A 57,671-nucleotide genomic window follows, 5' to 3' on the forward strand; every position below is an offset into this window, starting at 1 on the left:
CACCAGGTCGCTGCGGTAGCACAGCCCGGTGGTCCCCCAGGTATACGGAACGGAGAAGACGTTCCCCTTGTCGTAGGCGAGCTGGGACGCCTCGGGATAGAGGTTCTTCAGGTTCGGGATCAGATCGCGGTGGAGAGGCTCGAGCAGGCCCTGCGCGTTGAGCGCCTGCGCGTACTGACCGGACACGAACGCCACGTCGATGCCGCTGTCGCCGCCGGCGGTCAGCTTGGCCATGATCGTCTCGTTCGTGTCGTGGATGGCGACCTTGGTGTCGAAACCGAGCTTGGCCTTCACTCGCTCCGGCAGATCCTTCGGGCTGTACCCGTCCCAGATGGAGATCGTCAGGCTCTGCTTGGATAGGTCCGCGCTGGCGCTGAGCGCCGTGGGCGCGGAGTCGGTGGCCGCGCCGCCGCCACAGGCGGTCAGCGCGGAGGCCAGACAAACAGAGGCCACGACGACGGGCACGCGACGTGTCATGGGGGGCTCCCTTGCATGAGGAATGGCGGCCAGTGTTGCACGATAGCTCAACGTGGACAAAACTTCGGAGGCCACGTTAAACCTGTAATTTGGTTGTGTTGTTGAATTTACGTTCAGGAGATTGAGTGGAAGGCTCCCGCTGGCCTCGGGTGACCGAGGAGCCGGACGGCGTCCTCACGCTGGAGACGTCCGAAGGGGTCACCGAGCGCGTGCTGCGCGACCTGGCGCGGGAAGCGGCTCCGCCGCCCTTCTCGGTGCGGGCGCTGCGGCCGCTGCCGCCGGTGCCCCCGGGGGAACGGGCCATCACGGTGGACCAGACCAACCACTCGGTCGTCGCGGGCGAGACCGTGGTCGTCAAGTGGTTCCCCCGGCCGTCGCGGGCCCCGCACCCCGCGCCCGGGCTGCTCGCCCATCTGGCGGGCTTCGCCCGTACGGCCACGCCGTACGCGGCGGTCTACTGGGAGGACGCGCTGGTCGCCCTGGTGACGGCGTACCTGCCCGAGGCGCGGGACGGCTGGGAGTGGTGCGTCGACGAGGCCGAGGCCGGCCGCACCGGCTTCGCCGCCGAGGTCGGCGCACTCGCCGCCGAACTGCACCTCGCGATGGCCACCCCGTCCGCGGTCTTCCCCGACCCCGTGCGGCTGTCGCCGTCCGGCGAGGGGGCGTGGCGGGCCCGCGCGGAGGAGGCGCTGCGTGAGGCCCTGGCGCTGACGGACGGCGCGGACGGCGCGTGGCTGGCGGGGCGGGCCGAGGCCCTGCGCCGCGAACTGGAGCCCCTCGCCCGCACCCCCGCGACACCGCTGATCCGCGTCCACGGCGACCTGCACGTGGGACAGATCCTGCGCTGGCGGGACGGCTACGCGGTGGTCGACTTCGACGGCAACCCGACCGTGGCGGACGCCAACCCCTACCAGCCCGCGGCCCGCGACCTCGCGCAGCTCACGACAAGCGTGGACCACGCGGGGCAGGTGGCGGTCAGACGCAGGTCCGCCGACCCGGACGCGACGGCCGCCTGGGCCGCCGCGGCGCGCCGGGACCTGACGGCGGCCTACGCCCGGACGCTCGCGCGCGCCGGCCGCGCCGACCTGCTCGACCGGTCGCTGCTGCGGCCGTTCGAGGTCGAGCAGGAGTGCCGCGAACTGATCTACGCCGCCCGCCACCTGCCGCGCTGGCGGTACGCGCCGATGGGCGTGCTGCGGGCCTGGTACGCCTGACCACGAAACGCCTGATGACGAAACGAAGGGATGGACGCGTGGACGCGGGGCTGTTTCTCGCCGACCTGGAGGCGAAGCCGGAGGCACTGGAGGCGCTGGCCGGCCTCCTGGACGGCGGCGATCCGTTCGAGGGGCTGGCCACCCGGCTCAAGGAGGGGCGGTTCGACCGCGTCGTGTTCCTCGGCATGGGGAGTTCGCGCTACGCGGCGGGGGTGGTGGCGCAGCGACTGCGGGCGGCCGGGGTGGACGCCGTCGCGGAGTACGCCTCCGCCGCGCTCGGCACCCCGCCCGGCCCGCGCACCGCCGCCGTCGTCGTGTCGGCGACGGGCGGCAGCCGGGAGACGCTCGACGCCCTCGCCCGTCACCGGGGCGCATCGTTCGTCGTGGCGCTGACCAACCGGCCCGGCTCTCCCGTGACCGAGGGCGCCGACCTGGTCGTGCCGATGCTCGCGGGCGAGGAGCGGGGCGGCGTCGCCTGCCGGACCTTCCAGCACACGCTCGCCCTCCTGCTCACGCTCGCCGAGGGCCCCGATGCCGTGGCGGGCCTCCTACGGCGGGCCGCGGCGGCCACCGCGGACCTGCTGGAGCGGCGGCGTGAGTGGCTGGCGGACGCCGTGCGGCTGCTCGACGGGCCGCACGGCGTCTACACGATCGCGCCGGCCGAGCGGCTGTCGTCGGCCGAGCAGTCGGCGCTGATGTTCCGTGAGGGACCGCGCATCCAGGCGGACGCGTGCGAGACGGGCGACTGGGCGCACGTGGACGTCTACCTCACCAAGACCCGCGACTACCGGGCCGTGCTGTTCCCCGGGTCGCGCTACGACGAACAGGCGATGGAGTGGATCCGCACGCGCGGGTCGCGCGTGCTGGCCGTCGGCGGGGAGGTCGAGGGGCAGGCGGCGGCGGTGCGCTACCGCCACGACGACGACCCGGACGTCGCCCTGCTCACCGAGACGCTGGTGCCCGAACTCGTCGCCGCGACACTCTGGGGGCGGTAAGTCTCCGGAGGTCAGCTCCCGAGGAGCCACCGCGCCACCCGCCGCAGCAGCGTGCGGCGCACCGGGTTCTCGTACGACCGGGTGTCGTGGCCGAGCGCGTCGTACACGACCCTGCCGCCCGCCGCGGTTCTCGCCCACAGCAGGGGCTGGTCTCCCGAGTACGCCAGCGGCTCCACGTCCGGGAGGACGTCGAGGTCGGTGTAGACCTCGTCGGTCACCTCGAAATCGGCCAGGCCGTCGACGATCGGATGACCGGTGCCGAGGCGGACCTTCGCCCTGCCGATCGGCGGGTGATAAGACGTGCCCCACCTCCAGGCCCCGCCCAGGATCTCGGCCCACTCCGGCCAGTCGTCGAAGCAGAGCGAGGCGGTGTGCACGGCGAGCAGCCCGCCGCCCCTCGCGAGGTGATCGAGCAGCGTCCGCCTGAGGGAGTCCGGCGTCTGGAAACGCCAGCGGTCCCGCTCCTCCGCGAAGTCGTCGCCGTCCATCCTCCACCGGAACGCGTTGACCGTGATCAGGTCGACCGGCGCGGGCACGGCCAGGGCTCCGGCGACGTCCTCGGTGATCTCCGATTCCATGCCGATCTCGGCGAGCACGCCCGCGAGGGCGGTCGAGGTGGCCGGGAAGTCGTGGGCCACTCCCCCGGACAGGATGAGGTTGCGCGGCATAGGCAATCACCATAGATGCGAAGGGCCCACACTGGCCGCGGCGGTCAGGGCTGGGCGCGGTCGCCGAGTGCGAGCAGGACGTCCCTGAGCAGGTCGGCCAGGGCGCGCGCGGCCGGTTCCGGCACGTCCGCCAGCAGTTCCCGGTGCGCCTCGGTCGTGGCCAGCGACAGCTCCTCGGCCCTCTCGACGCCGAGCGGCGTGAGCCGGACCCACGAGCTGCGCCCGTCCGCCGGATCGGGCTCCCGCTCCACCAGCCCCGCCGCGACCAGCCGCTGCAGGATGTTGCTCGTTCCCCCGGTCGTGAGCATCAGGTGGGAGGCGAGCCTGCTCGGCTTGAGCCGGTAGGGCCGACCGGCCCGGCGAAGGGTGGCGAGCACGTCGAACTCGGCGTACGTCAGGCCGTAGCGGCCGAGCACCGCCTGTGTGACCTCCTCGACGCGGGCCTTGAGCCGGCTGACGCGCTTGACGATCTCCAGCTGGACGGTGGCCGCCTCCGGCAGTTCGGCCCGCCATCCCTCGATCATCTCGTCGACCCGGTCTCGCTGTCGCATGAGGTTGAGCCTAGTCCCTCACCCTGATAGCTTTTTGGAAAGCTTTAGTGAAAGCATTCGAGAAAGAGGCATGCCCATGAGAACGATCATTGTCAACGGCACCGTCGTCGACACCGAGCCGCGTCCGCACGTCGTGCCGGACGCGGCCGTGGTATTCGAGGACGGCGTCATCGTCTCGGTCGGCCCGCGGCCTGACGACCTGGCGGAAGGCGCCGAGATCATCGACGCCGCGGGCGGCATCGTGCTGCCCGGCTTCGTGGACACCCACCGCCACGTCTGGCAGAGCGTGCTGCGCGGCATCGCGGCCGACGCGACGCTCGGCGCGTACCTCGGCCTGGTCCTCGGCACCCTCACCCCGACGTTCCGGGCGGAGGACGTGTACGCCGCCAACCTCTGGGGCGCGATCGAGGCGCTCAACGCCGGCGTCACCACCGTGTACGACTGGTCGCACATCCAGCTCACCCCCGGCCACACCGACGCGGCCGTCGAGGCGTTACGCGAGTCCGGCCTGCGGACGGTCTTCGGGTACGCCCATCGGGGAACGGGCGACGCCGACCGTGCCGAGGACGAGGTGCGGCGGGTCCGCTCGGCGCTCCTGCCGTCCGACGACGGCCTGGTCACGCCCGCCTTCGCCGCCTGGGGCCCGGTCTACGGCTCGGTCGAGGCGGCGCGGGCCGACTGGGCGCTCGCCCGCGACCTCGGCCTGCGCCTCAGCCTGCACGCCACCGGCGAGGGCCCGGTCGAGCTGCTGCACGACGCCGGTCTGCTCGGCCCGGACGTGCTGTTCGTGCACTGCAACGGCATCCCGGACGAGTCGCTGAAGCTGATCGCCGGCAGCGGCGGCACGGCCTCGGTGGCCCCGGCGGTGGAGTCGCAGATGGGGCACGGCTGCCCCGAGACCGGCAGGCTGCGGTCCCTCGGGATCACGACCGGACTCGGCGTGGACACGGTCACCGACGTCCCCGGCGACATGTTCTCCGTGATGCGCGCGGCGTTCGCGGCCGGACGCGCCGGACAGGCGGCGCCGGAGCTCACCGCGTCCGACGTGCTGCGCATGGCCACGATCGAGGGCGCGACCGCGATCGGGATGGACCGCAGGATCGGCTCGCTGCGCCCCGGCAAGCAGGCCGACATCGTGATCCTCGACGCCGGAGCCCCCGGCCTCGCGCCCGTGCACGACCCGGTCGCCGCGGTCGTCACGGCGGCCGACACCGCCGCCGTGGACACCGTGCTGATCGGCGGGCGGATCGTCAAGCGCGGGGGCCGCCTGGTGGGCGTGGACGTGGACCGCGCCCGCGACCTCGCCGTACGCGCGGCCCGGCACGTGACCACGCAGGCTCGGACTACAACCGCAAGGTGACTTTTTTGCTCCGGTGACAACCGCCCTTTCGGATGAGACCTTGAGTCAGGGCCAGGGAGTGTCTGGCAAATGCTGCCCGTCGCGAGCGGGGATCCAGGTGGATGCATCGCAAGGCCGAGGAGGAGGTCGGAGCGGAGCTCCGGGCGACAACGCAGCGAGGCGCCGCCTGGGCCACGCGCAGCAGGGCTTGATTTGTCAGAGACGACCTAATCCGAGGGGGCGGCGTGATGAACGCCTGGTCGGTACCGGGCTACCGGGAGGTGCGCGATCTCGGCGCGGGCGGCGCCGGGCGGGTCGTTCTGGCGACCTACGTGACCACCGGCGCCTACGTCGCGATCAAGTACCTGCGCGAGGAACTGCGGCGGGATCGGCGCTTCCTCGCCGGCTTCCGGCACGAGGCCCGCGTCATGGTGGAGTTGAACGACCCCAACATCGTGCGCCTGTACGAGTACGTCGAGGCGCGCGACGGCGCGGCGATCGTCATGGAACTCGTCGACGGGGTCTCGCTGCGGAAGATCCTCGCCGAGCACGGCTCGACCAGCCCGGAGGCGGCGCTGGTCGTGCTGAAGGGCTCGCTGGCAGGCCTGTCGGCCGCGCACGCGGCGGGCATCGTCCACCGGGATTACAAACCGGAGAACGTGCTGATCCAGGCCGACGGGAACAGCAAGCTGTCGGACTTCGGCATCGCGACGCCGAGCGGCTCGCCGGAGACACCCGCGGGCACGCCGCCCTATATGGCTCCCGAGCAGTGGTATGGCGGGCCCGCCGGCCCGGCCGCCGACGTCTACGCCGCCACCTGCGTGTTCTACGAGTGCCTCACCGGGCGCAGGCCCTACCGGGCCGACGACCTGACGGCGCTGCGCATGCTGCACCGCAGCGCTCCCGTCCCCGCGGCGGACGTGCCGGGCTCGGTGCGGGGCCTCGTCACGCGCGGCATGGCCAAGAACCCGGCGGACCGGCCGCCCACGGCACGGGCGTTCATCGCCGACCTGGAGACCGCCGCGACCGCCGCGTACGGGTCCGACTGGGAGCAGCGAGGCCGCCGCCACCTGGCCGAACTCGCGACCCTGCTGGCGCTGACCTTCCCCCTGGCCGTCCCGGCCGAGCCGGTCGAGGCGTCCACGTCCCTCGCCCAGACCGTGCTGTCCGAGCGGCTCGCGCGCTTCGCGCCCCGGTTCGCCATCGGCGCCGCCGTGCTGTCGGCCGCCGTGATCGTGGCGGTGGTCGCGGCCAACCGGCAGACCCCGATGGCGCAGGACACCCTGCTCACCCCGCCTCCGCCGCACAGCGCTCCTGCGGCACTTCCCCCGGCCGCGATCTCCCCCGAGACGGCCCCACCGGTCGCACCCGACGAGACAGCACCCGGCGAGACGGCGCCCGGCGAAACCCTGCCGGATGAGACCTCGGGGGGCGCTTCAGGACCGACCGATGCGGGGTCAGGCGACAACGCCGGGACGACGCCGCCCGACTTGTCCGGCACGCCGGTGTCGTCCGTGTCCACCGGGCCGGCCGTGCCAACGGGACCTTCCCAGCCGTCGGGAAGCGCCACCCCCTCGCACATGGGCGCGACCGCGTCGCCGGCGCCGGCGCGGGTGACCGATCTCGGCATCGCGGCGTTCGACGGCCAGGCGGTCACGGTCGACGTGCGGGCGAGCACGGCGGCCCGGGTCCTGCTCAGCGCGCGTTTCGCCTCCGGGCCGTCGCCGGACGCGCTCACCGCGCAGCCCTCGCAGATGGTCGGGTTGCGGGGCGCGACGTCCTATCACATCGGCCTGCAGCAGCCCTTCCCCTCCCCGGCCTGCGGCACCACCGTCTACCGGCGGGTGGAGGTGTCCACGGTCCCCGCCGCGCAGGGAGGCATCCGTACGCGCACGCGGAAGCTCACCGGACCGCCCTGCCCGGCCCCCGCGGTCGAGGGCGTGGCGATCGACGACTGGGACGGCAGGACGGCGGCCGTGACGGTGCGGACCTCGGGCAAGGGCCCGGTCGGGGTCTCCAGCGTCTTCACGCGCGACGGCCGGGAGGCGTCGTCCGACACCCGCACGCTCTCGGGCCGCACGTCCTACTCCTTCACCGTGGCCGCCGGCCTCGGCGCCGTGGAGTGCGGGAAGAGGGCCGTGTTCGGGGTGCGGGTCACAACCGATCCGGCCGATCCCGGCGGGCCGCGCCAGGCCGAGGTGCGGGTCACCGGTCCCCGGTGCCCGAAGCCACAGGAGTCGCCCTCAGAGCCTACGGAGGAGAGTCCGGGTCCGGCGACGAGCCCCGAGCCGCCCGAGTCCCGCAGCCCCGAACCGCCCAGCACCGAACCACACAGTCCAGAACCACACAGCCCCGAGCCCAAGAGCCCCGAACCACACGACCCCGGACCGCGCAGCCCTGAACCGAGCGACGGCCCGGCGCCGGCCAGTCCGGGAACGCAGGACGGCCCGCCCCTCCGCTGATATCTCCTGATTCGGCGAGACGAGCAGGAGGCATGAAATATTCACCACCGTCCTGACGGCCGGATTTTCACTCGCGTCCCAGAAGCGCCTGCTCAACAGGGATTTCACGTCGCGAGCGAAACAACGGCGATATCAAGCTCCTTGACTCGCTCCTTTGGGCCGGGATTGACTCGCGACTCCAGGAGCTCACCACCCGTCGATATCGGCGTCCTGCACTTGTTAGCGCTAACACCGGTTGTCTCGGAGAGGGAAACGCCCGTGCGAATCGACAGCTCTTTCCGCCGGCGGTCGAGGTTGTCCGCTGCCGCCGCCGCTCTACTGACGGCCGGCGTCACGGTGACCGCGGCCCACGTCGCGTCGGCGGCCACGACCGGATGCGAGGTCGGCTACACGGTGACCAGCGAGTGGCCCGGCGGCTTCGGCGCGAGCGTCAGCGTTCGCAACCTCGGCGACGCGATCAACGGCTGGAGGCTGACCTGGTCGTTCCCGGCCGGGCAGGCCATCACCCAACTGTGGAACGGCTCCTACACCCAGTCCGGCTCGCAGGTCACGGTCACCAACGCCTCCTACAACGGCGCCATCCCCACCGGGGGCAGTGCCGGCTTCGGGTTCAACGGGAGCTGGAACGGCTCCAACCCCGTGCCGTCCGGCTTCGCCCTGAACGGCGTGACCTGCACCGGCGGCGTCACCTCCCCCTCCCCCTCCCCCTCCCCCACCCCCACCCCGACGCCCACGCCCACGCCATCGCCGAGCCCCAGTCCCTCCCCGAGTGCCGGTCCCACGCCGCCGAGCCGGCCCGCCATCGACAACAACTTCCCTGTCACCCGGGAGGGCGCGTACGGCACCAACCGCTACACCGTGTTCCGGCCGTCGAATCCCTCGGCCGTCGGGCGCGCCATGCCCGTGCTGGTCTTCGGCAACGGGGCCTGCGCGCACACCAACGGGAGCGAGGTGGTCCAGGCGCTGACGTTCATCGCGGCCCGCGGGTTCGTCGTGGTGGACACCGCGTCCGTCGACGGCTCACCGAACGGAGTGCAGAGCGGGTCCCCGATCCCGTCGCTGCTGACCGACGGGATCGGCTGGGCCGAGCGGGAGAACGCCCGCACCGGCTCGCCGCTCTACCAGCGTCTCGACCTGTCCAGGGTCGCCGTCGCCGGCCACTCGTGCGGCGGCCTGGAAGCGCTGGTCGCCGCCCAGGACCGGCGGGTCAGGAGCGTCGTCTCGCTGGACAGCGGGTTCTTCGCCGACGGCTCCTTCGGATACCCGCGCTCGGAGCTCTCCAAGCTGCACACCCCGGTGATGTTCCTGGACGGCGGTCCCTCCGACATCGCCTACGACAACACCCGGGCCAACTACGACCTGGCCCAGGTGCCGGCCGTGCTGGCCGAGCAGCCGCAGGCCGGTCACGTCGGGTTCATCACCGGCGCCCAGATGAGCGAAGGCATGACCGCGGTGGTCCAGTTCCTGGACATGACGCTCAACGACAACGCCACGGCGCGGTCGTACATCCTGGGGCCCTCGGGCCTGGCGGCCAGGGCCCCCTGGACGGTCCGCAGCAAGAACTTCTGATCCCGGACGCCGATCGAGTGACCGTGTCAGGCGCGGGCATGCCGGCCCGCGCCGACCAGCTCGGGCTCGGCCTCGGCGTGCTCGCCGTCCTCCTCGTGCCCCTCGATCGACAGGTTCGGCAGGATCCGGTCGAGCCAGCGCGGGATCCACCAGTTGAGCCGGTCGAGCAGCACCATCGTGGCGGGCACGAGGAAGCCCCTGATCAGGGTCGCGTCGACGGTGATGGCCACGGCCAGCCCGACGCCGAACACCTTGACCAGGGGGTCGGGGTAGGCGATGAACGCGGTGAACACCGCCACCATGATCAGGGCGGCCGAGGTGATGACACGACCGGTGGACCCCAGTCCCTCGGCCACCGCGCTCCGGTTGTCCCCGCTGCGCGAGTAGGCCTGCCGTACGGAGGTCAGCAGGAAGACCTCGTAGTCCATCGACAGGCCGAACAGCACGGCGAACAGTATGAGCGGCACGTACGTGTCGATGGGCACCGAGAAGAACAGCGTGGCGAGGTAGGACCCGTCAGCCGAGGGCGGGGGGTCCATGCCGACCAGGCGGCTGCCCAGGCCGTGGGAGAACACCACGGCAAGGGCGCCGAAGGCGGCGCCGAGGGAGACGAGGTTCATCACCGCCGCCTTGATCGCGACCAGAGGCGCGCGGAAGGCCAGCAGCAGGAGCAGGGCGCTGAGCAGCACGACGATGCCGACGACCAGCGGCGTCCTGCCCATGATGCGGTCGCCCGCGTCCGCCAGCCCGGCGACCTCGCCGCCGACGTGGACGTGCGCCCCGGGCACCTCGATGGCCCGCACCCGCTTCACCACGTCGAGGGCCCGCGGGTCGCTCGGGGCGTAGTCGGGGACGGCCTGGATGAGCACAGAGCGGCCGTCCTCGTTGACCTTCGGCGGGGCGACGAAGGCGACGCCCTCGGTGTGCTCCACCCGCTGCCGCAGCACCTGCACGACCGGGTCGGGCGGGGTCGAGTCGGCGATCTTCTGGTCCAGTTCGGCCACGACGATGAGCCCGCCGTTGGCCCCCGGGCCGAAGCCCGTCTCGATCAGCTCGTACGCCCGCCGGGCCGGGGTGCCCTTGTCGCCGTACCCGTTGTCGAGCGGGCCGAGCGTGATCGTGGCGGCCGGGGCGGCGAGCGCCGCCAGCACGACCACGGTGACGGCGAGCACCCGCCAGGGGCGGCGCGCCACCCAGGCGCCCAGCTTGGCCCAGCCCGTGGCCGGGCCGTCGCGGCGGGCGGTGCGCCCGGCCAGCGGCAGCCGCAGCGCGTTGATCCGGTGCCCGAGGAGGCCGAGCAGCGCCGGCACCAGCGTGATCGAGGTGAGCACGGCGCACACGACCGAGACGCCGGTGATCCAGCCGAGCGTGCGCAGCAGCGGGAACCCGGCGAACATCAGCGCGCTCAGCGCGATCACGACCGTGCCGCCGGCGAACAGCACGGCCCCGCCCGAGGAGGCCGCCGTACGGCGCACCGCTTCCTGCACCGGCACGCCCTCGGCCAGCAGCGTCCGGTGCCGCGACAGCAGGAACAACGCGTAGTCGATGCCGACGCCGAGACCGATCATCGTGGCCAGGATCGACGCGGTCGAGGGCACGTCCACCACGTGCCCGAGCAGCGCGATGAGGCCGAGCCCCACGCCGATGCTGATCAGCGCGGTGAAGATCGGCACGAGCGCCGCGACCAGCGTCCCGAAGGCGAACAGCAGCACCAGCAGCGCGAAGACGACGCCGGCGATCTCGCTGGCGCCGGTCTTGATCTGCTTGTCCGCGGGCGTGGAGCTGTCGGAGGGGACGACCTCGATGCCCGCGCGCGCCGCCGGCGCCGCGGCGGCGACGAGTTGCTCGGAGGTCTGGGTGAGCTTGGTGGTGTCCTGCCCCTTCAGCCGTACCGTGATCATCCCGATCCGCAGGCTGGACGACATGCCGCCCATGCGGTACGGCGTCTCCACCTCGACGACGTGCGGCGTGCGCCGGAGGGCGTCCATCGACTGCTCGACGGCCTGTTTGCGAGACTTGTCGATCAGCGTGCCGTTCGCCGTGTAGAGAACGAGCTGCACCGTCCCGCCGGGGTCGTATCCCGGTCCGAAGCCCTCGCGCATGAGCTCGTGCGCCCGCTGCGCGTCGGTGCCGGGGATCGACACGTTGTTGTTGACCGGCCGGCCCCACACCAGAGTGCCGGCCGTCAGCAGGCCCGCCGCCAGCACCCACAGGGTCAGCACGATCCAGCCGTGGCGTGCGCACCATCCGCCGAGCCGCCCCAGAAACCCGCTCATCGTCGTCCGTCCCGGGTAGCATGTCCTGACGACCGTCCTGTACGGCCGTACAAAACGAGGGTAAAAGGATTTGATCGGCGGGCGAGCGGCGCGCCGGAAAATGAGACGATGACCACACTCGATCAGGGCAACGCGACCCGGTCCCGGATCCTGGCCGCGGCTCGCGACCTGTTCGCCGAGCGGGGATACGCCGCCGTGTCGCTCGCCGACATCGCGGCGGCGGTCGGCCTGACCAAGACGGCGGTCGCCTACCACTTCCATCCCAAGGACCGGCTGGCGGCCGAGATCATCGCCCCGGCCGCCGACGACCTGCTCACGCTGCTCGGCAGCGAGTTCTCCGGCCACCGGGAGTTCCTGCGCGCGTTCACCGCGTTCGCCGTACGGCATCGCGCGGTGATCCGGCTGCTCACCGAGGACATCGACGGCGCCGACAGCGCCCCTCCCGGATCCCCGGGCGAGGCGATCAGGGAGTTCGGCCGGGAGCTGTTCGTTCGCCTGGCCGGGCCCGACCCCTCCCCCGGCAGACGCGTACGGGCCTGGGCCGCCCTCGGCGCGGTGCAGTCCGGTGTGGTGAAGACCATGGACGTGCCCGCCGACGTGGTCGAGGAGACGCTGGCCGCCGCCGCCGTGGCCGTGTTCGAATCTTGATATACCGATCCCCTTGCGATCACTCGAAGAGCGCGTCACATTTCGTGTGAACGTTCAACCTTTCCGCCGCGTCCATAGGAGACACCAGCGGGACGGATGCGAAGGGAGTGACGGCCAGCCGTGGACTTACCGGCCGTCGGGGAGGGCCGCGCGGGCGCGCTCGGCCAGGTGGTCTCGGCCCTTTCGAAGACGCCGCGGACCGTCCTCGTCCTCGGCGAGCCCGGCATCGGGAAGACCCATCTGCTCGGTGAGGCCGCGGCGCGGCTGAAGGGCTTCCGCGTGCTCCGCGGCCAGGCCCGCGAACTGGACGGCGGGCGCGCCTACGCCCCGCTCGTCGAGGCGCTCGGGGCGTTGGGCGGCGAGGCGGCCGACGTCCTGTCCGACCTGCTCGACGCGATGGACCAGGCCGCGCTCGGACACCCGGCCGCCGCGCCCGGCGCGATGGCCGCCCGGCTGCTGGAGTCGCTGCCCGGCCCCACCCTCCTCGCCATCGACGACCTGCACCTGGCCGACGCCGACACGCTGAGCGTGCTGCGGGCCCTGCCACGCCGCCACGGCGCCGTCGCGATCCTCGGCACCGCCCGCCACCCTCCCCCGCTCGACGTGGACCTGTCGATCCGGCTCCAGCCGCTGACCATGACCGAGGTCGCCGGCCTGGTCACCACACTGCTCGGCCGTACGCCGAGCGACACCGTCCTGCGGCGGATCCACCTCGCGAGCCGGGGCAACCCGTGGTTCGTGCAGGAGGCCGTGCTGGCCCTGGTGCAGGGCGGCGCCCTGCGCTCGGCGGATCCGGGGGCGCGGCGCGGCGCGATCCTGAGCCGGCTGTTCCAGCGCGACCGGGGCGGACGCGACCTCGCCCGCGTGCTGGCCGCGCTGTCGCGCACGAGGGAGGCCGCCGATCTCCCCGCGCTCGCCGAACTGGCCGGGCTCGACCCGGATCAGGCCGAGCGCGCCTTCGAGGCGCTGGTCAGGGACGGCGTGGTCACCAGGAACGGCGACGGCTACGCGCTGGCGCACCCGCTGGTGGCCGAGGCGCTCTACGACGACCTCGGCGCCTCCGGCCGGCGCGAGGTGCACCGCCGCATCGCCGACATGCTCGAACGCGAGGGGCTGACCGGGACCAGGCGAGTGCTGGAGTGGGCCACTCACATGGCCGAGGCCGGACCGCCCGCCGAGGCCCTGCCCGCGGTGCTGCGCGCGGCCGAGCTGACCCGCTGGACCGCGCCGCTGTCGGCGGCGCACTGGTACGGCAAGGCCGCCGAGCTGTCCCCCGAGCCCGGCGGGCTGCTGGCCAGGCAGGCTCTCGCCTATTGGAAGGGCTCGCGGCCCGCGCTGGCGCTGAACTCGGCCCAGCGCGCGCTCGCCGTGCTGCCCTTCGGGCGCCGCCGCACCCGCGCCGCGTACACCGCGGTCGGCGCGGCCCACGCGATGGGGTGGTACGAGGTGGCCCTCGACGTCGCCCGCCGCCAGATCCCCAGGGCCGACGACGCCTCGGCGCTGCTCGCCCAGCAGGCGCTGGTCAGCGCGGAGATGGGCCGCCCCAGCAGGGAGGCCGCCCGGCGGGCCTGGGAGGGCCTGGCCGACTGCCCGCCGCAGGACCGCGCGACCACGGTCGGATATCTCGCCATCCACGCGCTCGTGCAGGGCGACTGGGCCGAGACGGGGCGAGCGATCGACGACCTGCTCACCTTCGCCGCCGCGCTGCCGCCGGGCGCCCGGCTCGCGTCGCTGGAGTCCGCGGCGCACGTGCTGGCGATCGCCGGGCTGCGCTCCCGCGCCGTCGAGGTGCTCGACCAAGCCGAGCAGATCCACCGCGGCCTCGGCTGGCACGACATCGCCGGACAGCATGTACGGACCACGGCCGTGATCCGGCGGATGGGCGGCGAGTGGACGCGGGCGCTGGAGGAGATCGCGGTCGCGGGCCGGGCCCTGGCTGAGGCAGGCCTGCTGGAGAACCTCGCCCTGCTGCGCAACATGGAGCTGGACATCCTGCTCGACCAGGGCAGGCTGGACGATGCCGCCCGGGTCCTCGCCGAACCTCCGCCCGGCTCCGCGCTCCAGCAGGGCATGCGCTGCGTGTTCCGCGCGCGCCTGGCGCTCGGCCGGGGCGACATCGCGGCCGCGCGGCGCGAACTCGACCGCGCCCTCGCCTACGAGGTGCCCGAGGTGGTGCATCGGGCCCTGGCGGTCAAGGTGCTGGTGATGGGAGCGGCGGGCGACGACGCCGGCTGCCGGGCGGCGGCCTCCCTGCTGGACGATCAGTCGGCGAACGGCACCCCCCGGGCCCGGCTCGCCGCCGACCTCGCGGTGGGGTGGGCGTTCCGGGATCGCGCGCGGACGGGTGCGGCGCTGGAGCGGGCCCGCGCCGACGGTCTGCCGTTCGAGGAGGCCCGGGCCCGGCTGGTCCTCGGTGCGCTCGGCGACACGATGCAACTCCCCCGCGCGCACGCCATCTTCACCCGGCTCGGCGCGGCGCCCTGGGCGGCGCTGTCCGAACGCCGCCTGCGGGAGGCCGGGCTGGTCCCCGAACCGGCGGGCCGCCTCACCCCCGGCGAGCGCCGCGTCATCGAACTGGTCGCCGACGGGTTGAGCAACCCTCAGATCGCCGAGGAGCTGCACTACAGCCGAAAGACCGTGGAGGTCTATCTCACCCGCGTCTACGCGAAGACCGGCCTGCGGTCGCGCGTCGAACTCGCCCTGGCCGTCGAACGCGGCGAGCTGTGAAGCGGTTGTGGCTCCACGTTTGCGCTGGTGGGGGCTTGGATCGACAGTGCGTTCGAGATAGGCTTGGGGCACCCGTTACAGGGTGAGCAGCCCTTACAGCTGAGCTTAGTGGGCGGGCCCTCGGTGGCCGTACGCCGTGTGTTGAGCCGAGTCTGCGTGAAGGAAGTCCCGGTCCGGGCGGCCGGGAACCGTTCAGTTTCCTTCGTCTCCGCTCCCGGGGGTCACGCCGTGTCCGCGCCGCTATCGCCGCCCGTTCTCGCGCGGCCGTCCTCTCGTAGTGGGGGCGGGGCACCGGCGGCGATTCCCGAGGGGCTGGCGGCGATGCCGCCGGGAGCCGAACTCGCGCAGATGCTGGCCGACATCGACGTGGAGCAGGTGTCGGGGTTCGACACCGTCGAGGTGCTCAAGGCCGCCTACCGCCAGTCCTGCCACGACCGCGCGCGGTTCCTGCACGCACTGCTGGAGGTCGGGCTCCGCGAGCAGTTCAGTGGCGACAGCGTGGTCCGCCTGGAAGTGCCTGACGAGTTCGCTCCCGATGAGGCGCGGGCCGCGCTGGCCTGGTCCCGCCGCCGGGCGGACTCGGCGTTCGATCTGGCGTGGAACCTGCACCGCCGCCTCCCCGTTCTCGGCGAGGCCATGCTGGCGGGAGAGCTGGACGAGCCGCGGGCGGCGGCCTTCATCCGCTGGACGAGCGGTTTGACCGACGCCCAGGCCGGCTGGGTCTGCGAGCATCTGATCGGTCGCGCCCCGGGCTGGACGGTGGGAGAGCTGATCGAGCACATCCAGCGTCTGGTGCTGGCCATCGACCCCGATTGGGCGGAGAAGCGCTATAGGGAAGCCGTGCGCAGACGCCGCGTGGTCGGCATGCGCAACGACGACGGCACCGCGACGGTTTCTGGTCTGGATCTGCCGCTTGATCGGGCGGTGGCCGGATGCGAGCGCATCGACGATCTGGCTCGCGCATGCAAACGCGCTGGAGACAACCGTCCCGTCGACCACATCCGCGCCGATCTCTTCCTGGGTAGCCTGGACGGCAGCTTCGAGGGCCTGTCCGACACCGAGATCGTCGCTCACGTCCGCACCCACCCCTTCGTGGACTTCACCCCCTCCGACGCCCCAGCCGACTCCTCTGGCATCCGCCCCGCGGACCAGGCCGCCGAGCCGACCGCCGAGCCCGTCGACAACGCCGCCGCCGAGCCCGGTGACGCGACCGATGACAAGGCCGATGACAAGGCCGATGACGCGGCCGGCGGCGAGACCCCTGACGAGCCCCGCAGCGCGAGGCACCCTGAAACCCGCAGCCAGACACGCCCTGGGGCGCGCAGTGAGGTCGGTGAGTCGACCGGTGTACCCCACGGCGAAGCCCGCAGCACGGGGCAGGACGAGACATGCGGAGGAGCCGACGAGGTATGCGGAGGGACCGGCGAGGGGGCGTCCGAAGAACCCGCCGAGGAGTCCGGCGAGCGAACCTACGAGCGGACCGACAAGTGGACCGACAAGTGGACCGACGAGTGGGCCAGCGGTGCGACCGGCGACAAGACCGGTGACGACGACGAGAGCGCCCCCGCCGACACCCGCAACGATCATCCCAGCCAGGAACTCCGCCACGACTGGGGACACAAGCCCAGCCAGAGAGCCGAGCAAGACCACCCACAGCGACACGGACACAAGCCCAGACAGGAACCCCGGCACCACCGGGGACACGATCACGGGCAGGGACTGCGGCAGTGGCTTGAGCATGCCGATAGGCGGCCCCTCACGGCGCAAGCATGCTCGGCGCAGACGTCGTCGGCGCAAGCATGCTCGGCGCGGGCATGCTCGGTGCGGGCATGGTCGGTGCCGGAGATACGGGTGGAGCTGACTACCCTCCTTGGTCTCGATGAGCACCCGGCCCATTTGCCCGGCTGGGGCATGGTCCACGCCGCCCAGGCCCGCCGGATCGTCGCCTCCATGCTCGCCGGGCAATGGCGCTATGTCGTCTGTGCCGACAATGGGCATCTGCTCCTGACCGGCATCACCGGGCGGCGCCCCTGCTCGCCCGCCCAACGACCTGCACGCGATGCGCGAGGTGGCGGCATCGTCGAGCTTCAGGTCACCCTCTCCCACCTTCGCGAACTGGCCGCCGCACCCCCCGCCACCGGCGTCTGGGCTCCGCTGGTCGCCGACCTGGCCCGCCATGCCCAGCTCGCTGAGACCGGGCAGCCGGACACCGGCCGCCCCGGCACTCGTTCACGTGACGCGGCGGAGTCGGCCGAATCTGCCGGTAGGCGGCATGCCGGTGCGGCCTTACGCCGATACGTCCAGATTCGGGGTCGGGTCTGCTCCTGGCCGGGCTGCCGCATGCCCGCCACCCGGACCGACCAAGACCACATCCATGCCTGGGCCGACGACGGCGCCACCACTGCCGACAACCTGCACCTGGCCTGCCGCCACGATCACCGCGCCAGGCACCTCGGCGGCTGGCGGGTCATCGCGACGGGACCCCACCTGATCGTCTGGACCAGCCCGCTCGGACACTCCTACCCCAGCCCGCTGCCGAAGATCATCCAGCCTGCCCCCGAACCCTGGCCCCGCAACTGGCCCGACGCCCCGCCCGGACGCCTGCCCGCCGACCTCACCGGAACGCCGGACACGATCATGGCCCCACCAAGCCCTCCTCCGCCCCACGCCGGCGGACGTCACGGCACGCCCAGCGGTGAGGCGGACGGCGAAGCCGGAGCCACTTCCTTCAACACCGACCTCGAGGTGCCGCCGTATTGAACGCCACCTGTCTCTGGCACCGGACCTCGGGACACCGGTGTCGATGGCTCGGCTCCCGAGCGGGACCACCGAAACCGGCATCGCCGCCGGTCACATGGATCACACTGGTCTCCGGGCCGACAGGTGTCGCAAGGGTGGGCGCGAGTGGGCACTGGTCGCAGAGGTTGCAGGCGCTGGGGTCGGCGGGCGTCGCACAGGTCGGCACGGGTCGCACTGGCTGGCAGGGATCGCAGGTGTCGCAGGGATCGGCACGGGTCGCAGGGGATCGGCACGGACATTAGGGATCTCCCTACTGTGCACCGTCCGCCCAAAGGATCAGGCTCTTGACCATGGAATCACCGATCCTTTCGTACGCCGACGAGGTCTGGCGTGGTTCGGTGCGCCCCGAGGACGTGCCCTACGCGGAGCTGCGCCGCGACGGAGTGCAGGAGATCGCCTACGGCGTGGGAATGTGGCCGGCGTGCGGCAACGTGTACGTGGTCCGTGGCGAGGACGGGCTGGGTCTCTTCGACACGGGCGACGCCCACGAGGCCGAGCAGTCGTACCGCGCGATCAGGAAGTGGTCGGCCGAGCCGCTCAAATACGCGATCTTCTCCCGCAGCCGAGCCGACCGGCTGGCCGGGATGGAGGAGTTCGATGCCGAGCCGGGCCCTCGCCCGCTGGTGGTGGCGCAGGAGGGGCTGGCCCGCAGGCTCGCACAGCAGGGCAGGACGGCCGGATACAACGCGATCGTCGACCTGCGCGAGCAGGGCTTCCCCCGGATGGTCTGGCCACCGCCCCAGCGGCTCCCCGACCTGACCTACCGCGACCGGCTGTCCCTGTCGCTGGGCGACGTCACCTTCCAGCTCACCCACGCCCGTGGTGACACCGACGACGCCACCTGGGCGTTCCTGCCCGAGCGGGGCGTGCTGCTGACCGGCGATCTGTTCGCCTGGACGGTCCCGGGGGCGGGCGACCCGCAGCGAATCCAGCGCTATCCGGACGACTGGGCGGTGGCGCTGCGGGCCATGGCCGCACTCGACGCCGACCTGCTGCTCCCCGGGCGTGGGCTGCCGATCCGCGGGGCCGCCCGGGTGCGCCGGGCGCTCACCGACACGGCCGACTATCTCGACAGCCTGGTCGAGCAGACGCTCGATCTGATGAACGCCGGCGCCCGCCTGGACGAGATCCTGCACTCGGTCAAGCCGCCGCCCGCGCTCGCCGGGAGGCCCTATCTGCGTGAGCGCCACGACGAGCCCGAATTCATCGTGCGCAACATCTGGCGGCTGCACGGCGGCTGGCACGACGGCAACCCCGCCAACCTGAAGCCCGCACCGGACGCCGTGTTCGCTCGCGCGGTCGCCGAGCTCTCGGCGGGCGCGGCGTCGGTCGCGGGCCGAGCCGTCGCCGCGGCGGCCGACGGCGACCTGCGCCTGGCCTGCCAGCTCGCCGAACTTGCCGCGCAGGCCGAGCCCGAGAATCGAAGGGTGCACGAGATCAGGGCCCTCGTCTACGCGATGCGGGTCCAGCAGGAGCGCGGCTCGATCGCACGCGGCGTGTACGCCTGGGCCGCCGCCGAGTCACGCAGCAAGACCACCGGCATGGATCTGCTCGACGTCTACCACGACGTCGCCGAGGGCCGGATGTGGTGGCTGCCGAGCAAAACCAACTGAGGCGACCGAACCGAGCTGGCCGAACTGGGCCGGCCGAACCGAGCTGACCGAACTGGGCCGACCGAACCGAGCTGACCGAGCCGAGCTGGGCCGGCCGAGCGGTCGGCGGGCGCGTGGAGGGGAGCGCCCGCCGGCCCTGCCGGTAGCCTTCTTTCCGTGCTCGAACAGATCACGGCGACCCGGTACGTCGCGCCCCTGCGCGAGGGCGGGTCGCTGCCCGGAGTCGTCGAAGCCGACGACCTCGGCACGTACGTCGTCAAGTTCCGCGGTGCGGGGCAGGGGCGGCGGGTGCTCGTCGCCGAGATCGTCTGCGCCGAACTCGCCAGGCGGCTCGGCTTCGCCACGCCGGAGCTCAAGGTCATCGACCTCGACCCGCAACTCGGCGTCCGAGAGCCCGACGAGGAGATCCAGGACCTGCTCACCGCGAGCGCCGGGCACAACCTCGCGATCGACTTCCTGCCCGGAGCGCTCGGCTTCGACCCGCTCGCCTGGGAGCCCGACGCCGAGTTCGCCTCCCGAGTGCTGTGGTTCGACGCGTTCGTCCACAACGTCGACCGGAGCTGGCGCAACCCGAACCTGCTCGTCTGGCATGGCGGAGTGTGGCTGATCGACCACGGCGCGGCCCTGTGGTTCCACCACAACTGGCCGACGGCCGACCCGCGCCGCCGGTTCGACGGCCGCGACCACGTGCTCGCGCCGTTCGCGACGAAGCTGGAGCAGGCCGACGCGGACCTGGCCGGGCTCGTCACCCGCCCGCTGCTCGACGAGGTGACCGCGCTCGTGCCGGACGAGTGGCTCGAGGACGAGCCGGGCTTCGCTGACGCGCAGGCCGTACGGCAGGCCTACACCGAGCACCTGCTCGCCCGGGTCGCCGGGCCCCGCGACTGGCTACCGGACCCCGACATCACCACCGCCGCCGCTTCCGCACCGCGCCGCGGCGAGCCGAACGCGACGATCGGCGGTTTCTGGCGTGCGGCGCGAGAGGGCGGCCGATGAGCGACCTGGACGTCTACGAGTACGCGGTGATCCGCGTGGTGCCCAGCGTGGAGCGGGGCGAACTGGTCAACGCCGGGGTCATCCTCTACTGCCAGCCGCGCGGCTACCTGTGCGCCCGGGTCGAGCTGGACGAGGCCCGGCTGCTCGCGCTGGGCGGGCCGGTGGACCTGCCCGGCGTACGGCTCGCCCTGGCCGCCTACGAGCGGGCGTGCGGCGAGGAGGCGGGCCCCCTGTGCGGGGAGCCGCTGGGCGCACGGTTCCGCTGGCTCACCGCGCCGCGCAGCACGGTCGTGCAGACCGGGCCGGTGCACGCCGGGCTGACCGGCGACCCCGCGGCCGAGCTGGACCATCTGCTGACCCGGCTGGTGCGACCGGCGCAGGCCGGCCTCAGCGCTTAGAACAGCACAGTCACAACAGCGCGGTCAGGACAACCGCTCAGAACAGCACCGGTCAGAACAGCACGGACATGAACGTGTCGACCTCCTGGAAGCCCACCTTGCGGTAGACGGCCCTGGCCGGGAGGTTGAAATCGTTCACGTAGAGGGTGACGACCGGGGCGAAGTACTTCAGCGCCTGCTCGACCACGGCGGCCATGCCGGCCGCGGCGTGGCCGCGCCCGCGCAGGTCGGGGTGGACCCACACGCCCTGGATCTGGCACGCCTGCGGCGTCACCGCGCCGATCTCGGCCTTGAAGACCACCTGGCCGTCGTCGATGCGCGCGTACGATCGCCCGATGCGGATGAGCTCGGCGACCCTGGACCGATAGAGCGCTCCACCGTCGCCGTTGTCCGGCGAGACGCCCACCTCTTCGGTGAACATCGCCACGCAGGCGGGCAGCAGGATGCCGAACTCCTCCGGGCGGACCCTCCGTACGAGCGGGTCCGGCTCGACGGCGGGCGCGGAACTCGTGGCCATGACCGGCTGGGCCCACCGGATCGCCCGAGCCCCGCCCCAGTGCGGCTCCAGCCGCTCCCAGAGCTGTTCGACGGCACCGGCCGGGCCGACGATGGACGAGCAACGGCGGCCCTGCTTGCGCGCCCGGTCGGCGAAGGCGTGTACGGCCTCGCGGGTGGCGTTCACGGGCACCAGGTTGGCGCCCGCGTAGCACAGGGACACCAGCCCCCCGCGGGGGCCGTAGCCCCACATCTGACCGCCGAGCCGTGAAGGGCTGAGGCCGACGGCCCTGACCCGGGCCGCTACGAACACGTTGGCGACCGGATCGGTGTCGAGGAGCGCCAGCACCTCGTCACGATCGCTGTCGTCGAGCACGCGCGACGCCGATGTTCGCAGCATCACGGGCCCAGCCTACGCGAACGGTTCGCGTTTGGGAGGTATCGGCCCGGCCGGGCTCACCGCCGCACGGCCGAGACGTGGGACGCCGTTCCCGGCGCACCCGCCGCCACCTTCATCAGCGCGGCCCGCGGCTCCGGCTCGCCCGGGCAGGTCGCGTCGGCGCCCCGCGTGCCCTTGCGCTGCGGCAACAGCGCCGCGTCCCGCAGGTAGGCCGCCAGTTGACGGTCCACGCAGGCGTTCCCGGCGAGCGACACGCCGTGGTTGCCGCCGCCCGAGGTGAGCAGGCGCGCGGTCGGGAACAGGCGGCGCATGCGCAGCGCTCCCTCGTACGGCGTGGCGGCGTCGCGCTCGGCCTGGATCAGCAGGACGGGCGGCAGGTGCGGCGTGCCCACCTTGACCGGCGTGCCGCCCCTCTCCGGCCAGAAGGCGCACGGCGCGTTGTAGACGGCGTTGGGCCAGGCCATGAACGGCGCCTCGGCGTGCGCCCGGCGGGTGTCGGCCCGCCAGCGGTCCCAGGACCGGGGCCAGGCCGCGTCGCGGCACTCCACACCCAGGTAGACCGCGTAGGAGTTCTCCTCCTCCGCGTCGATCTCGGCCTCCAGGTGGAACAGCTTCACCAGGACCGAGGGGTCGCCGTTGCGGACGTAGGACGAGAAGGCCGCGCCGAGGTACGGCCACAGCCGGTCGCTGTAGGCGCCGTTGGAGAAGACGTCGTCCAGTTCGCTCGGGCCCACGACCCCGCCCGCGGGCTTGTCGTGCAGGCGGGAGCGCAGGGAGTACCACGCGAAGGACACCGCCGCCTGCGTCTTGCCCAGCTTGTAGACGTCGTCGTGCTCGGCCACCCAGGCGAGGAAGTCGCGGTGCCGCCGGTCGAAGCTGTGGTCCTGGGCGATGTTGGCCTCGTACCAGACGCCGTCGGGGTCCACCACGCTGTCGAGCACCAACCGGCGCACCCGCTGCGGGAACAGGGTGGCGTAGACCGCCCCCAGGTAGGTGCCGTACGAGTAGCCGAGGTAGCTGATCTTCTCCTCGCCGAGCGCCGCGCGCACCGCGTCCATGTCCCGCGCGGAATTCTCGGTGGTGAGGTAGGGCAGGAACCAGGCCCAGCGGTTGCCGCAGCCCTCGGCGTACTGTCTGGCCCGGTCGACCAGCACCTGCTCCTCGGCGTCGTTCTTCGGCACGTTGTCGGGACGGGGCGGCGCGTAGAAGCGGGCCGGGTCCACGCACGACATGGCGGGCTGGCTGGGCGCCACCCCGCGCGGCGCGAAACCGATGATGTCGAACCGCGCCGCGACGTCCTTGGGCAGCCGTGCCGCGGCGTATCTGGCCAGGCTCAGCCCCTCGCCGCCCGGCCCGCCGGGGTTCACCAGCAGCGCGCCGAGGTGGTTGCCGTCACGTGAGGCGGTGCCCTTGATCCGGTTGAGCGCCAGCGTGATCTGCTGGCCGTACGGCTCGCGGTAGTCGAGAGGGACCCGCAGCTCCGCGCACTCCTGCACCGGCTCCCGCCGGTCGGCCCGGCGGGCCGGCCGGGTCGGCCGGGCCGAGCCGAGGCCGAGCAGGCCGCCGGAGGCCGACTTCGTCTCCGGCGGGCACTGCTTCCATTCAAGCGGACGCTGCGGCGGCCCCCAGTGCCCCGTCCGGTCGGATCCGGCGGCCACCCCTTCCGGTCCGACCAGCCCGGCGACCAGCGTCGCGATGCCCGCGACCACACCAACGACCCGCTTCACCGCATTGCTCCTCTGCTTCCGAACAGCAGAGGAAAGCTTCGCGACGTGATCGGCCGGGTACGCTGCGTACTACCCGATCATTGCCATTGTGTAGTCAGAGCATTGCTATGTGTAATGCCTGGGTCAGCGGACGACGACCTCCGGACCGGTGGCCTCGTCGTCGAGGTCCACGTCGACGCCCATCTCCTCGGCCAGGCGCAGGGCCTCCTCGATGAGGGTCTCGACGATCTGCGACTCGGGAACGGTCTTGATGACCTCGCCCTTCACGAAGATCTGGCCCTTGCCGTTGCCGGAGGCGACACCGAGGTCGGCCTCCCTGGCCTCGCCGGGGCCGTTGACCACACAGCCCATGACGGCCACGCGCAGCGGCACCTTGAGCCCGGTCAGCCCGGCCTGCACCTGCTCGGCGAGCGTGTACACGTCCACCTGGGCCCGGCCGCAGGACGGGCAGGAGACGATTTCCAGGCCGCGCTCGCGCAGGCCCAGCGACTCGAGGATCTGCGTGCCGACCTTGACCTCCTCGACCGGAGGCGCCGACAGCGACACCCGGATGGTGTCGCCGATTCCCTCGGCCAGCAGCGCGCCGAACGCCACCGCCGACTTGATCGTGCCCTGGAAGGCCGGCCCCGCCTCGGTCACGCCGAGGTGCAGCGGGTAGTCGCAGCGCTGGGCGAGCAGCCGGTACGCCTGGATCATGACGACCGGGTCGTTGTGCTTGACCGAGATCTTGATGTCGCGGAAGCCGTGCTCCTCGAACAGGGAGCACTCCCACAGCGCCGACTCGACCAGGGCCTCCGGGGTGGCCTTGCCGTACTTCTGCAGCAGGCGCGGGTCGAGCGAGCCGGCGTTGACGCCGATCCTGATCGGCACGCCGGCGTCGGAGGCGGCGCGGGCGATCTCGCCGACCTTGTCGTCGAACTTCTTGATGTTCCCTGGGTTCACCCGGACGGCCGCGCACCCAGCCTCGATCGCCGCGAAGACGTATTTGGGCTGGAAATGGATGTCGGCGATGACCGGGATCTTGGACTTCTTCGCGATGGCCGGCAGCGCGTCGGCGTCGTCCTGCGAGGGGACCGCGACGCGGACGATCTGGCAGCCGGCGGCGGTGAGCTCGGCGATCTGCTGCAGTGTGGCGTTGACGTCGGCGGTCAGCGTGGTGGTCATGGACTGCACCGAGACCGGCGCGTCCCCGCCGACGGGGACCGAGCCGACCATGATCTGACGTGACACCCGCCGCTTGGCGATCGGCTGGGTCCGTACGGCGGGAATCCCGAGATCAACAGACATTTCTGCACCTTGTGTAATAGGCGACACCCGATGGAGGGGCCCTCCCAGTCTAAGGAGTGCCGGGAGGGCGGACGGCCCGAAACCTTTTCACGACGAATGAAGGTTTCATGACCCGCGCCTGAAGGTAGAGCCGTCACCTGCACGGACGGGCGCCGTGGCCGCGGGTGGGTGGGCAGGCGGCAGAGGCCGACCTAAAGTCCGAATCGCGTGAGCGCTCTCGCACCACCTGGTCGGTTAGTCAACGGCTGTCCCCCCGGGCCGACGTGCTCGCGCCGTCGGCGGTGCCGTGCTGCACCACGAGTGCGGCAGCCATGACCACGCGAAAGGGTAGCCCGTGGGTAGACCACGAAGAAAACCAACGAAAGCGACGATCGGGCTGATCGTCGCCGCGCTGTCCGCCCTCGTCTCCGCCGTCGTGCTCGCCTCCCCGGCGTCCGCGCACGGCGCGATGATGACGCCGGGCAGCCGTACCTACCTGTGCTGGAAGGACGGCCTGACCCAGAACGGCGCCATCCAGCCGAAGAACCCGGCCTGCGCGGCCGCGGTCGCGAAGAGCGGGGTCAACGCGCTGTACAACTGGTTCGCCGTGCTGCGGTCGGACGGCGCGGGCCGCATGTCCGGCTTCATCCCGGACGGCCAGCTGTGCAGCGGCGGCGCCGTCGTGTACGACTTCAGCGGCTTCGACCTCGCCCGCAACGACTGGCCGGTCACCCACCTCACGTCCGGGGCGACCATCCAGATGCGGTACAACAAGTGGGCCGCCCACCCGGGCACGTTCCGGTCGTACATCACGAAGGACTCCTGGAGCCCCACCCGCCCGCTGGCGTGGAGCGACCTGGAGTCCACGCCCTTCGACAGCGTCACCGACCCGCCGAGCGTCGGCTCGCCGGGCAACGCGGACGCCTACTACTACTGGAACGCCAGGCTGCCGTCCGGCAAGTCCGGACGCCACATCATCTACTCGGTGTGGCAGCGCTCGGACAGCAACGAGACGTTCTACAACTGCTCGGACGTCGTCTTCGACGGCGGCAACGGCGAGGTGACCGGCGTCGGCGACCCGGGCAACCCGCCCACCAGCCCGAGCCCCAGCCCGGCCGTCTCCCCGTCGGCGTCACCGTCCCCCGCCACCTCGCCCAACACCTCGCCCAGCCCGAGGGTCAGCCCCTCGGCGTCTCCGACCGGCGGCCCCGGCGGCTGCTCGGCCACCTACAAGGTCGCCAGTTCGTGGGGCAGCGGCTTCCAGGGTGAGGTGACGGTGAAGGCCGGCTCCTCGTCCATCGGCGGCTGGACCGTCAAGTGGACCCAGCCGAGCGGCGTCACGATCACGCAGGTCTGGAACGGCACGCTCAGTCAGTCCGGTAGCGACGTCAGCGTGAAGAACGTGAGCTACAACGGCAGCCTGGGCGCCGGCGCCTCGACCACGTTCGGCTTCCTGGCCAACGGGTCGAGCGGCAGCACCCCGTCGCTGACCTGCTCGGCGGCCTGACCCCGCCGGCCCGCGGCGCGGCCCGCCTGACCCGGGTCGCGCCAAGGGCAGGGAGTGTCTGGCACATGCTGCCCGTTGCGAGCGGGGTCCAGGTGGATGCATCGCAAGGCGGAGGAGGAGCCGATAACAGCGTTATCGGCGACGACAACGCAGCGAGGCGCCGCCTGGGCCACGCGCAGCAGGGCTTGATTTACCAGGCACGACCTAGCTCGTCAGCTCGGCCGCCCGCGCCCTCGCCCACGCGTCCGCCGTGAGGACCTCCTCCACGGACGCCGCCGGACCGGGGGTGTGGGCGGCCACCACGCGTTCCACCGTGTCCACGATGCCGAGGAACGGCAGGGCGCCCTTCAGGAACGCCTCCACGCACACCTCGTTCGCCGCGTTGTAGACCGCCGGCGCCGTGCCGCCCAGGGCGCCCACGTGGCGGGCCAGCGCGACCGACGGGAACGCCTCGTCGTCGAGCGGCTCGAAGGTCCAGGTGTGGGCGGTGGTCCAGTCGACCGCCCGGGCCGCGCCGGGCACCCGCTCGGGGTAGGCCAGCGCGAGCGAGATGGGCAGCCGCATGTCGGGCGGGCTCGCCTGCGCGATCGTCGAGCCGTCGGCGAACTCCACCATCGAGTGGATGATCGACTGCGGGTGGACCACCACCTCGATCCGGTCGAACCCGATGTCGAACAGCAGATGGGCCTCGATCACCTCCAGGCCCTTGTTCACGAGCGTCGCCGAGTTCACCGTGATGACCGGGCCCATGCTCCAGGTCGGGTGGTTGAGCGCCATCTCCGGCGTCACATCCGTCAGCTCAGCCCGCTTCCTGCCCCGGAACGGGCCGCCGCTCGCCGTCACCACCAGCCGCCGTACGGCCGCCGGGTCGGCCCCGCCCGGCCCGGCCGCCCACAGGCACTGGGCGAGCGCGGAGTGCTCGGAGTCCACCGGGATCATCTGCCCCGGCCCGGCCAGGCGCTTGACCAGCGGGCCGCCGACGATCAGCGACTCCTTGTTGGCCAGCGCGAGCACCCGGCCCGCCTCCAGCGCGGCGAGCGTGGAGGTCAGTCCCAGGGCCCCGGTGATGCCGTTGAGCACGATGTCGCAGGGCGACGCCGCGACCTCCGCCACCCCCTCCGGGCCCGCCAGCACCCTCGCCCGCGCGCCCGCCGCCGCCAGGGCCTCGCGCAGCGCCGGTACGGCCGCCGGGTCGGCCACCGCCACCGTCTCGACCCCGAAGTCGGCCGCCTGCCTCGCCAGCAGGTCGACCCGGCCACCGCCCGCGGCGAGCGCGGTCACGCGGAACCGCCCGGGAGCGTTGGCGACGACGTCGAGAGCCTGGGTGCCGATGGAGCCGGTCGAACCCAGCACGACGACAGACCGGGGCTGCGGCAGGGATTGGGAGCTCATTCCCTCATTGTCGCCGAGACGACCCGCGGGCCCGCAACGGCACAGGCCGTACGCGGAACGGCCGGAGCTGAAGAGGAAGGTACTGCGCAGAAAGATGCAGGGGGGAAACCAGCACATATATGACCGAATCTGCCCATAACCGTATAGGCGGATTGCGAGAAATCCGGTTGAAGGCGTCGCTACTTTCCCGCGTCAGGACATCCCGACACGCGTCAGGCATCCCGACACGGAGGTAGGCATGCACCCCACGGCACGACGTCTCGCCGTTCTCTCGGTCCCCGCCCTCGCGGCGGCGGGGGCGATGCTCCCCGCCACGCACGGCGCCGCGGCGGCCGTGACGGGAACCGTCACGCAGTCGGCCGCCGCCGGCCCCAGGCCCGCCGTTCACGAGGCGGCCGACACGACGACCGAGCAGCGTACGGTCAAGAAGTTCTGGACCGTCGCGCGGATGGAGGCGGCCGAGCCGCTGGACGCCCCCGGCACCGGCGACCGTCACTTCGCGGCAGCCGGCTCCGCGTCCGACTCCGCGTCCGACTCCGCGGCGGAATCCGCGCCCGGTTCCGCGCCCGCCGACGCGTCCATGCAGCGGCCCGCGACGGTCGCCCCCACCCTGACCGCCGCCAAGGGCTCGGCCGCCGACGCGACCTATGCCTCGTCGCGGACCTCCGGCTCCTCCTGGACGGCGGGCGGGACGGTGACGAAGACGACGGGCAGGGTGTTCTTCACGGTCACGGCCGGATCGGACGCCGGTCGGAACGCCTCCTGCTCGGGCACCGCCGTCACCAGCGCCAACAAGAGCGTGGTCATCACCGCGGGGCACTGCGTGAAACTGAACGGCGCCTTCCACGCCAACTGGGTCTTCGTCCCCGGCTACGACCAGGGCAACCGGCCCGACGGCACCTGGCCGGCGACCACCCTGCTCACCACCTCGCAGTGGAACTCCGGCGAGAACATGAACTACGACGTCGCCGCCGCCGTCGTCGCGCCGCAGGGCGGCAAGAGCCTCACCGACGTCGTCGGCGGTCAGGGCGTCGCGTTCAACCAGCCGCGCGGGCGCCAGACGTACGCCTTCGGCTACCCGGCGGGCGCGCCGTACGACGGGTCGAAGCTGGTCTACTGCAGCGGACGGACGTTCGACGACTTCCTCAGCTCGCAGGACCAGGGGCTGAGCTGCGGCATGACCGGCGGCGCCAGTGGCGGCCCGTGGTTCCTCAACTTCAGCGCGAGCACCGGCAGCGGCCTGCTCAACTCGGTGAACAGCTTCAAGTACAACTTCGCGTCCTACTGGATGTTCGGTCCCTACTTCGGCCCGGAGGCCGAGGCGGTCTACAACACGGCCCAGAACACGACCCTCACCTGATTCACGGAAAGTAACCACAAGAACACCTCTCGTGGTCCACACTCGGGAGCCATGACTCCGAGCCTCCCCTTGCTTGCCGTCACCGCCCTCGTCACCGGACTCCTGGCAGTCCCCGACCGGGAGGTCTCCCCGATCGGAGACGTCGTGGAGCACGTGGCCGGGCACGCCTCCGGGACTTACTGGACACCGCAGCGGATGGCGCGGGCGGTCCCGATCGGGCTGCTGGGGGACCTGCGGAAGATCACCGCCGCCCGGCCCGGCACCTCGTCGCTGCTTCCGCCGGCCGCTCCCCCGGAGTCGGTGCTGCCGCCCGTCGCCCGGGCCGCCCTGCCGCCGGCCGCCGGGCTGGTCGTCGCGCCCGGTCAGGCGGCGCGACGACCCGACGGAACGACCCGGGCAAGCAGGACACGGCAGGCGGCGGCGATGCCCCCGGCCACCACGAGCGGCACGCGCTGGGCGGCGGGCGGTTCGGTGACGAGGACCACCGGCAGGGTCTTCCTCACGCTGAACGGGGTGGACTTCTCCTGCTCCGCCAGCGCCGTGCGCAGCGCGAACAGGGACCTGGTCGTCACCGCCGGGCACTGCGTCAAGGACGGCGCCGGGGACTGGGCGGAGAACTGGACCTTCGTCCCCGGATACGACGAAGGGCGGCAGCCGTACGGCGCCTTCCCGGCACGGCGGATGTTCGTCGCGGGCCCCTGGTCGCGCTCCGGGAACGACGACTACGACGTGGGCATGGTCGCCGTGGACGACCTCGACGGGCAGCACCTGACCGACCTGGTGGGCGGGCAGCCCGTCGCCTTCGACCCGCCCCGCAGCCGCCGGACCTACGGTTTCGGGTTCCCCGCCGACCCTCCGTACGACGGCGAGCGACTGCTCTACTGCGCGGGCGTCCCCCACGGCGACCCGCAGGGGCAGACCCGCGACCAGGGCCTGCGCTGCGACCTCACGGCGGGGGCCAGCGGCGGGCCCTGGCTCAGCGGCTTCGACCCGGCCTCCGGCCGGGGCACGCTGACGTCCGTCAGCAGCTTCAAGTACAGCAACGACCACCGCACGATGTACGGCCCCTACTTCGGCGCCGCCGTACGCGACCTGTTCCGCACCGCCGAGCGGGCGTGACGGGCTAGAAGAAGACGGGGGTACGCGAGTCGATCCGCCGGAGGAAGGCCCACCAGGTCCACGTCTGGACCGCCAGCACGAGCGGGATCACTACCACGAGGAACCCGGCCAGCGCGTCCAGAGCGGACCAGACGGCGAGTGAACGCCCGGCGACCGGCTCCAGGCGGAGGCCGACGAGCACCGCCGGGGCGGCCGCCGCGAGCGCGGTCAAGGCCAGCGCGATGCGGGGCCGGGCCGCCACGATCCTGGCCGAGACGACCAGGGCGATCATGGCCGTCGCCTCGGCGGCGACCGCCGGCGTTCCCTGCGAGGGCGCTCGCGCGAGGAGACCGGCCCCCAGCAGGACGGCGTACGCCGCGGCGGCCGGCAGGGCCAGGCGGCGGACCACCCGCAACGGACCCCCGATCAGGTCCACGGGCAGGCGCACGACGAGAAACGTGGCACCGTGGACGAGGAGGACGACGGTCACGGTCAGCGCCCACAGCAGCGGATACCAGCCGAAGGGCATCCGGACCGGCTCCGACCCCGGCGTCGTGGTCACCACGTTGCCGACCAGGAGTCCGAGCGCCACCGCGAAGGCTCCGCTCGCCCCGGTGAGTACGCGGTCCCACCCGCGCCGCCAGCCCGGCCTCTCCAGCCGGCTCCGGAACCATACGGCGGCGTCCCTGACCGTCCAGAGCACCAGCACGACCGCGATTTGGTGGTAATGAGTGCGGAACAGCGGCCCCTCCAAGCGGGGCAGCACGGCCAGGAACGTCGCCACCGTGACCACCAGCCACACTTCGTTCCCGAGGAAGAACGGACCGAACGCGGTGACCGTGGCGCGCCGCGCCCGCTCCCCGGGTCCGCCGGCGCGCAGCAGCATGCCGGCGCCGATGACCGTGCCGTCCAGCACCAGGTAGACGCCGAACAGCGCACCGAGCAGGCCGTACCAGAATGCTTCCACACGTACTCCCGGATGCTCGACGACGTCAGATCATGGTCGTGCCGACCGGCCCGGCTGGTTCGGCCTGGGCGAGGGGCGTGCCGAAGGCTCCGTCCTCCGGTCCCCGCCGGGCGAAGCGGGCGATCAGCCAGTAGCCGGTGACCGCGAGCACCAGCATCACCCCGGCCGTCGCCAGGAAGACCGCGAGAACGACGTTCTCGGGCATGGGCGTCACCGCCTGCTCGGTGGTGAGCAGGCCGTAGACGGCCCAGGGCTGGCGGCCCACCTCCCGCACCAGCCAGCCGGCCACGACCAGCCCGAACGGAACCGGGATCGCCGCGACCAGGACGCAGAGAGGCACGCGAAGCCGGATGATCCAGTCGCGGAAGAGCAACGCCACCAGAGCCACGGACAGGAGCACCAGCCCGAATCCGGTCCGCAGCATGACCTGGTAGGCGACGCCGATCCATTCCGGCGGCGCCTGGTCACCGGGGCCGATCATTTCCAGCACCGCGAGCTTCATCGGCTGGGTGTCCTCGATGACGACGAGTTGCAGCATTCCCCAATGGACGGTGGCGAGCGTCCCGACGGGCAGAACCGCGACGGCCAGGCGCAGCGAACGCCGGAAGAACGCCGCGTCGCCGGTGCGCTTGAGGAGGTGCCAGGCGCTCACGCCCGCCACGAACATCGAGCCGACGATCAATGAGGCGAACACCACGTGCAGGAAGGCGTCGCCCAGGTTGGGGTTGCGCAGCAGCGCTCCGAACCCGGCGAGACGGCGGCCCCCCGCGTCCTGCGCCCCGACCGGGTGCTGGAGAAACGCGTTGGCGGCGAGAATCCACAGCGCCGACACGTAGGCGGAGATCCCGACCAGCCAGATGAGGACCAGGTGGGTTTTCCTGCCGAGCACGCCCCAGCCGAAAATCCAGGCGCCGAGAAGCGTCGACTCGACGAAGAAAGCGGTCAGGGTCTCCAATGCCAGAGCGCCACCGAACGCGTCGCCGAAACCCTTCGTCAGGGTGCTCCAGTTCAGCGCGAATTGCAGTTCGACGACGATGCCGCCGATGATGCCCACGCCGTAGTTGACGACGTACAGCCGGCCCCAGAACTTCGTCATACGCTCGAACGACATGTTGCCGGTGACGACGTACGCGGTCTCCATGGCGATCACGAAAACAACGAGGCCGAGCGACAGCGTGACGAAAAGGAAGTGGATCGAAGCGGTGGTCGCGAACTGAAGGCGGGCGATCGTCGCCACGTCCATCACCCCTCCGGCGTCGGCACGGTCCCGGCAGTGGAAATCCCCTGGCGACGAGCCTTCCGCGTGCCCGGCCCCCTGTCATCGCGCCGTGGTCGCCCGGCGCGTACAACCTGGGGGAGGAATTCGCGCCCCTGCGATGTCCGGCAGCGGTACGGCGGATACTCCCGTGGAATGATCCGCCGGCGCTTGCGACGTCATACGGTGAATCAAGTGGGTCGTGAGAGCTTGCGCCGGATGCCCAGGGCGTTCGTCGTCGACTGCGCCTTGTCATTCGCCGTCGCCGTCTCCACCGTCCTCACCAGCGTCATAGCCGGGGGCCGGGCGGAGCAGAGCCCGCCGGCCTGGGTCGGCCACCTGTTATTGGTCGTAGCCGCCGTGTTCCTTGTGGCGCGACGCCGATTCCCGCCGCTGGTGATGGTCCTCACCATGCTGGTGTCGCTTGTGTATTTCGGCCTCGGATTCGGAACCGGCGCCTTCACCGTCGCGCCGGCCCTGGCCGTCTACACCGCGATCACCGCCAAGCACAGGATCGCCGGATTCACGGGCGCGGCCGTCTATCTCGTCATCGTGCTGCTGGCCGATCGCTCCGGCGGACAGCGGGACGTCTCCGAAGGGAACGTCTGGATGGTCATCTGGATTCTGGTGATCGTCGTTGTGGGCGAGGTGTCGCGCGGCAGGGCCGAACACCTGCGAGGGGTCGCGGAACAGGCGGCACGAGCCGAACTCACCCGTGAGATGGAGGCACAACGGCGGGCCGACCAGGAGCGCCTGCGCATCGCGCGCGAACTGCACGACGTGCTGGCGCACAACATCTCGGTGATCAGCATCCAGGCGGGCGTCGCCGAGCATCTCCTGCACAGGGATCCCGACAAGGCCCACGCCGCAGTGACGACGATCAGGCACGTGACCAAGGACGTGCTGGTCGAACTGCGCTCGATCCTCGACGTGCTCCGCCGCGTCGACGAAGCCGGCGAGATCTTCCCTCCGTCCGGCGTCGAGGGCATCGAGCGACTGGCGGGCCTTGCGGCTGCCGGCGGCATCACGGTCGACCTCGACGTCCGGGGCCGGGCGAGCCGGGTGCCCGCGGACGTCGGCCTGGCCGCCTACCGCATCGTCCAGGAGTCGCTGACCAACGTGATCAGGCATTCCGGTGCGGCGCACGCGAGTGTCGTCGTCCATGTGAACGAGGCCGACGTGCTGATTCGCGTGCGGGATGACGGGCGGGGCGCCCCGGGGGACGACGTCCGCGCCGGCAACGGAATAGCGGGGATGACGGAGAGGGTGAGAGCGATGTCCGGCACGATCACGGCCGCGCCCGCGGATGAGCGCGGCTTCGTGGTGGAGGCGCGGTTACCGTTGCGGCGGCCCGAGCCGTGATCCGCGTCCTGCTGGCAGACGACCAGCCGCTCGTGCGCATGGGACTGCGCGTGCTGCTCGACTCCGAAGACGACATCGAGGTGGCGGGGGAGGCGAGCCGGGGCGACCAGGCGGTCGAGATGGCCGTCTCGCTCCGGCCGCACGTCGTCCTCATGGACGTCCGCATGCCGGGAGTGGACGGCATCGAGGCCACCCGCAGGATCGCGGGGGACCCGCGCCTCGACCATGTCCGTGTCGTCATCCTCACCACGTTCGAGAACGACGAGTACATCTTCAGGGGGTTGCGCGCGGGCGCCGTCGGGTTCCTGGTCAAGGACATAGAGCCGACCGGCCTGCTGGAGGCGGTGCGCGTGGTGGCGGCGGGCGACGCCCTGCTGTCCCCCGCCGTGACCCGGCGGCTGATCGAGGAGTACGTCGACCGCAGCGGCGACCCGGTCCACTTCCCGGAGCTGGAGTACCTCACCGAGCGGGAGCGTGAGGTGCTCGTGCTGGTCGCGCGTGGACTGTCCAACAACGAAGTAGCCGGCTCCCTCCGGTGCAGCCCCGCGACCGCCAAGACGCACGTCAGCAGGATCATGACGAAACTCGCCGCCCGGGACCGGGTCAGGCTCGTCGTCATCGCGTACGAGTCGGGGCTGGTGCGACCGGGGTGGAAGGTCGGTTGAGGGGTCAGAACGGCGACAGCGGCTCGGCGTTGTCCTCGTCCACGATGTCGGCGGCGGACCGGACGATCAGGGGGTCGGGCTCGCCCACGACCGAGGGGTCCTTGTCGTCGTAGTCGTACAGGGACAGGACGTAGCGCATCGCCTCCAGCCTGCCGCGCTTCTTGTCGTTGCTCTTGATGATCGTCCAGGGGGCGTCCTCGGTGTCGGTGTTGAGGAACATGTCCTCCTTGGCCCGGGTGTACTCGTCCCACAGGTCCAGCGAGGCGATGTCCATCGGCGACAGCTTCCACTGCCGCACGGGGTCCACCTGGCGGATGACGAACCGGGTGCGCTGCTCGGCCCGCGACACCGAGAACCACAGCTTGACCAGGCGGATGCCGTCGCGCACGAGCATCCGCTCGAACAGCGGCGCCTGGTACATGAACTCCATGTACTCCTCCGGAGTGCAGAAGCCCATGACCCGCTCGACCCCGGCCCGGTTGTACCAGGACCGGTCGAACAGCACGATCTCCCCCGCGGCCGGAAGGTGCTCGACATACCGCTGGAAGTACCACTGGGTGCGCTCGCGCTCGCTGGGCTTCTCCAGCGCCACGACGGTCGCACCACGGGGGTTGAGGTGTTCCATGAAGCGCTTGATGGTGCCGCCCTTGCCGGCCGCGTCCCGTCCCTCGAACAGGATGACCAGGCGGCCGCCGGTGTCCTTCAGCCAGTACTGCAGCTTCAGCAGCTCGATCTGCAGCAGCCGCTTCTGCCGGTCGTACTCCTGCCGGGAGATGCGGTGGTCGTACGGGTAGTGCTCGCGCCAGGTGTCCACCGGGCCGCCGTCGGCGCGCACGAGGACGGGATCGTCGTCATCGTCGTCCAGCACCTTCAGCCCCGGTGTGCGGCGCAGCAGTTCGACCCCGTCGGGATGCTCCCCTACCTGCGGTGATACTTCCGGCATCTCAGCGTCCCGTTCACTCGGCCAGCATGTCCGCGGACGTCCCGCTGCCCTGCGCCGGGTGCCGTACACCCGGCTTGCGGCGAGCGCGGCTAGTTCACCTACGGATCCGCCGGGAACGTCACGGCGACCTCGAGGCCGCCGCCGGGGTTCGGGCGCGCTCGTACGGCGGCCCCGTGCGCCGTCGCGATCGACGCGACGATCGACAGCCCGAGCCCCGCGCCCTGCCCTCGGGTCGTGTGCAGGCGCCGGAAGGGCGCGAAGAGGTCGCCGAAGCGTTCGGCCGGCACCTCGGGACCGGTGTTGCGGACCGTCAGCACACCCCCGGCGAGCGTCACCTCGACGGCTCCTCCGGGGTGGTTGTAGCGGACGGCGTTGTCGACGAGGTTGGTGACGAGCCGATTCAGCAGGACCGGGTCACCGTAGACGAGGAACGGCTCCTCAATCCGCGCGGTCACCGACACCTCGTCCGCGTCCGTCTCGGCCAGGACGAGACGGACGACCTCGTGGAAGGCAACGGGAGCCCGCCACTGCAGGCCGTGCTCGGCCTGGGAGAGGACCAGCAGCGCGTCGATGAGGCCCTCGATCCGGTGGTTGTGGAACAGGAGCTTCTCGCGGATCTCGCCGACGTCCTCGGGCAGGCCGATCTCGATCGCCGTCCGCTGCACGGCCAGCGGAGTGCGCAGCTCGTGGGACGCGTTCGCGATGAACCGCCGCTGCCCCTCGACCGAGCGCTCCAGCCGGTCGAGCATGGCGTCGAAGGTGTCGGCCAGCTCCTTCAACTCGTCCCGCGGCCCGCCGAGGGCGATCCGCTCGTGCAGGGTGGACAGGGACAGCCGCTGCGCGGTGGCGGTGATCCGGTGGACGGGCCGCAGGATCCGCCCCGCGATCACCCAGCCCACGACCACCGACACCAGAGTCAGGACCCCGATCGCCAGCACGCTCACGTCCCACTGATAGTGGATCACCTCCCGCGCCAGCTCGGACAGCGGCGGGAACGGCTCCACCTCAGGTCCGGGGAGCGGGGCGACCGGGGCCGGGGGTGCCCCTCCCAACCCCGGCGGGCGAAAGCTCTCGATCCGCGAGTGCAGCGCCTGCCGCAGCAGCGTGTTGACGATGACCAGCAGCACGACGGAGGTGAGCAGGAAGAGCCCCGAGTAGATCAGCGTGAGTCGTACCCGGACCGTCGTCACAGCAGGTATCCGGCGCCGGGGACGGTCTGGATGCACGGCGGGTCGCCCAGCTTCGCGCGCAGGCGGCTGACCACGACCCGCACCACGGTCGTGAAGGGGTCGGCGTTCTCGTCCCACGCCTCCTCCAGGAGCCGCTCGGCGCTCACCACCGCGCCCTCCGCCCGCATCAGCACCTCCAAGACGGCGAACTCCTTGAGCGACAGGTGCAGGTGCCGGCCGTCCCTGGACGCCTGGAGCCGGTGCGTGTCGAGCACGATCCCGTGCCGGGTCAGCACCGGGGGCACCTGGTCCCGGCTGCGCCGTCCCAGCGCCCGCACCCGCGCGACCAGTTCGGTGAAGTCGAAGGGCTTGGGCAGGTAGTCGTCGGCTCCCATGCCGAGGCCGGCGACCCGCTCCGGCACCGACGACGCCGCCGTCATCATGAGGATCCGCGTACGGCTCCCGCGCGCCACCAGCTCGCGGCACACGAGGTCGCCGTGCAGCTCGGGCAGGTCGCGGTCGAGCACGAGGACGTCGTAGTCGCTCACCGCCAGCCGCTCGGCCGCGGCGGCCCCGTCGTACACCACGTCGACCGCCATGGCGTGGCGGCGCAGTCCCATCGCCACGAGGTCGGCCAGGTCGCGCTCGTCTTCGGCCACGAGTACCCGCATGCCGACGTTCGTAGCCGAAGCGGGGTAACAGCGGCGTTAACGGTTCCGTTCACGGCCGTGCAACCCACCTCCGGCCACGCTGATGGGCATGATCAGAACTCTCTGCGCCGCCGTCCTGCTGGCCGCCGGCACCCTGTCCGCTGCTCTCCCGGCCACCGCCGCGCAGGCCGCCGCCGTGCGGGTCACCACGGGCGGCGGGTGTGTCAGGATCACCGCGCCACCGCCCGAGTCCGCGCCGCCGACGTCGGTGAACACGCTCCGGCAGGCGTACGAGTGCGTGCTGGACAACTACTACAGCGGGCCCGTGCTGGATTCGAAGGTCCTGCTGCGGGACGCCCTCGCGGCGTACACCCAGGATCTGATGCGGCGCGGCGCCGACAAGGCCGGCCTCCGCCTGCCCGAGCTGACGGGGAACCGCGACGCCGACTGGGCCGCTTTCGCCGACGTGATCGGCACCGGCGACCCGGACGCGCTGCGCGCCGCGATCATCGGGATGGTCGCCGGACTCCACGACGACCACGCCCGGGTGGACAGACCCGCTCCCCCGCCGGAGGGCGGGCCGACCGGCACGGGCATCGCGGGCCTGTCGGCCGCGCAGGGCCCACGATTGGACCCGGCGGCCCGGCCGCCGCTGTTCATCACCCGCGTCCTGCCCCGCAGCCCGGCCGACAAGGCCGGCATCCGGCCCGGCGACATCATCGAGAAGGTCGACGGCGTACCGGCGTTCATCGGGGACAAGGTGAACCAGAGCCTCATCGACGCGTTCGCCTCGGACACGGTACGGCTCACGCTGAAGCGGCCCACGACAGGACGCGTCAGAACCGTGCAGCTCACCGCGGGTCCCCTCGAAGTGCAGGAGCGGGCGGTGACGTCGAAGACGCTCCCCGGCGGCGTCACCTACGTCAAGGTGCCCGGGTTCTTCGAGGGCGCGGCCGACCAGGTCATCGCCAAGTTGAAGGGCACGTCGAAGGCCGCGGTCATCGACCTGCGCGGCAACGGCGGCGGGTCGCCGCGCGAGGTGACCCGGCTGCTCGGCGCGTTCGCGCACGGCAAGATCACCAGCTATTTCTGCCCCCTCAAGGGGGGCTGCGCGGCCAACCGCACCGACGACACCGTGCCGCTGCTCGGGCTGCGCCTGGTCGTGCTCACCGACCGCGCGTGCGCCTCGGCCTGCGAGGACTTCAGCGCGGCCGTGAAGGACAACGGCCTGGGCGCGCTCGTCGGGACCCGCACCGCGGGGGCCGTCTCCGGGCCGGCCGAGCCGTACCTTCTCGACGACGGCGGTGTGCTGCTGCTGCCCAAGGTCCGGCACCTCGGCCCCGCCCGCGAGCTCATCGACACGATCGGCGTGCCGGTCGATCACGAGGCCCCCATGACGGCCCTCGATCTGGCCAAGGGGCGCGACCCCGGCCTCGCCACGGCGCTGAGTCTCCTCTGACGGCGCCGGTTTCCCAAGACGAGGGGCCCGGGGGACGTGGTCCCCCGGGCCCCTTCGGACGCGTGGTTCTACAGCGTGAGGCCGGTGAGCACCATGACCTTCTCGTAGGTGAGGTCCTCCATGGCCGAGCGGAGCCCCTCGCGGCCCACGCCCGACTCCTTGACCCCGCCGTACGGCATCTGGTCGGCCCGGTAGGACGGCACGTCGCCGATGATGACGCCGCCGACCTCGAGCTCGCGGTTGGCCCGGAAGGCGACGTCCAGGCTGCGGGTGAACACCCCGGCCTGCAGGCCGTAGCGGGAGTCGTTGACCGCGGCGAACGCCTCGTCGACCGAGGCGACCCGCTGCACGATCATGACGGGCCCGAAGACCTCCTCGCAGGCCACCTTGGCGTCGGCGGGCACGTCGGCCAGCACGGTGGGGGCGACGGTCGCGCCGTCCCTGGTGCCGCCCGCCAGCAGGCGCGCCCCGGCCGAGACGGCCTCGTTGACCCAGCTCTCCACGCGGATCGCGGCGTCCTCGCTGACGAGAGGACCGACCTGCGTCTTGTCGTCCGCGGGGTCGCCCGTCACGAGCGCGCCGACGGCGGCGACGAGCTTGTCGGTGAACGCGTCGGCGACCGTGTCCTCCACGATCACGCGCTGCACCGCGATGCAGCTCTGGCCCGCCTGGTAGTTGGAGAACAGCGCCACGCGGCTCGCCGCCCAGTCGAGGTCGGCGTCGGCCAGCACGACCGCGGCGGCGTTGCCGCCGAGTTCGAGCGTGACGTGCTTGCGCGGCACGCTGTCCATGATCGAGTAGCCGACCGGGCCGGACCCGGTGAAGGAGACGACCGGCAGCCTGGGGTCCTGCACGAGAGAGGCCGCCCGGTCGTTGGGCACCGGCAGCACGGAGAACATGCCCTCGGGCAGGTCGGTCTCGGCCAGGATCTCGCCGAGGACGAGCGCCGACAGCGGGGTCGCGGGCGCGGGCTTCACCACGATGGGCGCGCCCACGGCGATGGCGGGAGCGACCTTGTGCGCCACCAGGTTGAGCGGGAAGTTGAACGGCGTGATCGCCAGCACGGGGCCGTACGGCACGCGGGAGACGTAGGCGAGCCGTCCCTGCGCCGCCGGCTCGGTGTCGAGCCGCTGCACCTCGCCGCTGAAGCGGCGTGCCTCCTCCGCGCCGAAGCGGAACGTCGAGATCGCGCGGCCCACCTCGCCGCGCGCCCAGAAGATCGGCTTGCCGTTCTCCGCGCTGATCAGGCGGGCGATCTCCTCGGCGCGCTCGGTCAGGCGCCGGGCCACGTGGGCCAGCGCCTCGGCGCGTACGTGGATGGGCAGCGCGGCGGCCTGCTTGCGTACGGCGTCCGCGGCGGCCACGGCCTGCTCGACCTGCTCGGGGGTCGGCACCGAGTGGACGCCGACGACCTGGCCGTCGTGGGAATTGGTCACGGCCTGCTCGGCGTCCCCGGTCGCGGGGCGCCCGGCGAGCCAGAAGGGGCGGGGTTCGGAAGTGCGGCCTACGTCCATGTCTTCACGCTATGCCACCTGGTGGGAGCCGGTCGCTACTCCGGACGGGCCAATCACCGCCCCCCGCCGCGCCATCATGGACAACTCCTCACATGTCACAGATGCGCGGCAATTTCATGATGTTTTCTGTTTCACTGCGGTTTGAAAGCCGAGCGGCATGGTTAAGTCATCATCCGGGTCTGTCGCGGGACCCCCAATATGAGAAGGGCTCGTCGCTGATGGGTACGCCGGCGCCGCTCGGTCTTCAGGGTGCCTACGCACGTGGCCATCGCAGCAACTACGACGAGCTGCGCACCCGTCTCCTCGACGTCGCCAACGACCTGCTCGCCAAGGCCGGGCCGGAGAGCCTCACCGTACGCAGGATCGCCGCCGAGGCCGGCTGCTCCACCCAGGTCATCTACACGATGTTCGGCAGCAAGGAGGGACTGGCCGAGGCGCTCTACCTGGAGGGCTTCGAGCGGTTTCGGCGCAGGCTGGAGGCAGTGCCGAAGCGCGACGACCCGCTGGAGCACCTGAGCCTGCTCGGTCCCGCGTACCGGGAGGCGGCGCTGGCCGAGCCCGGCTACTACAGCCTTATGTTCGAGCGGGCCATCCCCGGCTTCGTGCCGAGCGAGCGCGCCCGCACGCTCGCGAGGGCCGCGCTCAACATCGTTGACCGGGTGATCGCCGACTGCATCTCCGCGGGCCACCTCGTGCCCACCCAGCCCCGGAAGATCGCCGACGCGCTGTGGGCCGCGGCTCAGGGCGCGCTCAGTCTGGAACGTGCCGGGCATCTGCCCGACGGCAAGACGTACGAGATCGTCACCGAGGCCGCCGTCCGCGCTTTCCTCACGCGCCCCTCGGCCTGACCGCGTCACAGGCACAGCGCGATCCACAGCTCGGCCCGGACGGCGGGATCGTCCAGATCGCGCCCGAGCAACTCGCTCACCCGCTTCATCCGGTATCGCAGCGTGTGCCGATGCACGCCCAGGCGCTGCGCCGCGGCGTCCCAGTGGCCGTTGCTGGCCAGGTAGGCGCGCAGCGATTCGACCAGATCGGCGCGCGAGCCGTAGTCGCGGAGCGGCGCGAGGATCGCCGCCGCGAACGACGCGGCCGCGGCCGGATCGAGCAGCGACAGCAGCCCGCGCCCGGCGAGTTCGCTGAAGCGCGCCACCGGCGAGGCCGAGACGAGCGCCCGCCGCGCCTGGTCGAGGGCCCGGTCGAGGGCGGTGGCGAGGGCCCGGTCGGGGGCACGGTCGGGGACACGGTCGGGGACACGGTTGAAGGCGCGGTCGAGCTCGGGATCGGGGCTTTCCTTGCGGTCTTCCACAAGGCTCTCGGAACGGGCGATCTCCACGCCGGGTGCGCTGACACCCACCCGGCCGTGCCGCGCGGCCAGCGCGACGACCTCGTCGGCGTGCGGGTCCGGGGCCAGCACGACGAGCAGCCCTTCCCAGGGCGCGGTGAACGTTCCCACGGCGGCGAAGGCGGCGCGCGGGCCCGGCGCCGCGCCGGTCAGGGCCTCGGTCAGCGCCTCCGGGTCGGCGGTGTCGCAGGCGAGGATCGTGACCGGCTCCCCCGGCAGCCGCATGCCCAGGGCCGCCAGCGTCTCCGCGGCCGCCCGCCCCTCACCGGCCAGCAGCAGCCGGAGCACCGCCGACCGCACGTGCGCCGCCGCCGACCGCTGCTCCCTGCCCTGTTCCAGCGCCAGCGTCAGCAGGGACCCGGCCGCGTTGACGACCGTGTGCGCGATGGGCGAGAACGGACGCGGCGACCCCACCGCGAAGAATCCCCTCCGGCCCAGCGGCTGGACGACGACGTGCTCGTCCGGGGTGGACAGGGCGAGGCTCGCCAGGGACGGCGCGCTCCGCAGCCGGGCGATCTCGGGCTCCAGCGATCGGGCCGTCTCCCGCGCCCAGTCCCCCGCCGCGCCGCGCCTGTCACCCGAACTTGCGTGCTTGTCACCCGGGCCGGCATGACGGCCGGTCGCGTCGGCGGCGTGCCGTACGGCGCCCGCGGGATCGAGCAGCAGCGCCCAGCCGCCGATCTCCCTGGCCAGCCGGTCCACCACGGCCACCGGCCCCTCCCGCTGGAGGGCGGCGCGGGTGAGCCTGCCCTGGGCGGCGAAGGCGCGGCTGATCTCCTCGTACTGCTCCCCCGCGAGCAGGTCGCTGACGGCCTTGCCGATGGCGATGAAGGGGGTGTTCCTCGGCACCTCGACCAGCGGCAGCCCGGCGGCCTCGGCCGCCTCGGCGAAGGCCGGCGGCACCGCGTCGTGGCTCAGCCCCACCCCGAACCCCAGCCCGGTGACGCCCCGGGCCACGAGCCGGGAGACGTACGGCACGGCGTCGCCGGCGTACAGGCGCATGCCGGTCGTGAGCACCAGTTCGCCGCCCTCCAGGAACGGCGTGGGGTCCTCCAGCTCGCTCACCGCGACCCAGCGGACGCGGCGGTCGAGGCCGTTCCGCCCGGCGAGAACCTCCAGGTGGAGCGGTACGATCGCGGTGATCCGGCGCAGCGTGGGTGCCACTGCTCTTCCCCCCGAACACCCGGCTTGTCCTCACCGGCCAAAAGTACGCCTACATTCTGACATAGCGGCGTATCGGCTGGTGGAGGCGGCGGCCGTACCGTCGGAGATATGAGCACTGCCACCACGCACGGCGGCCCGCAGCTCCCGCAGGAGCGCCGCCTCGTCACCGAGATCCCCGGCCCGCGGTCGCGCGAGCTGTTCGCGCGCAAGCAGTCCGCCGTGCCTCCGGGCATCGGCACCACGCTGCCCGTCTTCGTGACCCACGCGGGCGGCGGTGTGATCGTCGACGCGGACGGCAACTCGCTGATCGACTTCGGCTCCGGCATCGCCGTGACCAACGTCGGCAACGCCGCCCCCCGAGTCGTCGAGCGCGTGCAGAAGCAGGTCGCCGACTTCACCCACACCTGTTTCATGGTCGCCCCGTACGAGTCGTACGTCGCGGTGTGCGAGAAGCTCAACGAGCTCACGCCCGGCGACCACGAGAAGCGGACGTTCCTGGTCAACAGCGGCGCGGAGGCCGTCGAGAACGCGGTCAAGGTCGCCCGGCACGCCACCGGACGTCAGGCGGTCGTCGTCTTCGACCACGGCTACCACGGCCGCACGCTGCTGACGATGACGCTGACGGCCAAGAGCATGCCGTACAAGCACGGGTTCGGGCCGTTCGCGCCCGAGGTGTACCGGGTGCCGCTCGCCTACCCGTTCCGCTGGCCGACCGGCCCGGACAACTGCGCCGAGGAGGCCGCGGCCCAGGCGATCGACATGATCAACAAGCAGATCGGCGCGGAGAACGTCGCGGCGGTGCTCATCGAGCCGATCGCGGGCGAGGGCGGATTCATCGAGCCGGCCCGCGGCTTCCTGCCGAAGATCGTCGAGTTCTGCCGCGCCAACGGCATCGTCTTCATCGCCGACGAGGTGCAGACGGGCTTCGCCCGCACCGGCCACATGTTCGCCTGCGAGGACGAGGGCATCGTCCCGGACATCATCACCACCGCGAAGGGCATCGCCGGCGGCCTTCCGCTGGCGGCCGTGACCGGCAGGGCCGACCTGCTCGACCACGTGCACAGCGGCGGTCTCGGCGGCACGTACGGCGGCAACCCGCTCGCCTGCGAGGCGGCCCTGGGCGTGCTGGAGACCATCGAGCAGGACAAGCTCGTCGAGCGCGCCCGGCACATCGGCGAGATCATGCTGCCCCGCCTGCGCGCCATCCAGGAGCACAACCCGATCGTCGGGGACGTGCGCGGGCGCGGCGCGATGATCGCCCTCGAGCTCGTGGTCCCGGGGACCAAGGAGCCCTACCCGGCCGCCGAGATCGCACGCAGGTGCCACGAGCAGGGCCTGCTCGTGCTCACCGCCGGGACGTACGGCAACGTGCTGCGCTTCCTGCCACCACTGGTCATCCCGGACCACCTGCTCGAGGAGGGCCTCTCCATCCTGGAAAAGGCGCTCAACGTGGACTAGACGGTTTGAACAACATCAAAAGGGGCACCCGGTCTGTTCCGAGGTGTCCCTTTTGTTGTTGTACGGCTTGCGTTATGCCTCGATTTAACCATCGCTTGGCCCGACTCGCGCCGATCACGAAGGGTAACCGCGTTATAACGGTTCCGATAGGTGATCGAGGGGGGACTTTGATGGGCTGGAACCCGAACGGCGCCGAGCGGCTCATGCTGACGTTCGACCCTGCCGGCCTCACCACCACGCAGCGCGACGGCGACGCCTGCGTCGTCTGCCACAAGAAGTGGCCCCGCCCCCGGGTCAAGGTCGGCATGCTCCCCGACAACGCCCCCGTCCACGCCTGTGACGACTGCGCCGAGGCGCTGCTGCCCGCCCCAGAGGGCAAGGTGCCACTGCCCCGCCGCTCCCGGGCGGCCATGTCCTAACCCCGGCCAGCAGGGCTCAGCCCCATCCAGGGCGCCTACGACCGGTGCCGGGTTGCTCCTATTTCGGGCCTTCCCTACCGAGATCACCGCGCCCAATAATGCGCAATGTGGACAAACTGCGCGGCGCGCTGCCGCTGACTCTGGCCGCGCCGGCCGCGGGATCGGCCGCGATCCACTTCGGTGTGATGTCCGATCACTTCGCCATGTCTCCCGGACACGGCGTGCTGTTCGCCGTCGCGGGATGCGTGCAACTGGCCTGGGCGGCGGCCCTGCTCCTGCGTCCCACGCAGGTGGTGCTGCTGACCGGTGGGTTCGCCAACCTCGCCCTGGTCGTGATCTGGCTGGTCGGCAGGACGGCCGGGCTTCCGCTCGGCCCCGACGCGTGGACCCCCGACCCCGGAGGCGCCCCCGAGGCGCTCGCGGCTCTCCTGGAGACGCTGCTCGCGGCGGCCGCGCCGGCCCTCGTCGCGTACGCGTCGGTCGCTGACGACGACGGCCTTGGCTCCCGCCGGCCGATCGGCATGCTCAGCGGCTGGAGGAGCCGGTCGGCGGGAGGAGTGGGGGCGGCCGCGGTCGCCTGCCTGGTCGCCGCCGCGGTCGGCGTCAGTTTCACCTCCTGGGGCACCACGGCCTTCGACGAGATCCTGGTCGCGCGCCCCGCAACGGCCTCGCCGGGACCGCTCGCGGGACACCACCACCACGGGGCGGCGCAGCCTCCGGCCACGGCGGCGCCCGAGGAGCCCCTGACTCCAGGCGCGGGCGTGGTGGCGGCCGACACCGCGACGAGCGCGGCGCAGGCCCTGGCTGCGGCGGTACGGCGGGAGACCGCCGGTCGTCTGCCGACGGCGGCGGACGCGGAGCGGGCGGGCTACCGGGTCTGGACCGACAACGACGGCGTCCAGCAGCTCGCCAACCCCGCGCTGCTGCAGGACGGCCTGGTCCTCGACCCGGCGCAGCCCGAGGTGCTGGTCTACCACGGAGGGAAGACCCTGCTGGGCGCGGTGTTCGTCATGCCGCCGGGCACCCGGGGCCCGGCGATCGGCTCGCTCACGCCGTGGCACTCACACACCTGCCCCCTCTGCGACCCGCCTAGCGAGACCGACATGCTGCACGTGTGGCTGGTGGACTATCCGGGCGGCGGGTTCGCCGACATCTCGGGACCGGCCCTCCAGGCCGCGGTCGCGAAGCTTCCCCCCGCCTCATGACACGCTCCTCGTGACGTCCTCAGGTCGCCAGATCCTCCAGGTGGGCGGCCAGCACGGCGCTCACGCGGTCGGGCGGCATCGGCTCGGGCCGAGCCAGGACGTGGACGGCCAGACCGTCGATGAGGGCGTGTAGCCGCGCCGCCTCGAACTCGGCGTCCCGATGAGCGGCGAGCTCCCCCTCCTCGGCGAGCACGCGGACGACCAGAGTCGTCGCCTCTCCCACGCCGTCGTCCGCGCGGCGCAACCAGTCGGCGGCGGCCGGGTCGCCCTGGGCGCGCGCGGCCAGTTGCAGCCAGACCTCGGCCTCCGCGCGCCGCTCCGCGTCCATGGGCAGCAGTTCCTCCAGCAGGCGGCGTACGGCGACGCGGACGGGGCCGTGGTAGACGGTGGTCTCGATACGCGCGCGGACCCGCGTGACGACGTGCTCCATCGCGAAGGCGAGCAGCTCCGACTGGGTCGAGAAGTAGTGCCGCAGCGCGCTCGGTGACCAGCCGGCCTCCGCGGCGATGCTGCGCACCGTGGCGGCGCCGACCCCGTCCCGGCGCACGACCCGCCACAGCGCCTCGGCGATCTCCTCCCGCCGCACCTGGTGGTCCACGATCTTCGGCACAGCACTCCTCTCGCCCCACTCCTCCCGCCACGCATCCCGCCGATTTTTATAGCACAATGTGTGAAAAAGCTTTTGTAGCACGCCGTGCGAAAAAGGAGCCGTGATGCTGTTCGGACTGATCGTCGCCTGCGAGGTGGCGTTCTGGGTGCTGCTGGGCGCCGGGCTCGCCGTCCGTTATCTCCTGCGCCGGCGGCGGCTCGGCGGCCTGCTGCTGCTCGCCGTCCCCCTGGTGGACCTGGTCCTCCTCGTCGCGAGCGTGGCCGACCTCGGTGGCGGCGGCCGGGCGGAGTTCACGCACGGGCTGGCCGCGGCCTACCTGGGGTTCACCGTCGCCTTCGGGCACGACATGGTGCGGTGGGCCGATGTCAGGTTCGCCCACCGCTACGCCGGAGGGCCGCCGCCCGACCGGCGCACGCGTTACGGCAGGGAGCGGGCCCGGGACGAATGGCGTGCCTGGGGCAAGGGCATGATCGGCTGGGCCGTCGCCTGCGGCCTGCTGCTGGCCGGGGTCGTGGTCATCGGCGACCTCGGACGCGCGATGGCGCTCCTGGAGTGGGCCGGCCGCCTGACGTTCGCCATGGTGGTCTGGCTGGTGTTCTGGCCGCTCGCCTACACCCTCTTCCCCAAGCGTGCACCGGTGGACGCCCGCCCAGCCCAGGACGCCCGCGAGCCCGACCACGACCGGGTGCCGCACACCTCCGGCGAACAGAGCTGAGCGAGGATTCGGTCCCGGCGCGGATCAGGACAAGCGGATCAGGACACGATCCGCGACCAGCGCTCCACCCACTTGTCGTACGCCTCGGGACGCACGGCGAAGTAGACGCCCCGGAACGCCCGGGAGGTGCCGACGCGGTAGTCCGCGCAGATCCGGCGGGCCGTGCCGATGCACCCCTCGGGGTTGGCCGGGGCGAGGCCCATCCAGGCGGACACCTTGCGCTGCACGTCCGCCGACATCGTGAAGTCGAGCCACTTGTACGCGCACGAGGGATGCGGGGCCTGGGCCGACACCATCCACGCGTCGGCCCATCCGGTCACCGGTCGGTCCGTCAGCGCTCTGACCGGCTTGTGCCCCTGCCTGAGCACATCCAGATGGTACGGCGTGGCCTGCGCGAGCCGTACGGACCCGGTCGCGAAGCCCTGGACGACCTCGACGGGATCACGCCAGAAGGTGCGGCGGCCGTCCTTGCCGGAGGTGAACAGCTCGGCGGCGGCGTCGAGCTGGGCGTCGGTCAGGTCGAACGGGTCCTTGATGTCCGCGCCGACGCCCGTGCCCTGGGCCTTGAGCGCCAGCGCGGCGTCGGCCAGCGACAGCGGACGATCCCGGAGCATCACGGACCCCTTGTCGGTGAAGAGCGACTCCGGGCCGTCGGGACTGACCTTGCCGGCGTCGTAGAGGATCTCGTTGGTCGCCCACACGTACGGCACGCCGTACACGCGCTCGCCCCGGGTGACCGACGGCAGCGTGCGCAGCCGCTTGGGAATCTTGTCGTAGCCGTGCAGCAGAGCGGTGTTGAGCGGGGCGGCCTTGCCCTCGTTCATCAGCCTGCCGCCCACCTCGGGCGTCGCGGAGATCACGTCGAACGACGACGCCGGGAAGTCGCCCGGCTTCTCCTGCTGGCGCGGGTCGTAGTAACGCAGGCTGACCTTGCAGCCCGTCTCCTTCTCGAACGTGCCGACCCACTTGACCTTGGGATCGACGCCGCCCCACTCGGTGTACCCGTCGATCGCGACCACGCTGACCGTCCTCTCGCCCGGCCCGAGGGACGCGACGGGGGTGGGCGTGGGGCCGCCGGGCGACGGGCTGGGACCGGCGCCGCCGGAGGCCGTCGTCGCCGCGGCCGCCGAGACACTCGGCGTGGCCACCTCCGTCGCGGGCGCGGGCCGGCCGGCGCAGGCGGCGGCGAGCAGTCCCACGGCCACGACCGTCGCGGCCACGTGTGTACGGCGCACGCACGACCCCCAGGAGAAAAGACGACGCCCCGAGCCTACTGGGCCCTACTGGTCCGGGGCGTCGCCTACGGCGTCAGGCGTTGGTCGGGAAGCCCAGGTTCACGCCGCCGTGGGAGGGGTCGAGCCACCGCGAGGTGACCACCTTGCCCCTGGTGTAGAAGTGGACCCCCTCGGTGCCGTGCACGTGGGTGTCGCCGAACAGCGAGGCCTTCCAGCCGCCGAAGCTGTAGAACGCCATCGGCACCGGGATCGGCACGTTGACGCCGACCATGCCGACCTCGACCTCGTTCTGGAAGCGCCGGGCCGCGCCGCCGTCGTTGGTGAAGATCGCCGTGCCGTTGCCGTACTCGCCGGTGTTGATGAGCTCCAGGCCCTCCTCGTACGAGCGGACGCGCACGATCGACAGCACCGGGCCGAAGATCTCCTCGCGGTGGACGCGGGAGTTCGGCGGCACGTGGTCGAGGACGGTCGGGCCGAGCCAGAAGCCGTTCCCCCGGCCGCCGCGCACCGGGGTCTCCCGGCCGTCGATCACGAGCTTGGCCCCCTCCTCGACGCCGAGGTCGAGGTAGGACGCCACCTTGTCCCGGTGGGCGGCGGTGACGAGCGGGCCCATCTGCGACTCGGGGTCGTCGCCCGGGCCGATCTGGAGGTCGCGCACCCGCGACACGATCTTCTCGACCAGCTCGTCGCCGATCGGCTCGACCGCGAGCACCACGGAGATCGCCATGCACCGCTCCCCCGCCGAGCCGAAGCCCGCCGAGACGGCCGAGTCGGCGACCAGGTCGAGGTCGGCGTCGGGCAGCACGAGCATGTGGTTCTTGGCCCCGCCGAGCGCCTGCACCCGCTTGCCGTGGGCCGTGCCGGTCTCGTACACGTACCGCGCGATCGGCGTGGAGCCGACGAACGACACGGCTCGAACGGACGGGTGCTCCAGCAGCCGGTCCACCGCCGCCTTGTCGCCCTGGACCACGTTGAACACGCCGTCCGGCAGCCCGGCCCGCTGCCACAGCTCCGCGAGCAGCAGGGATGCGGAGGGGTCGCGCTCGGAGGGCTTGAGCACGAACGTGTTCCCGCAGGCGATCGCCACCGGGAACATCCACATCGGGACCATCGCCGGGAAGTTGAACGGGGTGATGCCCGCCACCACGCCGAGCGGCTGGCGGATCGAGTAGGAGTCGACCCGGGTCGAGACGTTCTCCGAGTAGCCGCCCTTGAGCAGGTGGGGGATCCCGCAGGCGAACTCCACGACCTCCAGGCCGCGGGCCACCTCGCCCAGCGCGTCGGAGTGCACCTTGCCGTGCTCGGCCGTGATCAGCGCGGCCAGGTCGTCGCGGTGCGCGTCGAGCAGCTCGCGGAACCGGAACAGGATCTGGGTGCGCTTGGTGAGCGAGGCGTCGCGCCAGGCGGGGAAGGCCCGCGCGGCCGCCTCCACCGCCGCGTCGACCTCCTCGGCCGAGGCCAGCGACACCTGCCCGCTCACCTCGCCGGTCGCCGGGTCGAACAGGGCGGCCGTACGGCCGCCCTCACCCGTCCGGGCGCCGCCGATCCAGTGGTTAACGTGCTTCATCGTTGACGGCCTCCAGAGCGGTGACGAGGATGCCCAGGCCCTCGCGGGCCTCGTCCTCGGTGAGCGTGAGCGGCGGAGCCATGCGCAGCGTGTTGCCGTACAGGCCGCCCTTCCCGGCGAGCAGGCCGAGCCTCTTTGTCTCCTCCATGAAACGGGCGGCCAGCGCGGGGGCGGGCTCGCCGGTCGCGGGGGCGACCAGCTCGACGGCGAACATCAGGCCCCGGCCCCGCACGTCGCCGACGACGGGCAACCGGCCGGCGGCCTCGCGCAGGCCGGACAGGATGATCTCCCCGGTCCGCGCCGCGTTGGCCTGCAAGTCGTGGTCGAGCACGTAGTCGAGCGTCGCGTTGGCCGCCGCCATCGAGATCGGGTTGCCGCCGAAGGTGGACAGCCCCACGGCGTGCGGACCGTCCATGAGGTCGCCGCGCGCCACGATGCCGCCGACCGCGAAGCCGTTGCCGAGCCCCTTGGCGAAGGTCATCATGTCGGGCGTCACGCCGTGGTTCTGAATCCCGAAGAACGCCGATCCCGTACGGCCCCAGCCGGTCTGCACCTCGTCGGAGATGAACAGGATGCCCTCCTCGTCCAGGACCTCCTTGTAGGCGGCGAACAGCCCGTCGGGGGCCATCGTGAAGCCGCCCACGCCCTGGATCGGCTCGGCGATCAGCGCGGCGACGTCCTTGGTGACGGCCGTGGCGAGCACGTGGCGCAGGTCGTCCACGCAGGCCGCGATGTAGTCGGCGTCCGACATGCCGCGGAACTGCGCGAGGTGGCGGTCGGCGCCGTGCAGGAAGTGCACGTTGAGCGGCGACAGCGAGTTGTTCTTCCACGACCGGTTGGAGGTCACGCTGACCGCGCCGAACGACCGGCCGTGGTAGCTCTGCCGCATGGCGAGCACCTGGTCTGACCCACGGGCGTAGGTGGCCAGCAGCAGGGCCGTCTCGTTGGCCTCGGTGCCGGAGTTGGTGAAGAAGACCTTGGCGTCCGGGATGCCCGACAGGCGGGCGATCTTCTCGGCCAGCTCGACCTGACTGCGGATGAGGTACAGCGTCGAGGTGTGGACGACGCCGGTGGCGAGCTGGCGCTCGACGGCCTCACGCACCTCGGGCACGTCGTACCCGATCATGTTGGTGAGGATTCCCGCGAAGAAGTCCAGGTAGCTCTTCCCGTTCGCGTCGACGACGCGGTTCCCCTTGCCGCCGACGATTTCGATGGGCTCGTTGTAGTAGAGGGCCATCCAGTTCGGCATGACCGCGCGATGGCGTGCGAGAAGGTCCGACATGCTCCGAGTATCCCGGCTGGCGGGTGACCGCCTCACCCGTCAGCCTGTCTGGGATACCGCGAAGTTCCCTTACACAGTGCTGGGCGCCGCGGATTCCTGCGCGGGCGCCGTCCCGGCGGCCTTCCGCCGCAGGACCAGCAGCGCGACCAGGGCCGCCGCGAGCGAGCAGGCCGCGCCCACCCACGAGCCGACGGACATCGCCGACACGAACGCGTCGCGCCCGGCGGCGGCCACGGCGGGGTCGCCCAGGCTCACCGCGACGCCGATCGACTCGCGCGCCGCCGGCGGCGCCGACTCCGGCATCGCCGCGGTGTACGCGCCGGCGAGCACGCTGCCGAGGACGGCCACGCTCAGCGCCATGCCGACCTGCTGCACGGTGTCGTTCAGCGCGGAGCCGACCCCGGCGCGCTCGGGCGGCACCGCGCCCATCAGCGTCGCGTACGCCGCGGGGCCGGCCAGGCCGCCGCCCACCCCCATCACCATCAGGCCGGCGATCAGCGTGCCGTACCCGCCGGTGAGCGTGGACAGCAGCACGAACCCGGCGGCCATGACGACCAGGCCGGAGACGATGAGCACCCGGTTGCTCACCTTCTTGCCCAGCGACGCACCCAGACCGTTGAAGACCATCGCCGCCACCACATAGGGCAGCAGGGCGAACCCGGCCTTGAGCGGGTCGTAGCCCAGAACGAACTGCAGATACTGCGTGATGGCCAGCATCAGCGCGCCCGCGCCGAACGACAGCAACACGATCGAGAAGCACGCCCCGCTGAACGAGCGGTCCCGGAACAGGGCGAGCGGCAGCATCGAGTGGGGGGTGCGGCGCTCCCACAGCACGAACGCCAGCAGGGCGGCCGCCGAGACGACCACGGCCAGAGGGTTGAAGTGCCCGCCGGGCGCCGAGATGACGGCCCAGACCAGCCCGCCCATTCCGGCCGTGGACAGAATCACCCCGAGCGGGTCGGCCCGCCGCGTCTCGCCGTACGTCTCGGGCATGAGCGCGAAGGCCGCGACGATCGCGAGCACCGCGATCGGCACATTGATCAGGAAGACCGAGCCCCAGTAGTAGTGCTGGAGCAGGAACCCTCCGACCGTCGGGCCGGCGATGACACCCACCATGGCGACCGAGCTCCACGCGGCGATGGCCTTGCGCCGCTCGCTCTCGTCGAACACGGTGATCAGGATCGACAGGGTCGACGGCATCACGCAGCAGCCGCCGACGCCCATCAGCGCGCGTGCGGCGATGAGCTGCCAGGGCTCGGTGGCGAGCGTGGCCGCCAGCGAGGCCCCGCCGAAGAACGCCAGGCCGATCACAAGAATCCGGCGCCTGCCGTACCGGTCGGACAGACTGCCCGCGGTGAGGAGCAGGCCCGCGAACACCAGGACGTACGCGTCGATGATCCACTGCACGTCCGACGGCGTCGCGCCGAGGTCGCGCATCAGCGACGGGATCGCCAGGTTGAGGACGGTGTTGTCCACGACCAGGGTCAGCAGGCTCAGACAGAGGACGCCGAGGATCCACCAGCGTCGGGGATGGGACATGAAGCTCACCTCGAACAGTGTGCGAGTAGACTCGGACACTGTACGACGCAGTCGAACACTGTGCGAGCGAATATTGTGAGGCCGTGTCAGCGAAGCCGTTCTCCTCGGTCTGGACCCGCGAGCGCAAGGGAGGGCGCGAGCAGGGCCTCAGCCGCGACCAGATCGTCCGGGCAGCCGTGGAGCTGCTCGACGCCGAGGGCCTCGACGCGCTCAGCATGCGCAAGCTCGGCGCACGGCTCGGCGCGGGGGCGACCAGCCTCTACTGGCACGTCGCCAACAAGGACGAGCTCATCGAGCTCGTGATGGACGAGGTCTACGCGACCGTCGTGCTGCCCGAGGCGGCCGACTGGCGGGAGGCGGCGAGCGTCTTCGCCTACGCCATGCGCCAGGCGGTCTTCGACCACCCGTGGAGCGCGAGCCTCATCGGCGTGGTTCCCGCGCTCGGGCCGAACGCGCTCACCGCGTCCGACCGGCTGATGGGCGCCTTCGTCCGCGCGGGGTTCGAGGGCATCGACGTGGACTACGCCATGACGGCCGTGGTGTCGTACACGCTGGGAGCCACGATTCCCGAGGTCGCCTTTCTCAGCTCGCTGGCGGCGACGGGCAAGACCATGACGGAGCTGCAGGCCGCCGTGGACCCGGTCGTGATGAAACTGGCGGCCGACCGGCCCAACCTGCTGGAGCGCTACCGGTCCTACGCGGGCCTGGACTACGACCCCCTCGTGGCCCGGCGACTCGCCTTCGACTTCGGGCTGGCGGCACTCCTCGACGGTCTCGGCACGCGCCTACACTGAATGTCCGTTTCACACCCCGCATACTGTCAGCTACTGGGGGGTCATCCTTACATAATGATCAGGTAGCCTCTGAGCATGCTCCCCACGGTCGCCGACGTGCTCGCGCTGGACACCGTCCGGCGTGGCAGCCCCCGGGTGGTGGCGGGCGGCGACCGGCTGGACACCCGGGTCCGGTGGGTTCACGTGGGCGAGGTCCACGACATCGCCCACCTGTTACGCGGCGGCGAGCTGGTCCTCACGACCGGGGTGGCGCTGCCGAACGAGCCCGACAAGCTGGCCGACTACATCTGCGAGCTGGCCGCCGTCGGCGCCTCGGGCCTGATCGTGGAGCTGGGCCGCCGGTTCGTCCGCGAGCTGCCGAGGGCGGTGGTCAAGGCCGCGGAGGAGCACGGGCTGCCCCTGATCACGCTGGCCCGCGAGACGCCCTTCGTGCAGATCACCGAGTCGGTCCACGCGCGGATCATCGACATCCAGCTCCAGGAGCTGCGGGCCTCCGAGCAGCTGCACGAGGTGTTCACCGAGCTGTCGGTCGAGGGCGCGTCCCCGGCTGAGGTGCTCAACCAGGTCACCCGCTTCTCCGGCCGCCCGGTGCTGCTGGAGAACCTGGCCCACCAGGTCCTGGCGTGCGACGCCGCCGGGGGCGACACCGGGAGCGTGCTGGCCAACTGGGAGACCAGGTCGCGCGCGGTCATGCCGGCCGAGCGGACCGCCTACGACGCCGCCGCCGGGTGGCTGGTGACCATGGTCGGCGCCCGCGGCCAGGACTGGGGACGGCTCATCCTGCTGTGCGACGGCCCGCCCAGCCCCCGCGACATCGTGCTCGCCGAACGCGCGGCGACCACGCTCGCGCTGAGCCGCCTGCTCGAGCGGCACCAGGAGTCCCTGGAGCGGCAGGCACACGGGACCATACTGACCGGCATCCTCACCCACGCGTACGCGGACCCCGACGAGGCCGCCGCCCGCGCCCGCGCCGTCGGCGTCCCGCTCACCGGCCGCAGGCTCGTCAGCGCCGTCATCCGGCTGACCGCGTCCGTCGGCACCGCGCTGGGCGAGCAGGCCAGGCTGGGCGAGCTCGCCGAGGCCGGCGCCGCGGCCTGCCGCGAGGCCAAGCTGCCCGCCCTGGTCGGGGCACTGGACCAGAGCCGCGTCGGAGTGCTGCTGCCGCTGCCGCCCCGCATGGCCGCCGAGACCGCGCTCGGCGCGCTGGCCGAGCGCCTGCGGGCGAACTTCGCCACGCCGTTCGTGCTGGCGGCCGGCTCGGTCGTCGAGTCGATCAAGGACGTACGGCGCAGCTTCCTGGAGGCCGAGCAGGTGGCGGAAGTCGCGGTGCGCCAGCCCGACGGGCGGCCGTTCTACCGCCTGCCCGACCTGCGGCTGCGCGGCCTGCTGCACCTGCTGCGCGACGACGCCCGGCTGCAGACCTTCGCCGAGCGCGAACTGGGGCCCCTGCTGGCCTACGACGCCCAGCGGCACGGCGACCTGACCAGGATCCTGCGCATCTACCTCGACGCGGGACGCAACAAGGCGGTGGCCGCGCAGAAGGCCCACCTGTCCCGGCCCGCGTTCTACGACCGCCTGCGGCGGCTGGAGCGGGTCCTCGACACCGACCTCGACGACGTCGAGTCGTGCCTGTCGCTGCACGTCGCGCTGCTGGCCCTGGAGACCTTCCGCCGCGAGTCCACCTGATCGAGAAGGGGCTGTCGTTGAGAGCACGGGATTTCGGCATCGTCATCGGCACCGGAACGCCCGGCGAGCACAACGCCATCACCGACGTTCCGAGGGTGCGGGTCGGGCACACCACGCTGATCAGCGGGAGCGGCCCGCGCGTGGTCGGCGAGGGCCCGGTGCGCACCGGCGTCACCGTGCTCGTCCCGCACGAGGGCTCGGCCTTCGACGAGCCCCTCTACGCCGGGCTGCACTGGCTCAACGGCAACGGCGAGATCACCGGGATGGCGTTCCTCCAGGACTTCGGGCTGCTCGCCTCGCCGATCGGGCTGACCAACACCGGCTCGGTGGGCGTGGTCCGCGACGCGCTCGTCGAGATCGAGGTCGGCGCGCTCGGCAAGGGCGGGCGGGCGTGGTCGCTGCCCGTCGTCGGCGAGACCTGGGACGGCATGCTCAACGACATCGACGGCAGGCACGTGAAGGCCGCCCACGTCCGGGAGGCGTACGAGAAGGCCGCGGGCGGGCCGGTCGCGGAGGGCGCGGTCGGCGGCGGCACCGGGATGATCTGCCACGGCTTCAAGGGCGGGATCGGCACTGCCTCCCGGCTGGTGGACGGTTACACGGTGGGCGTGCTCGTCCAGGCCAACCACGGACGGCGGGAGCGGCTGACGGTCAACGGCGTCAACGTGGGCAGGACCCTCCCGGCCTCGGCGCTGCCCGACGAGGAGGCCGGGTCGATCATCGGAATCGTCGCCACCGATGCTCCCCTGCTGCCGCACCAGTGCCGCAGGGTGGCGCAGCGCGCCGGACTCGGCGTGGCGCGCACGGGAGGCGCCGGGGAGAACTCCAGCGGCGACGGCTTCCTGTGCTTCTCCACCGGCAACCGGAACCTGCCGGCGAACGCCCTCGACGCGGCCCCTCCACGCACGTTCCAGGTCACGGTGCTGGCCGACGAGTACCTCGATCCGCTCTTCTACGCGGTCATCGAGGCGACCGAGGAGGCCGTCGTCAACGCGCTCGTCGCGGCCGAGACGATGACTGGAGCAGACGATTTGACCGTTACAGGGCTCAATGGGCGGCTCCTTGCGGAGATGCTGACACCCGGAAAGTAGGTATGTCGTCCCGGGTGTAAGTCCTATCGCACGTGACTACTTTTCGTATACTCGCGCTCACGGGGTGAATCGTGCTTACCTCGAAACGTGCCCACGATGAGCGAACCCCAAATCAGCCCGACCGTCGTGGTACGGGCCCTGTCCGCACGTTTCCCCAAATGGACCATCTGGTGGGGCCAGGCCACCACGCACTACTGGGGCATGTCCCGGCGGGGTGACGGACTCCTCGTCCACATCGAGGCCCGGTCCGCGCAGGAGTTCGTCCAGCGGGCTCGGGAGATCGACGCCGGCACTCCCTGACATTTATGCGCTTATGCCCCAAACGCCCGATTCATCGTTGGGGAATTTCATGCTCTTTGGCGCGTTTCAGTCGTCTCCCTACGTGATTGTCGCCACGATGGTCCCGCAAGGATCACGAGTGGGGAGTAATCGCATGAGACGCCGCCTGGTCGTCGGGGCCGCCGTACTGGCCCTGACGACGACCGTCCCTTCGGCACCGGCCGCCGCCGAGCCCGTCGCCGGACTGCCGACGACGAACTTCCCCCTCGGCGAGCCCGGGATCCCGAAGTCGGCGGCCAAGAGCCTGGCCCCCGGAGTCAGCTACTTCACCCTTCGCCACGGCACGCCGCAGGACGGGTACACGGTCAGCGTCGTCGTCAAGGGCAAGGACTTCATGTCCGAGGCCAACGCGCAGGCCCAGGCGACGGCCGTACAGATGGCCGGTCTCGAGCCCGTCATCGTGAAGTTCACCCGACCGGCCGTCGCGGATCACCCCGCCGGCGACTACTTCATGGTCCGGGTGGGCAGCTGGCCGCTCGACCGGAAGGCCGAGGCCGCCGAGGTCGTCAAGCAGCTCAAGGACGCCGGGGTGAGCGCGAAGGTCGACTTCCAGGGCGACGACGGCTTCGTCACCACCGGCCCCTGGGACGTGCGGGTCATCGTCGTCGACCCGCGTACGTTCCGCGGCTCCTACCAGGCCTCGCTGGGCACGAGCGTCGCCAAGCGGGAGAAGGTCTCGGCCATGGCCTCCGCCGCCACGGCGCTCGCCGCCGTGAACGGCGGCTTCTTCGACATCCACACGCTGCCCGCCTTCCGCGGCGACCCCACCGGCATCTCCGTCGTCGGCGGCAAGCTGCTCAGCGAGGCCGTAGCCGGCCGCGTGGGCCTGGTCCTGCGGGGCCGTACGGCCCGCGTCACCGAGCTGTCGTCCTCGGTCGTCGCCCGTGCGGCCGACGGGACCACGGCCGAGGTGACCGGCCTCAACCGGGTGCCGAAGCAGGACGAGCTGGTCATGTACACCGAGGAACTCGGGCGGGACACGCCGCAGGACGACGGGGCCGAGGTGGTCCTCGACGCCTCCGGCAGAGTGACGGCCGTCCGCGGCTCCGGCGGTCCCGTGTCCCCCGGGACGCGCGTCCTGCACGGCGTCGGAGCCGCCGCCGACTGGCTGTGGCAGCACGCGGGCGAGGGCACGACCGTCACGGTCACGACCCAGGTCACCGACCTGCGGACGAACAAGGCCATCCCGCTGACCCCGGAGACCAACATCATCGGCGGCGCGATCGGCCTGGTCCGCAACGGCAGGACCTCGATCACCGCG

48 protein-coding genes (2 of these 48 running past the window's edge) are annotated in these 57,671 nt (G+C 71.9%); 27 read left to right on the forward strand and 21 right to left on the reverse strand.

The window, feature by feature from the left end; translation table 11 throughout:
* Positions 1-477 carry the 5' portion of a polyamine ABC transporter substrate-binding protein gene (locus IL992_RS13730; protein WP_193203723.1) on the reverse strand. The gene continues 615 nt to the left of window position 1, outside the view, so 477 of the gene's 1,092 nt are visible here — the first part of the coding sequence; its start codon is at positions 475-477; its stop codon lies off the left edge, out of view.
* Between the two features lie 125 nt (positions 478-602).
* On the opposite strand from IL992_RS13730, the gene IL992_RS13735 reads away from it, so the two are divergent.
* Both IL992_RS13735 and IL992_RS13740 read left to right on the forward strand, forming a co-directional pair.
* Positions 603-1,691: an aminoglycoside phosphotransferase gene (locus IL992_RS13735; RefSeq protein ID WP_193203724.1), complete on the forward strand. Its 1,089-nt coding sequence runs from the start codon at positions 603-605 to the stop codon at positions 1,689-1,691.
* Between the two features lie 38 nt (positions 1,692-1,729).
* Positions 1,730-2,686 (forward strand): SIS domain-containing protein, encoded by a 957-nt coding sequence (locus IL992_RS13740; protein ID WP_193203725.1) that lies wholly within the window; start codon positions 1,730-1,732, stop codon positions 2,684-2,686.
* 11 nt (positions 2,687-2,697) lie between these two features.
* On the opposite strand, the gene IL992_RS13745 is transcribed toward IL992_RS13740, so the two are convergent.
* Both IL992_RS13745 and IL992_RS13750 read right to left on the reverse strand, forming a co-directional pair.
* The gene (locus IL992_RS13745; RefSeq protein ID WP_193203726.1) at positions 2,698-3,354 is read right to left on the reverse strand and encodes a ThuA domain-containing protein; all 657 of its coding nucleotides are present in this window, start codon (positions 3,352-3,354) and stop codon (positions 2,698-2,700) included.
* A 44-nt stretch (positions 3,355-3,398) separates the two neighbouring features.
* On the reverse strand, positions 3,399-3,905 hold the full coding sequence (locus tag IL992_RS13750; RefSeq protein WP_193203727.1) for a MarR family winged helix-turn-helix transcriptional regulator: 507 nt from the start codon (positions 3,903-3,905) through the stop codon (positions 3,399-3,401).
* Positions 3,906-3,981: 76 nt separating this feature from the next.
* Here IL992_RS13750 and IL992_RS13755 point away from each other — a divergent pair, with 76 nt between their 5' ends.
* Both IL992_RS13755 and IL992_RS47600 read left to right on the forward strand, forming a co-directional pair.
* Complete coding sequence (locus tag IL992_RS13755) at positions 3,982-5,265, forward strand: amidohydrolase family protein (protein WP_226872864.1); 1,284 nt, start codon at positions 3,982-3,984, stop codon at positions 5,263-5,265.
* Between the two features lie 227 nt (positions 5,266-5,492).
* Positions 5,493-7,706 (forward strand): serine/threonine-protein kinase, encoded by a 2,214-nt coding sequence (locus IL992_RS47600; RefSeq protein ID WP_264294981.1) that lies wholly within the window; start codon positions 5,493-5,495, stop codon positions 7,704-7,706.
* A gap of 104 nt (positions 7,707-7,810) precedes the next feature.
* Here IL992_RS47600 and IL992_RS13765 read toward each other — a convergent pair whose 3' ends face one another.
* Entirely contained in the window at positions 7,811-8,074 is a 264-nt protein-coding gene (locus tag IL992_RS13765; protein WP_193203802.1) for a hypothetical protein, read from the reverse strand.
* On the opposite strand from IL992_RS13765, the gene IL992_RS47605 reads away from it, so the two are divergent.
* Positions 8,043-9,275 carry a cellulose binding domain-containing protein gene (locus IL992_RS47605; RefSeq protein WP_319018529.1) on the forward strand — a complete coding sequence of 411 codons (1,233 nt, stop codon included), beginning with the start codon at positions 8,043-8,045 and terminating at the stop codon, positions 9,273-9,275. The two genes, IL992_RS13765 and IL992_RS47605, sit on opposite strands and share 32 nt — an antisense overlap.
* Positions 9,276-9,301: 26 nt before the next feature.
* On the opposite strand, the gene IL992_RS13775 is transcribed toward IL992_RS47605, so the two are convergent.
* Positions 9,302-11,551: an MMPL family transporter gene (locus tag IL992_RS13775; protein WP_193203730.1), complete on the reverse strand. Its 2,250-nt coding sequence runs from the start codon at positions 11,549-11,551 to the stop codon at positions 9,302-9,304.
* Between the two features lie 108 nt (positions 11,552-11,659).
* On the opposite strand from IL992_RS13775, the gene IL992_RS13780 reads away from it, so the two are divergent.
* The 6 genes from IL992_RS13780 to IL992_RS13805 all read left to right on the forward strand — a co-directional run bounded on the left by IL992_RS13780 (position 11,660) and on the right by IL992_RS13805 (position 20,732).
* Positions 11,660-12,199, forward strand: a complete 540-nt coding sequence (locus IL992_RS13780) for a TetR/AcrR family transcriptional regulator (protein WP_193203731.1) — start codon at positions 11,660-11,662, stop codon at positions 12,197-12,199.
* 120 nt (positions 12,200-12,319) lie between these two features.
* On the forward strand, positions 12,320-14,926 hold the full coding sequence (locus IL992_RS48350; protein WP_193203732.1) for an ATP-binding protein: 2,607 nt from the start codon (positions 12,320-12,322) through the stop codon (positions 14,924-14,926).
* 348 nt (positions 14,927-15,274) lie between these two features.
* Entirely contained in the window at positions 15,275-17,686 is a 2,412-nt protein-coding gene (locus tag IL992_RS13790) for an HNH endonuclease signature motif containing protein (protein ID WP_193203733.1), read from the forward strand.
* Between the two features lie 329 nt (positions 17,687-18,015).
* The gene (locus IL992_RS13795; RefSeq protein WP_193203734.1) at positions 18,016-19,338 is read left to right on the forward strand and encodes an alkyl sulfatase dimerization domain-containing protein; all 1,323 of its coding nucleotides are present in this window, start codon (positions 18,016-18,018) and stop codon (positions 19,336-19,338) included.
* Between the two features lie 156 nt (positions 19,339-19,494).
* Complete coding sequence (locus tag IL992_RS13800) at positions 19,495-20,334, forward strand: HipA family kinase (protein ID WP_193203735.1); 840 nt, start codon at positions 19,495-19,497, stop codon at positions 20,332-20,334.
* A complete protein-coding gene (locus IL992_RS13805) occupies positions 20,331-20,732 on the forward strand; it encodes a DUF3037 domain-containing protein (protein ID WP_193203736.1) in 402 nt (133 codons plus the stop codon). Before IL992_RS13800 ends, IL992_RS13805 begins: the two co-directional genes overlap by 4 nt.
* A gap of 52 nt (positions 20,733-20,784) precedes the next feature.
* Here IL992_RS13805 and IL992_RS13810 read toward each other — a convergent pair whose 3' ends face one another.
* From IL992_RS13810 to ispG, 3 genes are all read right to left on the reverse strand, one after another.
* Entirely contained in the window at positions 20,785-21,627 is an 843-nt protein-coding gene (locus tag IL992_RS13810) for a GNAT family N-acetyltransferase (protein ID WP_193203799.1), read from the reverse strand.
* A gap of 56 nt (positions 21,628-21,683) precedes the next feature.
* Positions 21,684-23,354, reverse strand: a complete 1,671-nt coding sequence (locus tag IL992_RS13815; RefSeq protein ID WP_193203737.1) for an alpha/beta hydrolase — start codon at positions 23,352-23,354, stop codon at positions 21,684-21,686.
* Between the two features lie 123 nt (positions 23,355-23,477).
* The gene (gene ispG, locus IL992_RS13820; RefSeq protein WP_193203738.1) at positions 23,478-24,641 is read right to left on the reverse strand and encodes a flavodoxin-dependent (E)-4-hydroxy-3-methylbut-2-enyl-diphosphate synthase; all 1,164 of its coding nucleotides are present in this window, start codon (positions 24,639-24,641) and stop codon (positions 23,478-23,480) included.
* Between the two features lie 334 nt (positions 24,642-24,975).
* On the opposite strand from ispG, the gene IL992_RS13825 reads away from it, so the two are divergent.
* Complete coding sequence (locus tag IL992_RS13825) at positions 24,976-26,127, forward strand: lytic polysaccharide monooxygenase auxiliary activity family 9 protein (protein ID WP_319018530.1); 1,152 nt, start codon at positions 24,976-24,978, stop codon at positions 26,125-26,127.
* A 204-nt stretch (positions 26,128-26,331) separates the two neighbouring features.
* Here the strand turns inward: IL992_RS13825 and dxr are convergent, their stop codons facing one another.
* The gene (gene dxr, locus IL992_RS13830; RefSeq protein WP_193203739.1) at positions 26,332-27,519 is read right to left on the reverse strand and encodes a 1-deoxy-D-xylulose-5-phosphate reductoisomerase; all 1,188 of its coding nucleotides are present in this window, start codon (positions 27,517-27,519) and stop codon (positions 26,332-26,334) included.
* 238 nt (positions 27,520-27,757) lie between these two features.
* On the opposite strand from dxr, the gene IL992_RS13835 reads away from it, so the two are divergent.
* Complete coding sequence (locus IL992_RS13835) at positions 27,758-28,879, forward strand: trypsin-like serine peptidase (protein ID WP_193203740.1); 1,122 nt, start codon at positions 27,758-27,760, stop codon at positions 28,877-28,879.
* Between the two features lie 51 nt (positions 28,880-28,930).
* Positions 28,931-29,998, forward strand: a complete 1,068-nt coding sequence (locus tag IL992_RS13840) for a trypsin-like serine peptidase (RefSeq protein ID WP_193203741.1) — start codon at positions 28,931-28,933, stop codon at positions 29,996-29,998.
* A 4-nt stretch (positions 29,999-30,002) separates the two neighbouring features.
* Here the strand turns inward: IL992_RS13840 and IL992_RS13845 are convergent, their stop codons facing one another.
* Complete coding sequence (locus tag IL992_RS13845) at positions 30,003-30,944, reverse strand: cytochrome d ubiquinol oxidase subunit II (protein WP_193203742.1); 942 nt, start codon at positions 30,942-30,944, stop codon at positions 30,003-30,005.
* Positions 30,945-30,969: 25 nt separating this feature from the next.
* Positions 30,970-32,187: a cytochrome ubiquinol oxidase subunit I gene (locus IL992_RS13850; RefSeq protein WP_193203743.1), complete on the reverse strand. Its 1,218-nt coding sequence runs from the start codon at positions 32,185-32,187 to the stop codon at positions 30,970-30,972.
* Positions 32,188-32,394: 207 nt separating this feature from the next.
* On the opposite strand from IL992_RS13850, the gene IL992_RS48355 reads away from it, so the two are divergent.
* Together IL992_RS48355 and IL992_RS13860 are read left to right on the forward strand one after the other, a co-directional pair.
* A complete protein-coding gene (locus IL992_RS48355) occupies positions 32,395-33,561 on the forward strand; it encodes a sensor histidine kinase (RefSeq protein ID WP_193203744.1) in 1,167 nt (388 codons plus the stop codon).
* A complete protein-coding gene (locus IL992_RS13860) occupies positions 33,558-34,226 on the forward strand; it encodes a response regulator (protein ID WP_193203745.1) in 669 nt (222 codons plus the stop codon). Before IL992_RS48355 ends, IL992_RS13860 begins: the two co-directional genes overlap by 4 nt.
* Before the next feature lie 4 nt (positions 34,227-34,230).
* Here IL992_RS13860 and ppk2 read toward each other — a convergent pair whose 3' ends face one another.
* The 3 genes from ppk2 to IL992_RS13875 form a co-directional block, all read right to left on the reverse strand.
* Positions 34,231-35,169 (reverse strand): polyphosphate kinase 2, encoded by a 939-nt coding sequence (ppk2, locus tag IL992_RS13865; RefSeq protein ID WP_193203746.1) that lies wholly within the window; start codon positions 35,167-35,169, stop codon positions 34,231-34,233.
* A gap of 98 nt (positions 35,170-35,267) precedes the next feature.
* Positions 35,268-36,359, reverse strand: coding sequence for a HAMP domain-containing sensor histidine kinase (locus IL992_RS13870; RefSeq protein WP_193203747.1), 1,092 nt, complete (start codon positions 36,357-36,359; stop codon positions 35,268-35,270).
* Complete coding sequence (locus IL992_RS13875) at positions 36,356-37,009, reverse strand: response regulator transcription factor (RefSeq protein ID WP_193203748.1); 654 nt, start codon at positions 37,007-37,009, stop codon at positions 36,356-36,358. Before IL992_RS13875 ends, IL992_RS13870 begins: the two co-directional genes overlap by 4 nt.
* 88 nt (positions 37,010-37,097) lie before the next feature.
* On the opposite strand from IL992_RS13875, the gene IL992_RS13880 reads away from it, so the two are divergent.
* Positions 37,098-38,447: a S41 family peptidase gene (locus tag IL992_RS13880; protein WP_193203749.1), complete on the forward strand. Its 1,350-nt coding sequence runs from the start codon at positions 37,098-37,100 to the stop codon at positions 38,445-38,447.
* A gap of 68 nt (positions 38,448-38,515) precedes the next feature.
* On the opposite strand, the gene IL992_RS13885 is transcribed toward IL992_RS13880, so the two are convergent.
* Positions 38,516-39,961: an aldehyde dehydrogenase family protein gene (locus IL992_RS13885; RefSeq protein ID WP_193203750.1), complete on the reverse strand. Its 1,446-nt coding sequence runs from the start codon at positions 39,959-39,961 to the stop codon at positions 38,516-38,518.
* A gap of 218 nt (positions 39,962-40,179) precedes the next feature.
* On the opposite strand from IL992_RS13885, the gene IL992_RS13890 reads away from it, so the two are divergent.
* Entirely contained in the window at positions 40,180-40,809 is a 630-nt protein-coding gene (locus IL992_RS13890) for a TetR/AcrR family transcriptional regulator (RefSeq protein ID WP_193203751.1), read from the forward strand.
* Between the two features lie 5 nt (positions 40,810-40,814).
* Here the strand turns inward: IL992_RS13890 and IL992_RS13895 are convergent, their stop codons facing one another.
* A complete protein-coding gene (locus IL992_RS13895; RefSeq protein WP_193203752.1) occupies positions 40,815-42,470 on the reverse strand; it encodes a PucR family transcriptional regulator in 1,656 nt (551 codons plus the stop codon).
* Positions 42,471-42,578: 108 nt separating this feature from the next.
* Here IL992_RS13895 and gabT point away from each other — a divergent pair, with 108 nt between their 5' ends.
* The 3 genes from gabT (at position 42,579) to IL992_RS13910 (ending at position 45,552) form a co-directional block, all read left to right on the forward strand.
* Positions 42,579-43,928 carry a 4-aminobutyrate--2-oxoglutarate transaminase gene (gabT, locus tag IL992_RS13900; RefSeq protein ID WP_193203753.1) on the forward strand — a complete coding sequence of 450 codons (1,350 nt, stop codon included), beginning with the start codon at positions 42,579-42,581 and terminating at the stop codon, positions 43,926-43,928.
* A gap of 170 nt (positions 43,929-44,098) precedes the next feature.
* On the forward strand, positions 44,099-44,347 hold the full coding sequence (locus IL992_RS13905; protein WP_139576006.1) for a hypothetical protein: 249 nt from the start codon (positions 44,099-44,101) through the stop codon (positions 44,345-44,347).
* 107 nt (positions 44,348-44,454) lie between these two features.
* The gene (locus IL992_RS13910) at positions 44,455-45,552 is read left to right on the forward strand and encodes a hypothetical protein (protein WP_193203754.1); all 1,098 of its coding nucleotides are present in this window, start codon (positions 44,455-44,457) and stop codon (positions 45,550-45,552) included.
* 19 nt (positions 45,553-45,571) lie between these two features.
* Here IL992_RS13910 and IL992_RS13915 read toward each other — a convergent pair whose 3' ends face one another.
* Positions 45,572-46,162 carry a TetR/AcrR family transcriptional regulator gene (locus IL992_RS13915; protein WP_193203755.1) on the reverse strand — a complete coding sequence of 197 codons (591 nt, stop codon included), beginning with the start codon at positions 46,160-46,162 and terminating at the stop codon, positions 45,572-45,574.
* 103 nt (positions 46,163-46,265) lie between these two features.
* Here IL992_RS13915 and IL992_RS13920 point away from each other — a divergent pair, with 103 nt between their 5' ends.
* Positions 46,266-46,877: a hypothetical protein gene (locus IL992_RS13920; protein ID WP_193203756.1), complete on the forward strand. Its 612-nt coding sequence runs from the start codon at positions 46,266-46,268 to the stop codon at positions 46,875-46,877.
* Between the two features lie 38 nt (positions 46,878-46,915).
* On the opposite strand, the gene IL992_RS13925 is transcribed toward IL992_RS13920, so the two are convergent.
* From IL992_RS13925 to IL992_RS13940, 4 genes are all read right to left on the reverse strand, one after another.
* On the reverse strand, positions 46,916-48,112 hold the full coding sequence (locus IL992_RS13925) for an extracellular solute-binding protein (protein WP_193203757.1): 1,197 nt from the start codon (positions 48,110-48,112) through the stop codon (positions 46,916-46,918).
* A gap of 73 nt (positions 48,113-48,185) precedes the next feature.
* Entirely contained in the window at positions 48,186-49,679 is a 1,494-nt protein-coding gene (locus IL992_RS13930) for a CoA-acylating methylmalonate-semialdehyde dehydrogenase (RefSeq protein ID WP_193203758.1), read from the reverse strand.
* On the reverse strand, positions 49,666-50,961 hold the full coding sequence (locus IL992_RS13935) for an aspartate aminotransferase family protein (RefSeq protein ID WP_193203759.1): 1,296 nt from the start codon (positions 50,959-50,961) through the stop codon (positions 49,666-49,668). Before IL992_RS13935 ends, IL992_RS13930 begins: the two co-directional genes overlap by 14 nt.
* A gap of 69 nt (positions 50,962-51,030) precedes the next feature.
* Complete coding sequence (locus IL992_RS13940) at positions 51,031-52,500, reverse strand: MFS transporter (RefSeq protein WP_193203760.1); 1,470 nt, start codon at positions 52,498-52,500, stop codon at positions 51,031-51,033.
* A gap of 83 nt (positions 52,501-52,583) precedes the next feature.
* On the opposite strand from IL992_RS13940, the gene IL992_RS13945 reads away from it, so the two are divergent.
* The 5 genes from IL992_RS13945 to IL992_RS13965 form a co-directional block, all read left to right on the forward strand.
* Positions 52,584-53,294: a TetR/AcrR family transcriptional regulator C-terminal domain-containing protein gene (locus tag IL992_RS13945; protein WP_193203761.1), complete on the forward strand. Its 711-nt coding sequence runs from the start codon at positions 52,584-52,586 to the stop codon at positions 53,292-53,294.
* A gap of 75 nt (positions 53,295-53,369) precedes the next feature.
* Positions 53,370-54,980, forward strand: a complete 1,611-nt coding sequence (locus tag IL992_RS13950) for a PucR family transcriptional regulator (RefSeq protein WP_193203762.1) — start codon at positions 53,370-53,372, stop codon at positions 54,978-54,980.
* 17 nt (positions 54,981-54,997) lie between these two features.
* Positions 54,998-56,071, forward strand: a complete 1,074-nt coding sequence (locus IL992_RS13955; RefSeq protein ID WP_193203763.1) for a DmpA family aminopeptidase — start codon at positions 54,998-55,000, stop codon at positions 56,069-56,071.
* Between the two features lie 96 nt (positions 56,072-56,167).
* Positions 56,168-56,371, forward strand: coding sequence for a hypothetical protein (locus IL992_RS13960; protein ID WP_193203764.1), 204 nt, complete (start codon positions 56,168-56,170; stop codon positions 56,369-56,371).
* A gap of 133 nt (positions 56,372-56,504) precedes the next feature.
* Positions 56,505-57,671 carry the 5' portion of a phosphodiester glycosidase family protein gene (locus IL992_RS13965; RefSeq protein ID WP_193203765.1) on the forward strand. Its footprint extends 303 nt past the window's final position, so only the first 1,167 of its 1,470 coding nucleotides appear in the window; its start codon is at positions 56,505-56,507; its stop codon lies off the right edge, out of view.

It is taken from the genome of Microbispora sitophila (assembly GCF_014892245.1).
Lineage (GTDB): Bacteria > Actinomycetota > Actinomycetes > Streptosporangiales > Streptosporangiaceae > Microbispora > Microbispora siamensis.

Excerpts from the sequence above, each read along its gene's own strand:
- gabT (WP_193203753.1), top strand. The coding sequence starts at position 42,579 with ATGAGCACTGCCACCACGCACGGCGGCCCGCAGCTCCCGCAGGAGCGC.
- IL992_RS13780 (WP_193203731.1), top strand. The coding sequence starts at position 11,660 with ATGACCACACTCGATCAGGGCAACGCGACCCGGTCCCGGATCCTGGCC.
- IL992_RS13805 (WP_193203736.1), top strand. The coding sequence starts at position 20,331 with ATGAGCGACCTGGACGTCTACGAGTACGCGGTGATCCGCGTGGTGCCC.
- IL992_RS13930 (WP_193203758.1), bottom strand. The coding sequence starts at position 49,679 with ATGAAGCACGTTAACCACTGGATCGGCGGCGCCCGGACGGGTGAGGGC.
- IL992_RS13880 (WP_193203749.1), top strand. The coding sequence starts at position 37,098 with ATGATCAGAACTCTCTGCGCCGCCGTCCTGCTGGCCGCCGGCACCCTG.
- IL992_RS13890 (WP_193203751.1), top strand. The coding sequence starts at position 40,180 with ATGGGTACGCCGGCGCCGCTCGGTCTTCAGGGTGCCTACGCACGTGGC.
- IL992_RS13875 (WP_193203748.1), bottom strand. The coding sequence starts at position 37,009 with ATGCGGGTACTCGTGGCCGAAGACGAGCGCGACCTGGCCGACCTCGTG.
- IL992_RS13840 (WP_193203741.1), top strand. The coding sequence starts at position 28,931 with ATGACTCCGAGCCTCCCCTTGCTTGCCGTCACCGCCCTCGTCACCGGA.
- IL992_RS13920 (WP_193203756.1), top strand. The coding sequence starts at position 46,266 with ATGCTGTTCGGACTGATCGTCGCCTGCGAGGTGGCGTTCTGGGTGCTG.
- IL992_RS13940 (WP_193203760.1), bottom strand. The coding sequence starts at position 52,500 with ATGTCCCATCCCCGACGCTGGTGGATCCTCGGCGTCCTCTGTCTGAGC.
- IL992_RS13885 (WP_193203750.1), bottom strand. The coding sequence starts at position 39,961 with ATGGACGTAGGCCGCACTTCCGAACCCCGCCCCTTCTGGCTCGCCGGG.
- ppk2 (WP_193203746.1), bottom strand. The coding sequence starts at position 35,169 with ATGCCGGAAGTATCACCGCAGGTAGGGGAGCATCCCGACGGGGTCGAA.
- IL992_RS13935 (WP_193203759.1), bottom strand. The coding sequence starts at position 50,961 with ATGTCGGACCTTCTCGCACGCCATCGCGCGGTCATGCCGAACTGGATG.
- IL992_RS13750 (WP_193203727.1), bottom strand. The coding sequence starts at position 3,905 with ATGCGACAGCGAGACCGGGTCGACGAGATGATCGAGGGATGGCGGGCC.
- IL992_RS13775 (WP_193203730.1), bottom strand. The coding sequence starts at position 11,551 with ATGAGCGGGTTTCTGGGGCGGCTCGGCGGATGGTGCGCACGCCACGGC.
- IL992_RS13795 (WP_193203734.1), top strand. The coding sequence starts at position 18,016 with ATGGAATCACCGATCCTTTCGTACGCCGACGAGGTCTGGCGTGGTTCG.
- ispG (WP_193203738.1), bottom strand. The coding sequence starts at position 24,641 with ATGTCTGTTGATCTCGGGATTCCCGCCGTACGGACCCAGCCGATCGCC.
- IL992_RS13960 (WP_193203764.1), top strand. The coding sequence starts at position 56,168 with ATGAGCGAACCCCAAATCAGCCCGACCGTCGTGGTACGGGCCCTGTCC.
- IL992_RS13850 (WP_193203743.1), bottom strand. The coding sequence starts at position 32,187 with ATGGACGTGGCGACGATCGCCCGCCTTCAGTTCGCGACCACCGCTTCG.
- IL992_RS13950 (WP_193203762.1), top strand. The coding sequence starts at position 53,370 with ATGCTCCCCACGGTCGCCGACGTGCTCGCGCTGGACACCGTCCGGCGT.
- IL992_RS13745 (WP_193203726.1), bottom strand. The coding sequence starts at position 3,354 with ATGCCGCGCAACCTCATCCTGTCCGGGGGAGTGGCCCACGACTTCCCG.
- IL992_RS13810 (WP_193203799.1), bottom strand. The coding sequence starts at position 21,627 with ATGCTGCGAACATCGGCGTCGCGCGTGCTCGACGACAGCGATCGTGAC.
- IL992_RS13835 (WP_193203740.1), top strand. The coding sequence starts at position 27,758 with ATGCACCCCACGGCACGACGTCTCGCCGTTCTCTCGGTCCCCGCCCTC.
- IL992_RS13790 (WP_193203733.1), top strand. The coding sequence starts at position 15,275 with ATGCTGGCCGACATCGACGTGGAGCAGGTGTCGGGGTTCGACACCGTC.
- dxr (WP_193203739.1), bottom strand. The coding sequence starts at position 27,519 with ATGAGCTCCCAATCCCTGCCGCAGCCCCGGTCTGTCGTCGTGCTGGGT.
- IL992_RS47600 (WP_264294981.1), top strand. The coding sequence starts at position 5,493 with ATGAACGCCTGGTCGGTACCGGGCTACCGGGAGGTGCGCGATCTCGGC.
- IL992_RS13905 (WP_139576006.1), top strand. The coding sequence starts at position 44,099 with ATGGGCTGGAACCCGAACGGCGCCGAGCGGCTCATGCTGACGTTCGAC.
- IL992_RS13755 (WP_226872864.1), top strand. The coding sequence starts at position 3,982 with ATGAGAACGATCATTGTCAACGGCACCGTCGTCGACACCGAGCCGCGT.